This is a genomic window from Streptococcus sp. sy010 (assembly GCF_007859175.1).
GTDB lineage: Bacteria > Bacillota > Bacilli > Lactobacillales > Streptococcaceae > Streptococcus.
Genome location: NZ_VOHO01000004.1, coordinates 1 through 57,671 on the forward strand (window position 1 = coordinate 1; position 57,671 = coordinate 57,671).

At 36.0% G+C, this 57,671-nt stretch carries 54 protein-coding genes and 2 tRNA genes (1 of these 56 running past the window's edge); 31 read left to right on the plus strand and 25 right to left on the minus strand.

Annotated elements, in window-relative coordinates:
- Window positions 1–223 precede the first annotated feature (223 nt).
- The 17 genes from FRX51_RS04205 to FRX51_RS04285 form a co-directional block, all read right to left on the minus strand.
- Complete coding sequence (locus tag FRX51_RS04205) at window positions 224–1,609, minus strand: amino acid permease (RefSeq protein WP_146496128.1); 1,386 nt, start codon at window positions 1,607–1,609, stop codon at window positions 224–226.
- Window positions 1,610–1,714: 105 nt separating this feature from the next.
- Entirely contained in the window at window positions 1,715–3,673 is a 1,959-nt protein-coding gene (gene ftsH, locus FRX51_RS04210) for an ATP-dependent zinc metalloprotease FtsH (RefSeq protein WP_146496130.1), read from the minus strand.
- Between the two features lie 23 nt (window positions 3,674–3,696).
- Window positions 3,697–4,242 (minus strand): hypoxanthine phosphoribosyltransferase, encoded by a 546-nt coding sequence (gene hpt / locus FRX51_RS04215; protein WP_146496132.1) that lies wholly within the window; start codon window positions 4,240–4,242, stop codon window positions 3,697–3,699.
- Window positions 4,242–5,510 (minus strand): tRNA lysidine(34) synthetase TilS, encoded by a 1,269-nt coding sequence (gene tilS, locus FRX51_RS04220; protein WP_146496134.1) that lies wholly within the window; start codon window positions 5,508–5,510, stop codon window positions 4,242–4,244. Before tilS ends, hpt begins: the two co-directional genes overlap by 1 nt.
- Entirely contained in the window at window positions 5,507–6,793 is a 1,287-nt protein-coding gene (locus tag FRX51_RS04225; protein WP_146496136.1) for a serine hydrolase, read from the minus strand. Before FRX51_RS04225 ends, tilS begins: the two co-directional genes overlap by 4 nt.
- 16 nt (window positions 6,794–6,809) lie before the next feature.
- Entirely contained in the window at window positions 6,810–6,917 is a 108-nt protein-coding gene (locus FRX51_RS04230; RefSeq protein WP_146461425.1) for an SP_0009 family protein, read from the minus strand.
- A 4-nt stretch (window positions 6,918–6,921) separates the two neighbouring features.
- Window positions 6,922–7,293 carry a septum formation initiator family protein gene (locus tag FRX51_RS04235; RefSeq protein ID WP_146461423.1) on the minus strand — a complete coding sequence of 124 codons (372 nt, stop codon included), beginning with the start codon at window positions 7,291–7,293 and terminating at the stop codon, window positions 6,922–6,924.
- Window positions 7,280–7,552, minus strand: a complete 273-nt coding sequence (locus tag FRX51_RS04240) for an RNA-binding S4 domain-containing protein (protein ID WP_146496138.1) — start codon at window positions 7,550–7,552, stop codon at window positions 7,280–7,282. Before FRX51_RS04240 ends, FRX51_RS04235 begins: the two co-directional genes overlap by 14 nt.
- 26 nt (window positions 7,553–7,578) lie before the next feature.
- Entirely contained in the window at window positions 7,579–9,096 is a 1,518-nt protein-coding gene (locus FRX51_RS04245; protein WP_146496140.1) for an oligosaccharide flippase family protein, read from the minus strand.
- Window positions 9,050–12,562: a transcription-repair coupling factor gene (mfd, locus tag FRX51_RS04250; protein ID WP_146496142.1), complete on the minus strand. Its 3,513-nt coding sequence runs from the start codon at window positions 12,560–12,562 to the stop codon at window positions 9,050–9,052. Before mfd ends, FRX51_RS04245 begins: the two co-directional genes overlap by 47 nt.
- Window positions 12,555–13,124 (minus strand): aminoacyl-tRNA hydrolase, encoded by a 570-nt coding sequence (pth, locus tag FRX51_RS04255; RefSeq protein WP_146496144.1) that lies wholly within the window; start codon window positions 13,122–13,124, stop codon window positions 12,555–12,557. The genes mfd and pth overlap by 8 nt, the downstream gene beginning before the upstream one ends.
- An 81-nt stretch (window positions 13,125–13,205) precedes the next feature.
- On the minus strand, window positions 13,206–14,321 hold the full coding sequence (gene ychF / locus FRX51_RS04260; RefSeq protein WP_146496147.1) for a redox-regulated ATPase YchF: 1,116 nt from the start codon (window positions 14,319–14,321) through the stop codon (window positions 13,206–13,208).
- 93 nt (window positions 14,322–14,414) lie between these two features.
- The gene (locus FRX51_RS04265; protein WP_146461412.1) at window positions 14,415–14,609 is read right to left on the minus strand and encodes a DUF951 domain-containing protein; all 195 of its coding nucleotides are present in this window, start codon (window positions 14,607–14,609) and stop codon (window positions 14,415–14,417) included.
- A gap of 73 nt (window positions 14,610–14,682) precedes the next feature.
- A complete protein-coding gene (gene dnaN, locus FRX51_RS04270; protein WP_146496149.1) occupies window positions 14,683–15,819 on the minus strand; it encodes a DNA polymerase III subunit beta in 1,137 nt (378 codons plus the stop codon).
- A gap of 154 nt (window positions 15,820–15,973) precedes the next feature.
- Window positions 15,974–17,350, minus strand: coding sequence for a chromosomal replication initiator protein DnaA (gene dnaA, locus FRX51_RS04275; RefSeq protein WP_146496151.1), 1,377 nt, complete (start codon window positions 17,348–17,350; stop codon window positions 15,974–15,976).
- Window positions 17,351–17,572: 222 nt separating this feature from the next.
- The gene (locus FRX51_RS04280) at window positions 17,573–18,349 is read right to left on the minus strand and encodes a ParB/RepB/Spo0J family partition protein (RefSeq protein ID WP_146496153.1); all 777 of its coding nucleotides are present in this window, start codon (window positions 18,347–18,349) and stop codon (window positions 17,573–17,575) included.
- Window positions 18,350–18,427: 78 nt separating this feature from the next.
- Window positions 18,428–19,639, minus strand: a complete 1,212-nt coding sequence (locus tag FRX51_RS04285) for a S1C family serine protease (RefSeq protein WP_261379798.1) — start codon at window positions 19,637–19,639, stop codon at window positions 18,428–18,430.
- Between the two features lie 205 nt (window positions 19,640–19,844).
- On the opposite strand from FRX51_RS04285, the gene rlmH reads away from it, so the two are divergent.
- Together rlmH and FRX51_RS04295 are read left to right on the plus strand one after the other, a co-directional pair.
- The gene (gene rlmH, locus FRX51_RS04290) at window positions 19,845–20,324 is read left to right on the plus strand and encodes a 23S rRNA (pseudouridine(1915)-N(3))-methyltransferase RlmH (protein WP_146496155.1); all 480 of its coding nucleotides are present in this window, start codon (window positions 19,845–19,847) and stop codon (window positions 20,322–20,324) included.
- A gap of 25 nt (window positions 20,325–20,349) precedes the next feature.
- Window positions 20,350–21,018 (plus strand): YoaK family protein, encoded by a 669-nt coding sequence (locus FRX51_RS04295; RefSeq protein ID WP_146496158.1) that lies wholly within the window; start codon window positions 20,350–20,352, stop codon window positions 21,016–21,018.
- Between the two features lie 17 nt (window positions 21,019–21,035).
- On the opposite strand, the gene FRX51_RS04300 is transcribed toward FRX51_RS04295, so the two are convergent.
- A tRNA-Arg gene (locus FRX51_RS04300) sits at window positions 21,036–21,109 on the minus strand.
- Between the two features lie 154 nt (window positions 21,110–21,263).
- On the opposite strand from FRX51_RS04300, the gene FRX51_RS04305 reads away from it, so the two are divergent.
- Window positions 21,264–21,335 (plus strand) — tRNA-Glu (locus tag FRX51_RS04305).
- Window positions 21,336–21,408: 73 nt separating this feature from the next.
- Here the strand turns inward: FRX51_RS04305 and FRX51_RS04310 are convergent.
- The 4 genes from FRX51_RS04310 to FRX51_RS04325 form a co-directional block, all read right to left on the minus strand.
- Window positions 21,409–23,991 carry a YfhO family protein gene (locus FRX51_RS04310; protein ID WP_146496160.1) on the minus strand — a complete coding sequence of 861 codons (2,583 nt, stop codon included), beginning with the start codon at window positions 23,989–23,991 and terminating at the stop codon, window positions 21,409–21,411.
- Between the two features lie 62 nt (window positions 23,992–24,053).
- Window positions 24,054–25,673 (minus strand): ATP-binding cassette domain-containing protein, encoded by a 1,620-nt coding sequence (locus FRX51_RS04315; RefSeq protein ID WP_146496162.1) that lies wholly within the window; start codon window positions 25,671–25,673, stop codon window positions 24,054–24,056.
- Window positions 25,674–25,868: 195 nt separating this feature from the next.
- Window positions 25,869–26,366, minus strand: a complete 498-nt coding sequence (locus tag FRX51_RS04320) for a helix-turn-helix transcriptional regulator (protein ID WP_315897491.1) — start codon at window positions 26,364–26,366, stop codon at window positions 25,869–25,871.
- A gap of 135 nt (window positions 26,367–26,501) precedes the next feature.
- Complete coding sequence (locus FRX51_RS04325; RefSeq protein ID WP_146496164.1) at window positions 26,502–27,371, minus strand: YitT family protein; 870 nt, start codon at window positions 27,369–27,371, stop codon at window positions 26,502–26,504.
- A 107-nt stretch (window positions 27,372–27,478) separates the two neighbouring features.
- Here FRX51_RS04325 and trpS point away from each other — a divergent pair, with 107 nt between their 5' ends.
- From trpS to FRX51_RS04340, 3 genes are all read left to right on the plus strand, one after another.
- Entirely contained in the window at window positions 27,479–28,498 is a 1,020-nt protein-coding gene (gene trpS / locus FRX51_RS04330; RefSeq protein ID WP_146496166.1) for a tryptophan--tRNA ligase, read from the plus strand.
- A gap of 71 nt (window positions 28,499–28,569) precedes the next feature.
- A complete protein-coding gene (gene guaB, locus FRX51_RS04335) occupies window positions 28,570–30,051 on the plus strand; it encodes an IMP dehydrogenase (RefSeq protein WP_146496168.1) in 1,482 nt (493 codons plus the stop codon).
- Window positions 30,052–30,101: 50 nt separating this feature from the next.
- A complete protein-coding gene (locus FRX51_RS04340; RefSeq protein WP_146496170.1) occupies window positions 30,102–30,974 on the plus strand; it encodes a GRP family sugar transporter in 873 nt (290 codons plus the stop codon).
- A gap of 18 nt (window positions 30,975–30,992) precedes the next feature.
- On the opposite strand, the gene recF is transcribed toward FRX51_RS04340, so the two are convergent.
- Together recF and yaaA are read right to left on the minus strand one after the other, a co-directional pair.
- Complete coding sequence (gene recF, locus FRX51_RS04345) at window positions 30,993–32,090, minus strand: DNA replication/repair protein RecF (protein ID WP_146496172.1); 1,098 nt, start codon at window positions 32,088–32,090, stop codon at window positions 30,993–30,995.
- Window position 32,091: 1 nt separating this feature from the next.
- The gene (gene yaaA / locus FRX51_RS04350; RefSeq protein ID WP_146496397.1) at window positions 32,092–32,466 is read right to left on the minus strand and encodes a S4 domain-containing protein YaaA; all 375 of its coding nucleotides are present in this window, start codon (window positions 32,464–32,466) and stop codon (window positions 32,092–32,094) included.
- Between the two features lie 109 nt (window positions 32,467–32,575).
- Here yaaA and yfmF point away from each other — a divergent pair, with 109 nt between their 5' ends.
- The 9 genes from yfmF to FRX51_RS04395 all read left to right on the plus strand — a co-directional run bounded on the left by yfmF (window position 32,576) and on the right by FRX51_RS04395 (window position 40,648).
- Entirely contained in the window at window positions 32,576–33,817 is a 1,242-nt protein-coding gene (gene yfmF / locus FRX51_RS04355; protein WP_146496174.1) for an EF-P 5-aminopentanol modification-associated protein YfmF, read from the plus strand.
- Window positions 33,818–33,820: 3 nt separating this feature from the next.
- Window positions 33,821–35,107 (plus strand): EF-P 5-aminopentanol modification-associated protein YfmH, encoded by a 1,287-nt coding sequence (gene yfmH / locus FRX51_RS04360; protein ID WP_261379799.1) that lies wholly within the window; start codon window positions 33,821–33,823, stop codon window positions 35,105–35,107.
- 57 nt (window positions 35,108–35,164) lie between these two features.
- Window positions 35,165–36,082 carry a helix-turn-helix transcriptional regulator gene (locus FRX51_RS04365; RefSeq protein WP_146496176.1) on the plus strand — a complete coding sequence of 306 codons (918 nt, stop codon included), beginning with the start codon at window positions 35,165–35,167 and terminating at the stop codon, window positions 36,080–36,082.
- A 9-nt stretch (window positions 36,083–36,091) separates the two neighbouring features.
- Window positions 36,092–36,637 (plus strand): CDP-diacylglycerol--glycerol-3-phosphate 3-phosphatidyltransferase, encoded by a 546-nt coding sequence (pgsA, locus tag FRX51_RS04370; protein WP_146496178.1) that lies wholly within the window; start codon window positions 36,092–36,094, stop codon window positions 36,635–36,637.
- On the plus strand, window positions 36,634–37,479 hold the full coding sequence (locus FRX51_RS04375) for an energy-coupling factor ABC transporter ATP-binding protein (protein ID WP_186627123.1): 846 nt from the start codon (window positions 36,634–36,636) through the stop codon (window positions 37,477–37,479). The genes pgsA and FRX51_RS04375 overlap by 4 nt, the downstream gene beginning before the upstream one ends.
- Entirely contained in the window at window positions 37,455–38,297 is an 843-nt protein-coding gene (locus FRX51_RS04380) for an energy-coupling factor transporter ATPase (RefSeq protein ID WP_146496180.1), read from the plus strand. Before FRX51_RS04375 ends, FRX51_RS04380 begins: the two co-directional genes overlap by 25 nt.
- On the plus strand, window positions 38,290–39,087 hold the full coding sequence (locus tag FRX51_RS04385; protein ID WP_146496183.1) for an energy-coupling factor transporter transmembrane protein EcfT: 798 nt from the start codon (window positions 38,290–38,292) through the stop codon (window positions 39,085–39,087). The genes FRX51_RS04380 and FRX51_RS04385 overlap by 8 nt, the downstream gene beginning before the upstream one ends.
- Window positions 39,088–39,221: 134 nt before the next feature.
- Window positions 39,222–39,752 (plus strand): LysM peptidoglycan-binding domain-containing protein, encoded by a 531-nt coding sequence (locus FRX51_RS04390; protein WP_146496185.1) that lies wholly within the window; start codon window positions 39,222–39,224, stop codon window positions 39,750–39,752.
- A 134-nt stretch (window positions 39,753–39,886) separates the two neighbouring features.
- Entirely contained in the window at window positions 39,887–40,648 is a 762-nt protein-coding gene (locus FRX51_RS04395) for a transglycosylase SLT domain-containing protein (RefSeq protein WP_398587322.1), read from the plus strand.
- Between the two features lie 21 nt (window positions 40,649–40,669).
- Here FRX51_RS04395 and FRX51_RS04400 read toward each other — a convergent pair whose 3' ends face one another.
- Window positions 40,670–41,278, minus strand: a complete 609-nt coding sequence (locus FRX51_RS04400; protein WP_146496187.1) for a histidine phosphatase family protein — start codon at window positions 41,276–41,278, stop codon at window positions 40,670–40,672.
- Window positions 41,279–41,347: 69 nt separating this feature from the next.
- Here FRX51_RS04400 and FRX51_RS04405 point away from each other — a divergent pair, with 69 nt between their 5' ends.
- The 16 genes from FRX51_RS04405 to FRX51_RS04480 all read left to right on the plus strand — a co-directional run.
- Window positions 41,348–43,051 carry a hypothetical protein gene (locus FRX51_RS04405; protein ID WP_146496189.1) on the plus strand — a complete coding sequence of 568 codons (1,704 nt, stop codon included), beginning with the start codon at window positions 41,348–41,350 and terminating at the stop codon, window positions 43,049–43,051.
- A gap of 119 nt (window positions 43,052–43,170) precedes the next feature.
- On the plus strand, window positions 43,171–44,292 hold the full coding sequence (mnmA, locus tag FRX51_RS04410) for a tRNA 2-thiouridine(34) synthase MnmA (protein WP_146496191.1): 1,122 nt from the start codon (window positions 43,171–43,173) through the stop codon (window positions 44,290–44,292).
- 192 nt (window positions 44,293–44,484) lie between these two features.
- Entirely contained in the window at window positions 44,485–44,940 is a 456-nt protein-coding gene (locus FRX51_RS04415; RefSeq protein ID WP_146496193.1) for an NUDIX hydrolase, read from the plus strand.
- 102 nt (window positions 44,941–45,042) lie between these two features.
- Window positions 45,043–46,938, plus strand: coding sequence for a tRNA uridine-5-carboxymethylaminomethyl(34) synthesis enzyme MnmG (mnmG, locus tag FRX51_RS04420; protein ID WP_146496195.1), 1,896 nt, complete (start codon window positions 45,043–45,045; stop codon window positions 46,936–46,938).
- Between the two features lie 61 nt (window positions 46,939–46,999).
- Window positions 47,000–48,958, plus strand: a complete 1,959-nt coding sequence (locus FRX51_RS04425) for a DHH family phosphoesterase (RefSeq protein WP_146496197.1) — start codon at window positions 47,000–47,002, stop codon at window positions 48,956–48,958.
- Window position 48,959: 1 nt separating this feature from the next.
- Window positions 48,960–49,412, plus strand: a complete 453-nt coding sequence (gene rplI, locus FRX51_RS04430) for a 50S ribosomal protein L9 (RefSeq protein WP_146496199.1) — start codon at window positions 48,960–48,962, stop codon at window positions 49,410–49,412.
- Window positions 49,413–49,447: 35 nt separating this feature from the next.
- Window positions 49,448–50,809: a replicative DNA helicase gene (dnaB, locus tag FRX51_RS04435; RefSeq protein WP_146496201.1), complete on the plus strand. Its 1,362-nt coding sequence runs from the start codon at window positions 49,448–49,450 to the stop codon at window positions 50,807–50,809.
- Between the two features lie 9 nt (window positions 50,810–50,818).
- Window positions 50,819–51,100 carry a Veg family protein gene (locus FRX51_RS04440; protein ID WP_146496203.1) on the plus strand — a complete coding sequence of 94 codons (282 nt, stop codon included), beginning with the start codon at window positions 50,819–50,821 and terminating at the stop codon, window positions 51,098–51,100.
- Between the two features lie 191 nt (window positions 51,101–51,291).
- The gene (gene rpsD, locus FRX51_RS04445) at window positions 51,292–51,903 is read left to right on the plus strand and encodes a 30S ribosomal protein S4 (protein ID WP_146461366.1); all 612 of its coding nucleotides are present in this window, start codon (window positions 51,292–51,294) and stop codon (window positions 51,901–51,903) included.
- Window positions 51,904–52,182: 279 nt separating this feature from the next.
- Window positions 52,183–53,400 (plus strand): MFS transporter, encoded by a 1,218-nt coding sequence (locus tag FRX51_RS04450; RefSeq protein WP_146496205.1) that lies wholly within the window; start codon window positions 52,183–52,185, stop codon window positions 53,398–53,400.
- 157 nt (window positions 53,401–53,557) lie between these two features.
- Window positions 53,558–53,878 (plus strand): PadR family transcriptional regulator, encoded by a 321-nt coding sequence (locus FRX51_RS04455; RefSeq protein WP_146496207.1) that lies wholly within the window; start codon window positions 53,558–53,560, stop codon window positions 53,876–53,878.
- Complete coding sequence (locus FRX51_RS04460; protein WP_146496209.1) at window positions 53,871–54,431, plus strand: DUF1700 domain-containing protein; 561 nt, start codon at window positions 53,871–53,873, stop codon at window positions 54,429–54,431. Before FRX51_RS04455 ends, FRX51_RS04460 begins: the two co-directional genes overlap by 8 nt.
- On the plus strand, window positions 54,428–55,432 hold the full coding sequence (locus FRX51_RS04465) for a DUF4097 family beta strand repeat-containing protein (protein WP_146496211.1): 1,005 nt from the start codon (window positions 54,428–54,430) through the stop codon (window positions 55,430–55,432). Before FRX51_RS04460 ends, FRX51_RS04465 begins: the two co-directional genes overlap by 4 nt.
- A 369-nt stretch (window positions 55,433–55,801) precedes the next feature.
- Window positions 55,802–56,377 (plus strand): CPBP family intramembrane glutamic endopeptidase, encoded by a 576-nt coding sequence (locus FRX51_RS04470; RefSeq protein WP_146496212.1) that lies wholly within the window; start codon window positions 55,802–55,804, stop codon window positions 56,375–56,377.
- A gap of 12 nt (window positions 56,378–56,389) precedes the next feature.
- Window positions 56,390–56,815 (plus strand): Msa family membrane protein, encoded by a 426-nt coding sequence (locus FRX51_RS04475; protein ID WP_146496214.1) that lies wholly within the window; start codon window positions 56,390–56,392, stop codon window positions 56,813–56,815.
- On the plus strand, window positions 56,802–57,671 hold the 5' portion of the coding sequence (locus tag FRX51_RS04480; protein ID WP_146496216.1) for an ABC transporter ATP-binding protein. It continues 18 nt past the right edge of the window; the window shows 870 of its 888 coding nt (coding positions 1–870); the start codon lies at window positions 56,802–56,804; its stop codon lies off the right edge, out of view. Before FRX51_RS04475 ends, FRX51_RS04480 begins: the two co-directional genes overlap by 14 nt.

Sequence of the window (57,671 nt, forward strand, 5' to 3'; positions counted from 1 at the left end):
TTATTAACAGGTTATTCTCATAACCCGCACTTGGTTCGTCTTATTCAGTTCTCAAAGGTCTTAACGTCACCTCTCAGGCGACAACTATTACATTCTATCAAACTATACATCCCCTGTCAACTACTTTTACAAAAAAAATTAAGTTTTTTTTAAAAAGTTTTTGATGCCTTAAATTCTAGCATCATAATGATAAAAACTCTTAGAATATCTAAGAGTTTTTGGACTATTTATTCAAACTAGAATGTTTATAACCATAAAAAGCATAAATCAAGACACCGACTAAAGTCGTGATGAAAAAAACTTTCCAAGTATCAGCATCCATTTGACCAATCATAAACAGACAGATTAATAAAGATAGAATAGAAACCACTGGTGCTGCAGGAACACCAAATTCTCCATTTTTAGGAGCTCCTTTTTCTTTTCTCAGTTTCATTAACCCAATTGGTAACATAGCCATACACATTAGCGTCACTAGACTGGTTAAGTTAGCCAAAAGATTTAATGGGAAGAAGCCAGCCATCAATGCTGCAATAAAACCTGATAAAATAGTGGCATTAGCTGGGACTTGACTTTTTTCACTAACATTACTAAATGATTTTGGTAAAAGCCCATCTTGACTAAGAGAAAAAAGTAAACGTGTCAGAGCAAATAAAAGTGAAATACAAACTGTAATTAAGGTAAGAATCGCAACAGTTGCAACATAATTTGCTGCCCATCCCATACCAACTTGACGAAGAGCAAAAGCGACTGCATCACCAACATTTAATTGAGTATAGTTGACCAAACCTGATAAAATAAGAGTTACTGTAGCATAGATGACTGCAACACTAGCAACCGCAATCGCAATGGCTCTAGGCATATTTTTTTGTGGATCCTTAGTTTCATCAATAGCCATGGGCATAGCTTCAAAACCTAAAAAGGCATAAAACATAGCTGCTGCACCAACCATAATACCAGTTTCTCCACCAACCAATTGACCAAAGCCAAAAGGAGCAAAATTAGACCAGTTTTCAGGGTTGATTTTGAAAATACCTACTCCAATAAATAAAGCTAATGCTGAAAACTTCAAGACAACTAAAATATTGTTAAAACGCAAAGATTTTCTTGAATCAAGTAAAACAAGACCTGTGATTAAAACAACAACCAAAAGAGCTGCCAAGTCAACATATTGACCTTCGGCTGGATTTACCCCACTAAGAGCAGTTGGTAAATTGATGCCAACTTCTGATAAAAGGCCTTTTAGATAACTTCCCCAACCTGACGATACACCTGCTACAGCCGTTAGGAATTCGATACCAACAAACCAAGCAGCCATCCAAGCAGGAAATTCACCTAAAGTTGCATAAATATAACTATAAGCACCACCACCTTGTGGCACACGTGAAGCAAATTCTGCATAAATGAACGCGGACAAACCTACAGCAATAGCCGCAATCAAAATAGAAATAATGAGTGCAGGACCTGAAGTAGCGATAGCTGCTCCTGAACGAGTAAAGATACCAGTACCAACCATGGTTCCAATACCTAATAAAATCAAACTACCTAGGCTCAAGTGACGTTGTAAACTACTTGGCTTGCTATCACTTGATTTTATCCTAAAAATAGACATATAAGCCTCCTTTTTTTGAAAAATTATCTTATTTTATCATGAAAAATATAGCTTTGTAAATAGAAAAAACTGAGAAAATTCTCAGTTTTTTTCAGTAAAATACAATTAATCTGTTTCAGTCATTTGTTGTTTAACTTCATCATAAGATAAAGCATGTGGCACTTCATCATCTTTATTTTCTAAATCTGGCATTTTACCTGTTTCATAAAGTGACTTAATTTGTGCAGCATCCAAAGTTTCATATTTAAGTAAAGCTTCAGCAATCAATTGATGTGTTTCACGATTATTATTGATAATATCAGCAGCTTTTTGTCTTGCTTCATTGAGCAAGTCACGAACTTCTTCATCAATCAATAAAGCAGTAGCTTGAGAATATGTTTTTTCTGGACTTAATTGACCTGTTCTGATGGCATGACTACCTTCATACTGAACTGGACCAAGTTTTTCACTCATGCCATATTCTGTTACCATAGCACGCGCCATCTGGCTAGCTTGTTCAAAGTCATTTGAAGCACCTGTTGTTTGAACATTGAAAATAATTTCTTCTGCTACACGTCCACCCATAAGACCTGCTAATTGCTCTTTCATTTCTTCCTTAGATTGTAACATCTGATCTTCTTTTGGAAGAGAAATCATATAACCGCCTGCACGACCACGAGGAACAATAGTGACCTTATGAACATCACGCGCACTTGATAATACCAAGCCAACAATAGTATGACCTGCTTCATGATAAGCCACTAACTGACGTTCTTTTTCTGAAACTTTTTTATCTTTCTTAGATGGCCCTGCAATGACACGATCTTCTGCTTCATCAATATCACTAGCATCAATCTTAGATTTATTACGACGGGCAGCGACCAAAGCTGCTTCATTCAGCACATTTTCTAAGTCAGCACCAACAAATCCAGGAGTTTGTTCAGCAACTACTTTTAGGTCAACATCTTCAGCCAATGGTTTATTCTTAGCGTGAACGCGTAAAATAGCCTCACGTCCTTTAACATCTGGATAACCAACCAAAACTTTACGGTCAAAACGGCCTGGACGTAATAATGCCGAATCAAGAACATCACTACGATTGGTTGCTGCGATAACAATAATACTCTCATTGCCATCAAAACCATCCATTTCAATCAGGAGTTGGTTGAGTGTTTGCTCACGTTCATCGTTTCCTCCGCCGATACCTGTCCCACGACGACGACCGACTGCATCAATCTCATCAATGAAAATAATGGCTTTTTCAGCTTTTTTAGCATCTTCAAAAAGAGAACGAACACGACTAGCACCGACACCGACAAACATTTCTACAAAATCTGAACCAGAAATGCTAAAGAATGGCACACCAGCTTCTCCGGCTACTGCCTTGGCTAACAATGTTTTACCTGTTCCCGGAGGCCCTTCAAGAAGAATACCGGCTGGAATACGTGCACCTAAATCGCGATATTTTTTAGGATTGCGTAAGAAATCAACAACCTCTACTAATTCTTGTTTTTCTTCTTCAGCTCCTGCTACATCAGAAAAACGAACCTTGACATTGTCCTTACTTTGAGTTTTAGCTCGATTTCTTCCGAAAGCCATCGCACCGTTAGCACCACCACCTTGACGCATCATCATCATGAAGAAACCAACCATAACTAGAATGGGCAAATAACTAGCAATGATAGAAACCCAAGTTCCTGCTGAGCTTTCTTGTTTTACTGTAATCTCTGTACCAGCCGCCTTAGCTGCTGTTTCAATCGCTTGAACAGAAACTTCACTTGGCAGCACCAAAGAGGTAAATCGACTAACCTTACTTGTACTAGTCCCTAAAAAATTACTAGTCGTTTCAACCGTTTGGTCAGTTTTATACTGACCACTAATTTCAATCACTGCTCCACTTGGTTGATAACTTAGATTTTTGATTTCACCTGATTCAATTTTTTTAATCAAGGTCGAGTAATTAATCTGTTGAGTTTGAACTGAGCTACCTCGTAAATAATATTGTCCTGCTGTGATTAAAACAATCATCAATAGGATATAAACAAAGGCGTTTCTGACCAGTCCATTATTTTGATTATTTTTCATATATAAACTATCACAAACCTCTTCTATTTTTGGTTGTAAACTTCCTCTTTTAAGACACCGACATAAGGAAGATTACGATAATTTTCGGCATAGTCTAAGCCAAAACCGACGATAAATTCATTTGGAACATCATAACAGACATAATCAGCTTCAATTTCTACTTGACGACCTTCTGGTTTATCAAATAAAGTAACAATTTGAACTGATTTGGCTTGACGATATTTAAACATATCACGCAAATATTTTAGGGTGCGACCTGTATCAATAATATCTTCCACAAAAATAATGTCACGTCCCTCTACATTGGTATCGACATCTTTAAGAATTTTTACTTCGCCACTACTTGTTGTCCCACCATGATAGCTAGATACCACCATGAAATCTACTTCAATATGCGTATCAATGTGCTTCATCAATTCTGCCATAAAAGGAACTGAACCTTTCAAGATACCGACTAATAACGGATTCTTACCAGCATAATCTTTAGTCAATTGCTGACCAAGTTCCTTTGTTTTAGCAATAATATCTTCTTCTGTATAAAGTACTTTTTTTATATCTTGTTCTAACATCAGTCGCTATCATCCTCATTTCCTATCAATATGATACCCTCAATTATATCATGTTTGGTCAACTTCCTCAAATAAGTTTTATTTTTAGTCAAGACAAAGATGATTTGACCTTCTTGTTCCCCAATAATTGCTTGTTGACGTTCCATTGATGGAATTTTTTCATCAATAAACCAACGACGCAACTTCTTATGATAGTGGCCAAAATCAAGTTGATCACCTGCTTGGCGATAACGAAGTGTTATTGGACTTTTACTAATCAATGGAATTCCTGATTGACGAATAGGCGATAACCAGGTAAAACAACGACGACTAAAATGAACTTGATTCCCTTCTATCAAAATCTTTGACTCATCAAAAGATACTGATTCTTTTTTTACAATCTGAAAAGTTTTTTGATCTTTTATCAACTGATAATCAGCTTTTAAATCATAAGCATAATTTTTTGAATTGCTTAGGTGATAAAGTAGCTGATTAAATTGAGATTTTGACAATTCTAAATCTGGAAACTGGCTTAGATACTCTTGCAAAAGAAAGTATTGAACTGGTTCAGTTTGATCTTGAAAAACTGCACAATCTGTTATTTCCAAATCTGATGTCAACTCACGCAAGGCTTCTAGCAAACGATTGGTTTCATGTGAAACATTCAGCAATTGTTGACAAAATTTAGAATTTTCTTGACTCAAAAGTGGTAGATACTGGTGTCGGACACGATTTCTAAAATAAAGCGGAGAATCATTGGAAGCATCGTCAAAATGAAAAGGATTTGGTAAATCTGATTTACTAAAACTTAGAAATGGACGGATTAACTGACCATTCGCAAAATCCTGTACTTCCTTAATCCCAACTAAATGTCGTAAACGACTGCCTCTAATAAGACGCATGAAAATCGTTTCTGCTTGATCGTCTGCATGGTGAGCTGTGACTAAAGCTGTATAGCCTTCTTCTATCATAATTTTTTCAAAAAAACGATAGCGGTAATCACGCGCATTTGTTTCTGAAAAAACTCCTTGAAAAATTTGGGTATAGATAGGAAAATGATGTTCTTTTGCCCACTGTTTCAAGTAATTCTCTTCTTCTATACTCTCAGCACGTTGGTTATGATTGATGTGAGCAAGTCCTAGTTCAATCCCTAACTCTTCTTGATAACTATGTAAAAAGTGAAGTAAATTCATGGAATCTACCCCACCTGAAATGGCAATCAATACCTTTTTATGTTCCTTGAAAAACTGTTTTTCTTGAACATAGGTCAATATTTTTTCATACATCATTTTAATATCTCATAGACATCATTAGCAATGGTAGTAATGTCATCATAACTAGATTTATCAGTAAAAATCGAAAGAATAAAAGGAGAGTCTGCATAGACAAGAGCAACATCATGTTTGTAATCATAAGCATCGCCGATTTTATGAGCAACACGAGCTGAAATATCTTTGGAAATCCTTTGATTATCAAAATCTGTTTCCGATAAATAAGTTAAAATCTGACTATTTTGATAGTAAAGTTTCTCCATAATTTTTCCAGCCATTTTAGCAGACATTTGTTTGTCTGTCATGTTCCAAGAACCACCTGCTAAATTCTCGATAGCTGTTTGATAGGTCTTATCATACTGGTTAGCAACATAATAACCTAACAGATTACTGGCAACATTATCTGAATTTTGGGAAACATATCTGGTTAACTCGTCAATACTGTAATCCTTGTTGTCGGGAGTTAAACTCATCTTACTACTACCACTGACATCATAGGAGCCAGAAAATTGATTAACTTGTTCAATATAGGTTAACTTATCTGACAGAGCTAGAGAACCATTTGCTAATTGTTCTTCAACATAATAAAGAAGAGGTAATTTAGCAATACTAGCACTATACATACGCTGATCTGGATTGATACTAGCCGTAGCCTGAGTCGCTAGTTGCTTGACATAAATACCATAGTTAGATTTGTTATATTTTTGATTTAATAATTTTTGAACCTTATCTATTCTGGTATCAATTTCAGACAGGTCATCAGCTCTAACCCAGCCTTTATTTTCAATTTCTAAAAATACACCATGTTGTGTTCTTGCTCGGCTTATGACTGAAACTGGACTATAGGCTTCAATAGCTGTATCTTTCGAAGTTACTCCTAAAACATAGGGAGCAGTATAGACTGTTGGCTTTTCTTTTGTCCAATAGGTTTGCGTAAAGTTCTCATTGTCAAAGACCACATCATCAAAAATCAGCCACTTACTAGCGGGCAAATAACTACCGTCAGTCAATTCAAAAACAGGTATTGCCTGTTCATTAATGGTCAAACGTTTGATTGATAAGTTTTCATTTGGTTTAAGCCAACCTGCAGTCGTTTTCAACTGACTGTCAGTATAAGCGGGTGTTTCTTGAAAAAGATTAGGATTTTGTGGCACCTGTTCAAAATAACTATAGCGTGTGCCAACATCAGCAGAAAGTTGGTAACGCTGACCACTGGTCAAGAAGATACCCATCTCACCACTATCTAAACTCATTGGGCTGAAAAAAACTGGTAGAACAAACAGTAATAAAAGTTTTTTCACGCCCAACTCCTTTCTCTTAATTAACCTTTTCCTCACGCAAAGCTTGATTTTTTTCTGACAATTCTTCCAACTTATCGTCAGAGTAGGTTAAAAATTTTTCAATCGTTTCAATTAAATTATCCATAAGTCTATTTTGGTAATAAATCTGGCACAGGATAAATAATTTCTCCTGTTTGCGAATAGTAATACTTGGCTCTTGCGTATTTCTCAATATAAGATGAATCTTTGAGACGCTTGGCTAACAATTTTTGTGCATCTGTTTCAAGCACCAATGCTTGATAACGTTGTTCTAATTTTTCAATCTCTACTCTTCGTTTCTCTAATTTTTCATAAGTTGAAATCAAATTATAGGTCGGTAAAATGAACAAAAGCATCATACAAATCAGAATCCAACCCATAAAACGATGACGTTTACGCGTCTCCTCTTCTTCATAACGCTTACGTAAACTTTCATCGTTGACATAAGCATTATTCATCTGCAAAACATTAGGCTTGCTCATCTGATTCAATCCTTACCTCACTGACAATTTCATACATTCTTGCAGCGTCTTCTTTTTTGGTACTATCTTTCATTTCTAAAACACGAACAGTTAATAGCTTGTTACCAAAACGAATGTCAATCTGATCATTGATCTTTAAGTCAGTTGATGACTTGGCTAAAATACCATTCACCTTAATTCGTCCCTTATCAGCTACTTCTTTTGCTACTGGACGACGTTTAATAATTCGGGATACCTTCAAATACTTATCTAATCTCATAACTCACCTCGTATTTTTTCATTCTATCATTTTTTTCTTAAAAATGGTAGAAAGGACCACAGCTCTTTCGGAAAAACCTGCCATTTACTTGCTAGTAGGACAAATAAACCAACTCCACTAGCAGTTGACAAAATGATAGTTAAAAAAGTTATTAAACGATTTGATGAAGGCAGTACATTAGATAAAATCCAAACTAAACGCCCCATCACGACTAAACTAAGATAATATTTATAAGAAAAGACAAACCTAAACGAAAACTCTTTCCGACTTATCCATAAATAAGCTAGTAAAACAATGCATAAACTCAAAACACTAGACCAACTGCTGCCAACAAGACCAAAATAATGTGTTAAAGGAGCTGTTAGCAAGAGTTTTGTGACTAAACCGAGAACCAAACAACGAAGAGAGGAGTGATGTTGCCCTATAATGAATTGATGATGATGAAAAAATTGTACTAAACTTGAAAGAAAAATCAAGATCATATAGACTTGCAACATAGCTAAGCCTTTACGATCATTAAACAGAACTTGGTTGATTAAGGGAAGTAAAATCAAGCAACCGACGGTCAAAATTAGACTCAAATAATAAATCAAGCTTAAAAAATGCTGACTAAGTTGCTTATAAGATTGACTATCTTCTTCATACAAACGACTGAATTTGGGTAAATAGCTAGTAAATAGAGCTATAAATACAATCAAACCAAATTGTAATAGGGGTTGCCCACGGTCATAAATTCCTTTTTGATACTCTGCTTGTATCGTATTCATTCCAGAGGAAACTAGACTATTTTTTAATAAAAAGGCATCAATCAACTGAAACAGTAAGAGATAAATGGCATATAAGGTAAAAACAAAACTAGAAAAAAACAATGGCTTTAATTGTGACCAAAATGTCATATTAAATGAACCAAATCTCACCCACTGAATTTTGATTGATAAACTCAAATAGATTAGAGAAAAGCAACTCGCAATCACATTTCCCCAAGCAGCAAAATTAGCTGTGCGATAGATATCCCAACCATAACCTAAATAACACAAGGCTGCGACAATAATCACTAAAACACGAATAGTTTGTTCCAATACTTGACTAATAGCTGTTACTTTCATCTGACCTAGACCTTGATCAAAGCCGCGATAAATCGATAAAAAAGGAGTCAATAAAAGTAAGACAGATACAGCCAATAAGGCAGAACCTAGTTGATTAGCTCCCATAAGCTCAGCTAGTGTTTGATGACAGACACCTAATAACAGTGCCATTGACCAACAACAACTGATCAATAACCTAGTCAAATTTCCTAAAGAATTAAAATCTTTCTTTTGTAAGACACTAGACATAAAATTGGGAAAAGCTGTTAAAGCTAGGGTTGAAATAATGGCTAAAAAAGGATAGACCTGCTGGTAAGCATAGAACCCCCTATCCCCAACCAAATTTTGATAAGGGATACGATAACTAGCGGCTAAAATTTTTGATATGAAGCCACTAAGCCCAATAACTAAACTAGCCTTCTTGGCTTGATTGAGTTGTTTTTCTTGCTTTGATGTCACAACAAGCCTCCCCGAACTTTCCTAATTCCTCTAAAATCTCATAATCTTTTTTATTTCTAATGTCAAAAATCACTTCAATTTTGCCTTCATACTCGCTAATTCTAGCCTTCAACTTAGTTTTAGATAAGGCTTCAAAATAATCTTGTGTTAAGAAATAGGATTGAATGACTTTTTCAAAACGAACGGTCAACCGATCAAGTTGACGCTCAACTACTTCAACAAAAACTTGGTCTAACTGAGATTTTATTAAAGCAATTTCTAATAGATAAGCGACTGAATCTGGGTATTCACCAAAACGATCAATTAGTTCATCCTGTAAATTTTCATAATCCAAACGATTAACCAACTCACGAATACGTTTATAGACTTCAATCTTTTGACGCTCATCTGTAATATAATTCTGAGGTATGTAAGCATCAATCTGAAGATTGAGCTCAGCATTACCTTTTTGACGAACTTTAACCTGTCCTTGCTTCTTAGCCAAAGCTTCTTCTAGAAGTTGTGAGTAGAGTTCAAAACCAACTGAGTCAATAAAACCACTTTGAGAAGCTCCCAAAAGATTTCCAGCTCCACGAATAGATAAATCTCGCATAGCAATCTTAAAGCCACTACCTAACTCTGTAAAACCTTTTATGGCCTCCAGACGTTTTTCAGAAACTTCGGTCAAAATCTTGTCTGGACGATACATGAGATAGGCATAGGCAATGCGATTGCTGCGACCAACTCTCCCTCTAAGTTGATACAAGGTTGACAAACCCATATAATCTGCATTTTCGATAAATAAGGTATTAACATTAGCGATGTCAACGCCTGTTTCAATAATCGTTGTCGCAACCAACACATCATAGGCTCCATCAATAAAGTCTAAGAGTGTATTTTCTAACTGAATTTCACTCATTTGACCATGAACAAAACCTATTGAGGCTTCAGGAATCAAGTCCTGTAGTTCAGAAACTTTTTGTTCCAAAGTGTCAACTCGATTGTAAACGTAAAAGACTTGGCCACCTCGATCAATTTCTCTTAACGTTGCTTCCCTAATCAAGCCAGGATTTGTCTCCATAACATAAGTTTGAACAGGATAACGATTAGTTGGAGGGGTTTCAATCACAGATAAATCTCGAATACCTAACATGGACATATGTAAAGTTCTTGGTATCGGAGTAGCTGTCAAGGTTAGCACATCAATCTTATTTTTTAATTCTTTTAATCTTTCTTTATGCTTGACACCGAAACGCTGCTCCTCATCAATGATTAACAAACCTAAATCAGAAAATTCTACATCCTTTGATAATAGACGATGAGTACCAATAACAATGTCAACTTGACCTTTACTTAACTTGACAAGTGTGTCAACTTGTTCTTTTTTTGTTTGAAAACGACTTAGTACACCAACTTCGACTGCAAAATTACTAAAACGTTCCTTGAAATTAACATAATGTTGTTGCGCCAAGACTGTTGTCGGCACTAAAACAGCAACTTGCTTGCCATCGTTAACTGCCTTAAAAGCTGCTCGCATAGCAACTTCTGTCTTACCAAAACCAACATCGCCAACCAAGAGACGATCCATTGGCCGATCCATTTCCATATCCTTTTTGATTTCTTTAATGGAACGCAATTGATCATCTGTTTCAGCGTAAGCAAAATCACTATCAAAATCAACTTGACTAGTATCATCTGGCGAAAACGCAAAACCTTTTAATTGACTACGTTCAGCATAGAGTTGTAACAAATCATCCGCAATATCTTCAACTTGCTTGACTACTTTTTGTTTGGTCTTTTTGAAGCGACCATCGTTTAATTTGTTAAGTTTCGGTTCTTTGCCATCACTTGATAGGTATTTTGACAAACTGTCAATTTGATCAATGGGAACAGAAATCCTATCCTGATTTTGATATTGAATGGTTAAGTAATCCCTATGCACCCCACTGATTTCAATGGTTTCAAGACCAAGAAATTGACCGATACCATGGACATGGTGAACAACATAATCTCCTGTTTCTAATTCATTATAATCTTTTAGTCGTTCAGCATTACTCAAATGTTGACGGCGTATTTTACGTTTTATTTTTTTATGGAAAATTTCTTTTTCTGTCAATAAAGCAAGTTTCTCATCAGCAAAATAAAACCCCTGAGCTAGATTGCCTATTAGCAGTTGAATGATCCCTTTTTCAATTTGCTGACTACTTGTAACCAACACCTCAACTTGATAATCTTGTAAAGTTGCTTGTAACTCTTGTAAACTTTTAGCTGTATTTAGCTGTAAAATGACCGTTGCACCATTTTTTTGATAACGATTGAGTTCATCAACTAAAAGTGGTAATTGATGATAAAAATCTTGCATTGGATATTGGGTCAAATTGTAAATTTTTTGAAATCTGATGTTTCCTAATCCCTTATGAAAATTAGAAAAAAAGGTAGCTGGTTGATAGTGACGTAAATTTTGATAACTATTTGCCAAATAGGTTTGACTTGGTAAAGCCTTTCCTTCTTGTAAACGATCTGTCAAGTAATGAGCTATATCCAAATCTAACTTGGCATGACGATCAACCAGTTTCTGAAAATCATCAAAAAATATTGGAGTTTCTTTTGGTAAATAGTCTAATATAGTCCAAATCTTTTCATAAAAATAAGGTAAAAATTGCCTAAAATCTTCATGTCTTCTTCTTTGTTGACTAGCTAATAAAACTTGTTCCAAATAATCACTTAAAGGGGTTGACCGACTTGAATTTTCTAATATCTGGGCACAACGATCAAAATCGTCATCTAATAGAATCATCTCATCTGCTGGACTAATTAAAATTGTTTCTAAGTTTTCTAAAGATTTTTGACTTTGACTATCAAAAAGGCGAATGCCATCAATTTCATCACCAAAAAATTCAAGACGATAAGCTCGATCAGATTGACTATCATAAATATCAAAAATATCACCACGTTGACTAAATTGTCCTAATTGACTAACTTGACTAACCTTTTCATAGCCTAAATTGATTAACTGTTGGCTCAATTCAATAGGGGCTAATTCCTGACCAAGTTTCAAACCAAGTAAACTTTGCTGATAAACCTTAGGATTTGGTAAAGGTAAGCGACAGGCTGCCAAACTAAGAATGACAATGCCTTCAGCAACAGGATCCAAAAGAAAATTCAATGTTTCTAAACGAGAACGTGACTTTTCTTGAGAACTAAGTAAAAATTCACCAAGTAAGGCATCATCCATAAAAAACTGATAGACGATGTCTTCACCTAGTAAATCTGATAAATCACTAGCTAGTTGTTCTGATTCATGATGAGTCGCTGTCAGAATCACTAACTTAGAGCGATTTTTTTGCCAGTAAGCTGCCATGGCCAAGCTCTTACTCGAACCAGATAGCCCCATAACTAACTGTCGTTCCAAAGTAGTTCCCTGAGTTAGCCAATCTTCAATTTGTTTATTTTGAGTAAAGACATCTAATAATGTTTGGTTAGCCATTGTACTGTCTCATCGTCGCTTCAAAATCACGACTTGTCAAGTAATAGTTTACAGATTTGTCAACTTTGTCAAGCGTATTCTCTATTAAAATCAATTCCTCTTGTTCAAAATTTCCTAATACATGATTGATAACCGTCATCTTAGGTTTAGGACGACCTATGCCAATCTTAATGCGATCAAATTCTTGAGTATTTAATTGACTAATAATGCTTTTAATTCCATTATGACCGCCCGCAGAACCTTTGTTTCTAAAACGAATCTTACCTACTTCTAAGTCTAAATCATCATAAATAACGATTAAATCTTCTACCGAAATATTATAATAAGTTAACAAAGCCCTAACTGCCAAACCGCTATTGTTCATATAAGTCAAAGGCTTAACAAAATACACTTTTTCCTGTTGGATAAAAGACCAACCAATCATCGCTTTAAAAATCTTATCCTCTGTAAAGTTGACGTCAAGTTCCTTTACAAGTCTGTCAATCGACATAAAGCCAATATTATGACGTGTTCCTTTATATTTTGAACCTGGGTTACCTAAACCCACAATCATTTTTACCATATTTTCTCCTTAAACAGTAAAAGGGAAGTGACCAAAGTATTTGATTAAACAAACAGCTTCTCTCACTTCCTCTTAATTGAATTAAACATTAAAACGGAATTCCATAATATCGCCGTCTTGGACAATATAGTCTTTTCCTTCTTCTCGTAAACGACCCGCTTCTTTAACAGCTTTTTCACTACCATAAGTCATTAAATCGTCATAAGACATGGTCACTGCTCTAATAAAACCTTTCTCAAAGTCAGAATGAATAATACCTGCAGCTTGCGGTGCTTTAATTCCACGTTTAAAAGTCCAAGCTCGCACTTCTTTTTCTCCCGCAGTAAAATAAGTTCCCAAACCAAGTAAATGATAGGCTGCTCGTGTCAATTTATCAACACCAGACTCTGTCAAGCCAATAGCTTCTAGAAATTCTTGCTTATCTTCATCATCCAGTTCTGAGATTTCTTCTTCTGCACGCGCTGAAATAACTACTACTTCTGCATTTTCAGTTGCTGCAAAGTCACGAATCGCTTGAACATAGGAAATTTCATCAGGAGCAGCAACCTTGTCTTCATCGACATTAGCCACATACAAAACTGGTTTAGTCGTCAATAAAAATAAACCCTTGACAACTTTCAATTCTTCATCTGTAAATTCTACTGTACGAGCTGATTTGCCATCTTCTAAAACTGGTTTAATTTTTTCTAAGACTGCAAATTCTGCAACTGATTCCTTATCTTTTTGCGTTCTAGCCATCTTCTCAACACGAGCATAGCGCTTATTGATACTTTCTAAATCAGCTAAAATCAGTTCTAAGTTAATTGTTTCAATATCAGCAATTGGATCAACAAAAGCTGACTCACGACCTTGTTCACGCATAACATTTTCATCGTCAAAAGCACGAACCACATGCACAATGGCATCTACTTCACGGATATTGGCCAAAAACTTATTGCCCAGTCCTTCACCTTTTGAAGCTCCCTTAACAATTCCTGCAATATCTGTAAATTCAAAGGTTGTTGGGACTGTTTTTTTAGGTGTAATCAACTCTGTCAACTTCTGTAAACGATGATCTGGTACTTCAACCATACCAACATTAGGATCAATAGTCGCAAAAGGATAATTGGCAGCTTCTGCTCCTGCCTTTGTAATTGCATTAAATAGAGTTGATTTACCAACGTTTGGTAAACCAACGATACCTGCTGTTAAAGCCATAGCTTATTTATCTCCATCTTAAAAACTTAATCATCACCATTGTACCAAAATTTACTTAAATAAGCTAGATGAAGCCTTGGTCTTTCTATTGGTTTAATCTAAAATTTTTTTCAAACGACGCTCAAAATCATATCGACTCATCATAAGCTCATGTTGGCAGTTTTGACAGTGTAATTTGATATCAGCTCCTAATCGTTTAATCAGCCAACAATTTGCTTTTTTACCAGTTTCTTTGATAAGACAAGCATGCGGTTTTTTCATCTCTACTAAGCTTCCCAACTCATACATGGTTACTTTCCTCTCTGAATCAATACTTAACACAATTATAACAAAAAAGAACTTCACAAGGAAGTTCTCAATTCTAATTAGTACGTACTGGCGTAATCAGTTGAACAAAATTTTCACTAGCATCGCCAGGCGTTAAAGTAAATGGACGAACTGGAGAAATAAAACGAATTCTAACTGTTTCACTCTTTAGAGCTTTTAAGGCTTCAATCAAATAGGTTGGATTAAAGCTAATCGTTAAATCATTCCCTGCTAATTCTTCTGTTTCAATTTGTTCATTCACCTTACCCACCTCAGGAGAATTAACATGAGCAGTAACTTGACCTTGTTTAATCTCTAATTTAACCGTACCATTTTGACTAGCATTAGATACCAAGAAGGCACGTTCCATTGCTGAACGTAAGCTTGCAACCTGACAAACCATTTCCGTTTCAAAACTTGATACCAATAGACGATCCGTATCTGGATAAGCTCCTTCAAGTAAACGAGTGTAGAAGCTAATATTTTCACTTCTAAAGAGCATTTGGTTGGTCGAGAAGAAAACCTCAACTGTTTCAATATCGTCTGTAAAAACAGCTGACAATTCTCTTAGTGACTTGCTAGGTAAAACAACATCGAAATGATCTCCAGCTTTATCTAAATTTAATTGACGCTGACTCATTCGATGAGAATCTGTTGCCACTGCTTTAAAGGCTGTCTCATTTTGTAAAACAAAGTGCACTCCTGTCAAGATAGGACGACTTTCTTGAGTACTAGCTGCAAAAGCTGTTTCAGCAATTAAGTTTTTTATTAATTTCGTATTAAAAACTAAAGGATTTTGTGTTGTCATTTCTTGTAAGCGTGGGTACTGATCAACATCTTTTCCTTTAAGTGTAATTTCTGATTTTCCACTTCTAATTACCACTTGATGATGCTCAATCTCTTCTAAATCTAAAGTAACATCTGGCAAACTAGAAATAATATTGATAAAGAAATTAGCTTCCAACAAAATACTACCTGGTGAGCTGATTAAAAGGCCAGAATTTTGATTATCTTGACTGATAAAATGCTCAATGGAAATTTGTCCATTTGAACCAGTTAAGGTAATACCTTCTTGACTGATTTCTAATTTCAAACTTGATAAAATCGGAATGGCATTTTTAGAAGAAATTGCACGTTTTGTGATATTTAAAGATTGAAGAAAGAAAGCCTTATTTATAGAAAATTTGATCATGAGAACTCCTTTATTTATATAATAATAAATTTAGTAGTAGTAGTAGGTCTTGTGGATAAGGTGGAAAAATATCCCAAAGTAAAGTTTATCAAGGGATTAGACTTGTTCACAACTTGTGGATAACTTACCATAATTGTTTATCTTTTCCACAAGACTATTTTAATTTATTTTTGATGGTGTTGATTTCAATACTTAGACTTTCATCCTGGGTCATCATATTTTTAATCTTGTTGTAAGCATGAAGAACAGTAGAGTGGTCACGTCCTCCAAATTCTTTACCAATTTTGGTCGTACTATTGTCAGTTAGTTCACGCGATAAATAAATAGCAACTTGTCTAGCTAGGGCTAGATTTTGTGGTCGTTTAGTCGATTTAATTTCCTTGACAGTGACACCATAAAATTTACCAACTTCTTCTTGGATGGTTTCAATTGGAATGACATTGATTTTTGGAGCCTCTGTTGTCCGTGAGCGGATAGCTTTTGCAACCAGCTCAACGGTAATCACTTTTGCTTTTTCAAGATTAGCAGCCAGGTGGATATTTTTTAAGGCGCCTTCTAGATCACGGACGTTGGAATCAACAAGATTTGCCAGATATTCAATCGCATCTTTTTCAAAGTTAAAATCATATTGCTGGATTTTATCTTCAATGATGGCAACACGCGTTTCAAAATCAGGCGGTGTGATATGAACAGTCAAATCCCAAGCAAAACGTGTAACCAAGCGATCTGGCAGCGATTCTAGGCTTTTTGGAGCACGATCACTCGTTAAGATAATTTGTTTTTTCTTATCATGTAAAGTATTGAAGATATTGAAAAATTCTTCTTGTGTACTTTCTTTATTGGCTAAAAATTGCACATCGTCAATTAAGAGTACATCAAGGTTACGGAACTTTTCACGAAAGTCATCCATTGTTCCAAGTCGAGTGGCCGTGACAAATTCATTGACAAAGTTCTCAGTTGTAATATAAAGGATTCGTGCTAATGGTTCATCATTTTGTATAGCATTACCAACGGCATTAAGCAGATGGGTTTTTCCTAAACCTGGTCCTCCCCAAATAAATAGGGGATTGTAGTTGATGCCTGGCTTATCTGTAGTTGCCAAACAGGCTGAAACGGCCCACTCATTACCTTTTCCTTGAATGAAGTTACTAAAATGATAACTTCCATTTAGATTTGATGGGAAAGTTTGTAATGGTTTTGTCACTACAGTTTGCGTCACAAAGTCAGTTGTTGACTGGCTATTGAGTTCTTCTTCATCAATAGGTTTTGGCTCGCCAATGACATAATTTGTTTTAATTTCTTGATCAAAAATTTCTAAACCAGTTACCTTAATCAGATTTTCAATTAGATTTTCAGCACTGGTTTCCCAAAAAAGTTGTTGTATATCGGAATTAAGTTGAATAGAAGCGATATTTTCTTTAATGTGTAGTAATTTAGCAGGTTTAATGTAAAATTGATAAGCATTCTGTCCTAGTCTTGATTCGGCTAAGCTTAAAAAACGTTGCCAAAATTGTTGTTCTTGTGGCGTCATAAAAGCTCCTTTCTAGTTTAATTGGTATTCTTATTCTATCATAAGCAGACTAATTTGCCAACAAAATAAAAAAGTTTTCCACAAGCTGTGAATAAAAGTTAACATTGTTCAAAAGGGTTTTTCCACAAGTTGTGGAAAAACCCTTTTAGCTTGTTATAAAAGGAAAAATCAGGAGGATAAGTTGTTGAAAAGTCTGTTTTATAAAATGTTTAAATTAACAATTTATTTTAGCTTGTTGATAAGTTTTTGAAATTCTTCCTCTGATGAGAAACTTAAAGTAATGTGACCTGTATCTTTTTTTCCTTCGATTAAAATTTTAACAGGTAAACCAAGGGAGCGACTGATTTCAAGTTCGTAATCATTCAGAAATAAGTCTTTTACTTTTTTCTGAGTTTTTTTTGTCTTAGTTTTGCCTTGTAATAACTGTTCTAATTGTCGAACACTGAGATTTTGAGCTTTGATTTGCTCTAAATACATCTCTTGTTCTTCTGCAGCTAGACCAACGAGTAAACGCGCGTGACCTGCAGAAAGTTGCTCAAATTCAAGAGCTTCTTGTAAAGGTTTTGTTAGTTGCAAAAGACGGATACTATTAGAAATATAGGGACGTGATTTACCAATATTTTGAGCTAATTCTTCTTGGGTCATCTGATTTTGAGATAAAATTTGTTGATAGGCCTTAGCTTCTTCTATTGGATTAAGATTGGAACGTTGTAAATTTTCGATAATTGCTTGGGTCATGCTTTCTTGATTAGAAATTTCTTTAATTAGAGCTGGTATCTCTATCAATCCAGCTAATTTTGCTGCCCTAAATCGACGTTCCCCAGCAATAAGTTCATAGCCAAAAATATCAGATTTTCTAACGATGATTGGTTGGATGAGACCATGTTCCTTGATTGAAACACTTAATTCTTTTAATTCTTCAGGGTTAAAATGTAGCCTTGGCTGATAAGGATTTGGTGTGATATCAGTTAGTTTAATTTTGGTGAATTGTTCAGTCATGTCAACTTCCTTGTCAATAAAAATACCTTTACACTATTGTAAAGGTATGAGTTCTTATTGTCAATTCTTCTGTCAATTTTATTGACGTGATAAATCTTGTGTACTTTTCGTTAATTTAATCGTTTCTGTCATCTTTTTCGTTCCTCTATAGAAACTAATCGTCATGTCATCACCTATTTTATGCTTGTAAAGTAAACTTTGTAAGTCACTTGTATCATTGACTTCTTGTCCATCAATTTCTGTAATCACGTCATATTTTTCTAATTTTCCATTAGATGGCATATCTGTTTGAACAGCTGCAACAACAATACCAGAAGTGACCTCGTTAGGAATTTTTAGCTGACTAATAGCAGTGGTAGAAAGTTGATTAAGATTAACCATTGAAATACCAAGAGCAGGACGATTAACTGAGCCATTATCTTCTAATTGTTTAATAATTTCAACGACATCATTCGATGGGATAGCAAAGCCCATGCCTTCTACAGATAAGTTAGCATTTAATCTGCTAGTGGCAATTTTACTTGAGTTAATACCGATAACTTGACCTTGAATATTGACTAGAGCTCCACCAGAGTTTCCAGGGTTAATGGCAGCATCAGTTTGAATGGCATTGGTTGAAATGGTTTGACCATTTTCATCCGTAGAAGTGACAGTTCGACTAAGACTAGAAACAATTCCTTGAGTGACAGAATTGGCATATTCACTCCCCAGAGGACTACCAATAGCGATAGCTGTTTCTCCTACTGTTAAAGCAGATGAATCAGCAAATTCTGCGACATTTTTAACCTTTTCAGAAGAAATACGAACAACAGCTAAATCAGAATAAGTATCTGAACCGATTAACTTACCAGCAACCTTTGTGCCATCGGCTAAGAGAATTTCAATTTTTTCAGCCCCGTTGATGACGTGATTATTGGTTACGAGATAGGCATATTTACCATCTTTTTTATAAATAACGCCAGAACCTTCCCCATAGACTTGTAAATCAGATTCATCATCAAGACGCTCATCAGTAGCTTCTATGCCACCAAATAGACTAGCTAGACTAGAACCAGCTGAGTTTTTCTGATAGTTGATGACAGAAACAACGGCATCTTGAACGACTTTAACTGCCTTACTGGTTGAGGTTTCGTTTTGATAAGTCACTTGGCTAGTTTTAACCTGACTAGTAGTTGTTAGATTATTTTGGTTCATCATTAGCATGGCCATCCAACCACCAACAAATCCGACTAGAAGAATAAAACCAGTTTTAATCAATTTTTTGAAGATAGATGTTTTATTAGTTTCCACAGTATTCTCCTTTTATTTTTATCCTTATTATAGCAAATTTAACTTAAGTTTAACTTAATTATCAACAAGAACTTATACACAAGTTGTGGATAAGTTTTGAAATCAGTTAACTTCTTTGCTATTAACTAGGTTTTACTCAATCAATTTTAAGTTTTAAATTGTGGATAAGTTTGTTGAAAAAATAGACTTGTGCTATACTAGATTTATGAAAGTCAAAATTATTTCAGTAGGAAAACTTAAAGAAAAATACCTTAAAGACGGTATTGCAGAATATACCAAACGGTTGGGACGATTTACTAAGCTAGATTTGATTGAATTAGCTGATGAAAAAACACCTGATAAGGCAAGCCTAGCTGAAAATCAACAAATTATGGCGAAAGAGGCCGAGCGAATTCTAAGTAAAATTTCTGAACGTGAATTTGTCATTGCTCTAGCTATTGAAGGTCAGCAATTATCCTCTGAAAATTTCAGTAAGTTTTTGGCTGATACGACGCTTAAAGGTTTTTCAGACATCACTTTTGTCATTGGTGGGAGTCTAGGTTTAGCACAGCAAGTTAAATCACGGGCTAATTTTTTGATGAGCTTTGGTCAATTTACCTTACCTCACCAACTGATGCGTTTGGTTTTGTTAGAACAAGTTTATCGCGCTTTTATGATTCAACAAGGAAGTCCCTATCATAAGTAGTTTCACGTGAAACAAGGAAGAAAAAATGTCAAAAAAACATTATCGTATTTTTGAAGGTTTACGTTTTGCTAGTTGTTTAACCTTTATCAGTGGCTATATGAATGCCTTTACCTTGGTTACTCAAGGAGGTCGATTTGCAGGTATCCAATCAGGTAACGTGGTTTTTTTAGCTTACCATCTAGCTAAAGGCGCTTTTGCAACTTCACTTCTTTTTCTAGTGCCAATTGTTTTCTTTATGCTAGGTCAAGCCTTGACTTATTTAGCACGATCCTATTGTGTCAAAAGAAAGCTACCTTGGCATTTATCTGGTAGTTTAATCATGACAGGCTTAGTATTCTTTGCCATTATTTTAAATCCTATCATAGGGCACTCTTTAACTATTGCAATTTTGTCCTTAGCAGCTTCAGTGCAAATTGAAACGTTCAGACATCTTAGAGGGGCTCCCTATGCTAATGTGATGATGACAGGTAATGTTAAGAATTCAGCTTATTTAGTTATCAAGGGGTGGATGGAAAAAGACATGATGTTATTTAAACAAGGTTGCTATATCTTTATTACCATTATTAGTTTTGGTTTAGGGGTTTTATTATCGACCAGTTTATCTGCTCAATTTGGAGAATCTGCCCTTATTTTCTTGTTGTTGCCTATGTTTTATATCAATTATCAATTATGGAAAGAAAAACAGTCTAGCTAAGCTAGACTGTTTTGATATGATTCCAGCAGGATTTGAACCTGCGACCGTTCGCTTAGAAGGCGAATGCTCTATCCAGCTGAGCTATGGAACCTTAATACATTTTATTTTATCAAAATATTAGTTAATTTGTCAATCTTTAATCTGATTTTGATTATTTGACAAAAAATCTTATTTTTTTTTGAAAAAAGACTAGACAAACCAAATTTTTCTGCTATAATAATAAGAGTAATAAGTCATTACAAAATGGTCCGTTGGTCAAGGGGTTAAGACACCGCCTTTTCACGGCGGTAACACGGGTTCGAATCCCGTACGGACTATTCTAACAACTGCTAAGCAGTTGTTTTTGTTTTAATCATTAAAAAACTTCTGAGTGAATCTCAGAAGTTTTTCTTATTTTTTTGATTGACGTTGATAAATATAATAACTAGTCATTCCCAAAATGCCGATTAAGGATAACCCAATTCCTAAGATAAATCCTTGTGGAATGAAGCTAAGGGTAACATTACCACTTCCTGCCGGAACATCAACAACCATGAAACCATTTTGTGCTCGTCTAATCGGTAGTTGATGACCATTTTGCTTAGCTGTCCATCCCTTATCGTAAGGGATGGTAAAGAGAATTGAACTTTTCTTGTCTGTTGAGTAAAAAGCAGTGACTTGATTTTGTGTTGTGCTAACTTGAATCGTTCGCTGATTGATGGTGTTCATCGCTTCTTGGTAGTTGGTCAAGTTAATCGCATAAAAATTAGGTGCAGTAAAGTTGACTTCTTGTTCTTTTCCAAACTTAAAAGTAATACGATGTGTTCCTGCTTCTAAATATGCTCCCAGATTAAATAAGCTGTAAACATTTGATATGGTATAGTTATAATCAGTTCCATCAATATTTATCTGGAAATTTTTGGTGTCTTTATTATTGAATGTTAAATTAGGAACACTAACATAAACTTGACGGTTAGCTGGTACTTGGACAGTATAGCTAACACTAGTAGTTCCTTCAGTATTAGGTTTTACGGTGACTTGTTTATCAAGAATAGTCGCCCCAGCTTCCATATTGGTATTTAGTTTGGTAAAGTAATTAAGAGAAAGACCTGAAATTTGATTGAGTAATTTAGATTGATTGTCAAGTGTATTTACAGTAATGTCAATATCCTTGTAAACTCCGTTAGTTAGCAGACCAAGTTGGCTAGCATATTGATTCTGATAGAGTTTCATACCTGTATCTTCAAAAACTTGTTCAAAACCAAATTTATTTGGCATCTTTTGACTAAAATTATATTTAATGCCAAGCAAGCTATCCATGATAATTGTATTGTTTTGATAACGTAAATTTAAGTTGGTTCCTGTAGATTTGAAACCTAGTCTATCTAATAAACTACTAGATGATCGATTACGAATTGATGAAAATTGTGATAGGCCATAATAATTAAATTTCATACTATCGTTACCAGTCTGAGGATAGAGACGTTCCATACGGAAAAAAGTATTTGAATTGTCTTTAGCATATTTGACAATCTTGTTAATTTCTTTAAGATTTTTAGCATAGGATTCTTTGGTTGGGAAGACCCATTCTTCTCTTAGACCACTAACTTGGTAGTAGGTGTTGATACTTGTTTCGCCAATGGTAAAGATTAGCGTAAATATTGTAAACACTAAAAAACTAATTTGCTTTTGAGCGTGAGAAATCAAAATAGTGGCATAAGCAAGCATAAAAATAGCGGTTAAGATGAACTGGTTAAATTCTAGAAAATCATATCTTTTCGTAAAGAAAGTTGTTGCGATAAAGCCTAGACTAAGAAAAATTAAGGCTGGTAAAAACTGTTTCCAATTTAATTCTGATAGGTGATTTAGACTCTCTCCTGCTAGCAGAATAATTAAGAAAGATAATAGCCAAGCATAACGGTGCAAAAACATATTCGGAGCATGCATCCCTTGCCATATTAAATCAAGTGGTTGGAAGTAGAAACTCACAATTAAAAAGAGAAAGAGTAGGGCATAAGCTAGTCTGATTTGCCATTTGATTGACGAGATTGTAAAGTAGGTCAAGGCTAGAATAAGTGGTAGTAAACCAACATAAATCATAGGAATGGCACCAAACTTCGTCGTATCATAGGCTCCAATGAAGTTTTTTGCAAATAAATCAAGATACCAAGCACCTTCTGTAAAGAGTTTAGTGATTTCAGTAAACTTTTCACCATGAGCTTTAAGGTCAAGATAGGTTGGCAAAAGCATGATTGAGCTAGATAGACCAGCTAAGATTGACACGATGGTAAATGATTTACAGTTTTGTAAAATCTTTTTCCATCCAGAAGTTTTGGTTTGCTGAACTAAGAAGTATAGGGTTAGGAAGATAGCTGTCATAAATCCAAAATAATAATTTTGGATAAAAAGAGTTGTCAATGTGAGATAGTAAAGAAGATAGCCTGATTGATTGAGTAATTGGTGTAAACCTAGGATAATCAGAGGGACTAGGATAAAGACATCGAGCCACATGTTAATTTCTAATTGGCTAGTAGCAAAACTCATCAGACTGTAAGAAACAGATAAGACAAGGATTAGAGGCAACTTGACATTATTGTAAAGTTTTCTCAAACTATAAGCACTAGACAGTCCAATTAAGCCAAATTTAACCAAGGTTACAAGGTAGATGGCATCAGGCATATTAGTATTATTAAAGAAATAAAAAATAGGTGAGAGAAAACTTCCTAGGTAATAGCTAATAAGTGCATAGAAGTTTAGTCCTAAGCCACTGGTGAAGGTATAAAATAGACTGTCTTGTCCATGAAGGATATTTTTTAGCATCTCAGCAAAGACAACATATTGATGAAAACCGTCACTGGCTAAGATAGTGCGATCAGCACCCCAAGAGATACCTTGACTAAGTAAACTAATAAAGATAATGATAAGTGGTAGTAAAAAAGCAGATAGATAGAAAAGGTAGTTTGTTTTTTCTCTTTTTTTGTGAATATTAAACATAGATTTTCCTTTTTAATAATGAAAAAGTGTGATTAAGAAAAAGAGTTGGGTAGCCAACTCTCTTATTTCCAAAGTTCTTGGACTTTTTCTTGGACTTCTTTGTTTTCAAGAAATTCATCGTAAGTTTCATCAATTCGGTCAATGACCCCATTTTTTGAAATCACAATAATGTGATTAGCGAGGGTTTGAATAAATTCATGGTCATGACTGGCAAAAATGATACTTTCTTTGAAATCTTTAAGTCCATCGTTAAGACTTGAGATAGATTCAAGGTCCAAGTGATTAGTCGGGTCATCAAGTACTAGGACATTTGATTTAAGGAGCATGAGTTTAGATAACATCACACGGACTTTTTCTCCTCCTGACAGGACATTAACGGATTTATTAACATCATCGCCAGAGAAGAGCATACGACCTAAGAAGCCACGAAGGAAGGTATTATCGTCTTCTTCTTTGCTAGCGAACTGACGCAGCCATTCAAGAATGGTTTCACCACTGGCAAAATCACGAGAATTATCTTTTGGTAGATAACTACGGCTAGTTGTCACACCCCATTTAATGGTTCCTTCATAGTCAATATCACCCATTAGGGCACGAATTAGGGCTGTTGTTTGAATATCATTTTGCCCAATCAAGGCAGTCTTGTCACCTGGACGTAGGATAAAGCTGATATTGTCTAAGATAACTTCACCGTCAATGGTCACTTTCAAATCTTCAACGGTCAAAAGGTCATTACCAATCTCACGCTCAGCTTTGAAGTTGATAAATGGATACTTGCGACTTGACGGAACAATTTCTTCAAGTTCAATTTTATCAAGCATTTTTTTACGAGAAGTTGCTTGTTTTGATTTAGAAGCGTTGGCAGAGAAACGAGCAACGAATTCTTGTAATTCCTTGATTTTTTCTTCAGCTTTAGCATTGCGGTCAGCTTGTAAGCGAGCAGCCAGTTCAGATGATTCTTTCCAAAAATCATAGTTACCAACAAAGAGTTTGATTTTACCGAAATCAAGGTCAGCCATGTGCGTACAAACTTTGTTTAGGAAGTGACGGTCATGGGAAACAACGATAACCGTATTTTCAAAGTCAATTAGGAAATCTTCCAACCAGTTAATTGATTGAATATCTAAACCGTTGGTTGGCTCGTCAAGTAAAAGAACGTCTGGTTTACCAAATAATGCCTTGGCTAAGAGAACTTTTACCTTATCTCCATTAGCCAACTCGCTCATGGTTTGATAGTGCAAGTCTTCAGCAATATTAAGGTTTTGTAGGAGTTGTGCAGCTTCACTTTCGGCTTCCCAACCGCCAAGTTCTGCAAATTCTCCTTCTAACTCGGCTGCACGGACACCATCTTCATCAGAAAAATCTTCTTTCATGTAGATAGCATCTTTTTCTTTCATGATGTCGTAGAGTGTTTGGTTACCCATAATAACCACATCAATCACGCGCTCTTCTTCATAGTCAAAATGATTCTGACGAAGGACAGAAAGACGCTCATCTGGACCAAGGGAAATATGACCTGTACTTGGTTCAATATCACCAGCCAAAATCTTTAGAAAAGTTGATTTTCCAGCACCATTAGCACCAATTAGGCCATAGGTATTACCAGCTGTAAATTTGATATTAACATCGTCAAAAAGTTTACGATCACTGAAACGCAGTGACACGTCTGAAACTGTTAGCAATTTGATTACCTCATTCTTTATAATCTTCTTTATTCTACGATAAAAAGCTAGATTTTTCAAGAAAAACAAGGCGGCTAGTGGTTTTATTTCAAATAAAAAAATTGACAAACTTGTTAAGTTTGTCAATTTAGTGTCAAGATGACCAAAAAAGGAGAGTAGATAAGATAGTTCTCAAGAAGAAAATCAACCAGCTGGTCAGCAGTAAAGCAGTACAAAACCTAGTTCACTTTGCCATTTGGGAATTTTTCTCTGCTTACCATTTAGAAAGTTGACAAGGTCTGCATAGGTGTTCAAAGAATATTTTTTGATAATGTAGCAAACTTGAACTAAAGAAAATAGGAGAATACCACCTAAAAAAGTAATGAGTAGCGAAAATTGATTACTGTCTAGTAAATAACGTGTGGGATAGACGACAAAAAAGGTAAAATAGGATAGGGCTAGAATGAGCAACCATTTCTTCAAGAGTTTTTGTTTAAGCACTTGTTTCATAATGGGAAGATCTCCTTTGACTAAATAATCCAAAGAGATGTCAAAATAGGTGGCTATTAAGAGTAGGCTGTTGATGTCTGGGTAGGTCTTGCCTGTCTCCCAGTTGGAAATGGTTTGACGAGAAACATAGAGTTTTTCAGACAAGTTTTCTTGCGATAGCCCCCTTTCTTTCCTTAATTCAACCAGTCTTTTTTGTAACTCCATAATGATCTCCTTGGTTAACTTTAGTTTAGTCCTTTTACGCTTAGTTTACCATAAAAAGTCTTGGACAAGCCCGAATATCCTTGTCAAAAGGCTTTGACAGAGTTGAAAAATTGATAACTTGACAGGTTTGTAAACCTACATAGGCAGGAGAATATCTTCTTCCCTTAGATAATGCTTGGTCATACTAAAGCCACGCCCAAAAACTTGACTGGCTGGCATGACAACAATAAAAGCTGTTTCATCAATGGCTAAAATATGTTTTTGTAAGGCAGGAAATTCATAGCTCGAAATAGTGGTCATGAGCATGGTTTTCTGAACAGTAGAATAGCCCCCTTGAATGGGAATGATGGTGACACCTCGATCAGTAACCGTGGTGATATGTGTTTGGATGGCTGTATTGTTTTCGGAAATAATCATGACGGTTTTAGATGTGTTAAAACCAATTTCCATTTGAGAGATAATGTAGCTAATGACGATTAGTGCTAACGTCGAATACATGACTTGATCAGGAGAAAAGGTAATTAAGCCCATTAAAACACTGATGCCATCAATGATAATGACAGCAGCACCTAATGAGAGTGGCGTATATTTATGTAAGATTTGAGTAATGATTCCTGTTCCACCAGTTGATGAATTTCCCCTAAAAACTAAACCTAGTCCAAAACCAACAACAACACCACCAAAGATGGCTGCTAACAGAGGATTATTAGTGAGCGTTGGTAAATCAGCCGTTAATCGAATAGCAAAAGGATACATTAAAGATCCGAAAATTGTCTTGATAAAGACGGATTTTCCTAATAAAAAATAGCACATCAAGAGTAGCGGAATGTTACTAAACATGAGAACAAATGATGGGCTTAGTCCAAAGAGTTGTTTGAAAACAACAGACAGCCCAATCATGCCCCCAGAAGCGATATGATTGTCTAAAAACATGGTATTAAAACCACTAGCAGCAATGAATGAACCAAGAGTCACCAAGACTAAATTTTTCAGAGTTTGTTTCATGATTTTCTCCTCGCTTAATTTTCCCTTGTTATTATGCCCCAAGCGACTATCTGCTGTCAAGATATGTGGTATAATCTAATGAGGAATAAAAAATAAGGGAGTTTGGTATGAAACCAATTATTTTAACCGGTGATCGACCGACTGGTCAGCTTCATATTGGTCACTATGTAGGTAGTTTGAAAAATCGTGTTTTGTTACAGAATCAAGATAAATATGACATGTTTGTCTTTTTAGCCGATCAGCAAGCCCTAACTGACTATGCTAAAAATCCACAAAAAGTACGTGAGTCAATTGGTCAAGTGGCCTTGGACTACTTGGCTATTGGACTTGATCCCAAAAAAGTTACGATATTTATTCAAAGTCAAATTCCAGAATTGGCTGAATTAACTATGTATTATATGAATTTGGTGTCGTTGGCTCGGTTAGAGCGAAACCCGACAGTTAAGACGGAAATTGCACAAAAAGGCTTTGGTGAGTCGATTCCAACTGGATTTTTGGTTTATCCTATTGCTCAAGCAGCTGATATTACAGCTTTTAAGGCTAATTTTGTTCCTGTTGGAACCGATCAAAAACCGATGATTGAGCAAACACGAGAAATTGTTCGTAGTTTTAATCATACCTATCAGACAGATATTTTGGTTGAGCCTGAAGGCATTTATCCTGAAAATGAAGCAGCAGGTCGCTTACCTGGTTTAGATGGCAATGCTAAAATGTCTAAATCGCTAAATAATGGTATCTTCCTAGCAGATGATATGGATACAGTACAGAAAAAAGTTATGAGCATGTACACAGACCCTAATCATATCCGAGTGGAAGATCCAGGTCAAATTGAAGGCAACATGGTCTTTCATTATTTAGACGTATTTGGTCGCAAAGAAGATACTGACACCATAGCTGAAATGAAAGAACACTATCAACGTGGTGGTTTGGGTGATGTTAAGACCAAACGTTACCTACTAGAAATTTTAGAGCGTGAATTAGCCCCTATTCGTGAGCGACGTTTAGAGTATGCTAAGGATATGGGTGAAGTTTACAATATGTTAGAAAAAGGCAGTCAGGTAGCTCGACAAAAAGCTGCTCAAACGCTCTCAGAGATTAAGGCTGCTATGGGCATCAATTATTTTTAATTGCCTAATGACTTAACCTACAAAACTTGCTATAATAATAAAAATACATTTGAAAAGAGGAAGCTACTGTCATGTCAAATTGGGACACCAAGTTTTTGAAAAAAGGATTTACATTTGACGATGTCTTATTGATTCCAGCTGAGAGTCATGTTCTACCAAATGAAATCAATCTTCAAACTAAGCTAGCTGATAATTTAGTATTGAATATTCCAATTATCACAGCTGCTATGGATACCGTAACGGATAGTAAAATGGCCATTGCGATTGCCCGTGCGGGTGGCTTAGGCGTTATTCACAAAAACATGTCAATTCAAGAACAGGCTGAAGAAGTTCGTAAGGTTAAACGTTCAGAAAATGGTGTCATTATCGATCCATTTTTCCTAACACCAAATCATACGATTGCAGAAGCTGATGAACTAATGGGACGTTACCGGATTAGTGGTGTACCAGTCGTTGAGACACTGGAAAATCGCAAATTGGTAGGTATTTTAACTAACCGTGATTTACGTTTTATCACGGATTACAATCAACCGATTTCCATGCATATGACTAGTCAAAACTTGGTTACTGCACCAGTTGGGACTGATTTGGAGACAGCAGAGCGTATCTTGCAAGAACATCGGATTGAAAAACTTCCTTTGGTTGATGCAGAAGGCTGCCTGTCAGGTTTGATTACAATCAAAGATATTGAAAAAGTCATTGAATTTCCTCATGCCGCAAAAGATCAATTTGGTCGTCTATTGGTTGCAGGAGCAGTGGGTGTCACATCGGATACCTTTGAACGTGCTGAAGCTCTCTTTGAGGCAGGTGCGGACGCTATTGTCATAGATACAGCTCATGGTCACTCAGCAGGAGTATTGCGTAAGATTGCAGAAATTCGTGCAATTTTCCCAGATAAAACATTGATTGCTGGTAATGTGGCAACTGCTGACGGAACAAAAGCTTTGTATGAGGCAGGTGTGGATGTTGTTAAGGTAGGTATTGGTCCGGGTTCAATCTGTACCACTCGTGTCGTTGCAGGTGTCGGCGTACCGCAAGTAACCGCCATTTATGATGCTGCAGGAGTGGCGCGTGAGTATGGTAAAACCATTATAGCTGATGGTGGGATTAAATACTCAGGTGATATTGTTAAAGCTTTAGCAGCAGGTGGTCATGCTGTAATGTTGGGTTCTATGTTTGCTGGAACTGATGAAGCACCAGGTGAAACAGAAATCTTCCAAGGACGTAAATTCAAAACCTATCGTGGCATGGGTTCAATTGCAGCGATGAAAAAAGGGTCAAGTGATCGTTACTTCCAAGGAGCAGTCAATGAAGCTAATAAGTTGGTTCCAGAGGGAATTGAAGGTCGTGTAGCTTATAAAGGTGCTGTTGCTGATATTGTTTTCCAAATGTTAGGTGGCATTCGTTCAGGGATGGGTTACGTTGGTGCAGGTGATTTAGCAGCATTACATGACAAGGCACAATTTGTTGAAATGAGTGGTGCAGGTTTAATTGAAAGTCATCCACACGATGTTCAAATTACGAATGAAGCACCAAATTATTCAATGAGATAAGAAAAGAACTGATTTACCCAGTTCTTTTAATACTGTAAAGGAGAAGATTAATGATAGGAATTTTATATGCTTTAGTTCCCATGGTAGCGTGGGGAAGTCTTGGTTTTATTAGTAACAAAATAGGTGGTAATGCAAATCAGCAAACCTTTGGTGTAACCTTGGGAGCAGTACTATTTGCAACGACGGTTTATTTGGTTGTTAGACCAGATTTGACCTGGTCAACATGGTTGTTTGGTATTATAGGGGGGATTCTTTGGGCAGTTGGTCAAAATGGACAATTTAAGTCGATGCAATATATGGGCGTATCAGTTGCTAATCCCTTGTCAAGTGGTAGTCAATTAGTTGTTGGTAGTTTGATTGGAGTTCTTGCTTTTCAAGAATGGACAAAACCGATTCAGTACAGTTTAGGAATGATTGCTATGATTTTCTTACTAGTTGGTTTTTACTTTTCGAGTAAGCAAGATCCAGATAAAGAAGTTCTTGATAATAGTCAGCCTCGTGATTTTAAAAAAGGCTTCCAAGCTCTAACGACTTCAACCCTGGGTTATGTTTCTTACACAGTCTTTTTTAACAACATTGTCAATCTAGATCCGATTTCAGCGATTCTTCCAATGTCTTTTGGTATGGTATTTGGGGCAGCCATGTTTATGAAGTTTCAAGTTAATTTTGAACCAGTAGTTTTGAAAAATGCCTTGGTAGGTATCTTATGGAGTTTTGGTAATATTTTTATGCTTTTTGCGGCTGCAGAAGCAGGTTTAGCGATTGCTTTTTCATTCTCTCAACTAGGTGCAGTTATTGCTATTATTGGTGGTATTCTCGTTTTAGGGGAGAAAAAGACCAAGAAAGAGATGAAATGGGTTCTAATCGGTATCAGTTGCTTTATTATTGGTGCAGTCTTGTTAGGTGTTGTAAAATCATACTAAAAGAAGTTGACAGTGTTGTCAACTTCTTTTGTTTTGAATATTACCAGCATGAATATCAAAAATCGTCATATCTTCTGGCAAATGGTTGAGATGGTCTAGGCTAGTAGTGGTAATAAAGGTTTGAACATCCTTATCAATGCCTTCTAATAATTTGGTTTGACGATAATTATCTAATTCACTCATCACATCATCTAATAATAAAATAGGAAAATCGCCAGTTACTTTTTTAATTAAATTGATTTCAGCCATTTTTAAGGATAAAATCAAGCTTCTATGTTGTCCTTGACTGCCAAAACTAGCAGGCATGTCATTGATAAAAAATTGCAAGTCATCACGATGAGGACCAAGACCAGTATTTTTTTTGAATAAATCTCTCTCTCTAGAATCAAGTAATTCTTGTCTAAAACAATCTTCTAAATGATTGACATGATCAAATTTGAAACTTGATTGGTAGCTGATAGTCAACCTTTCTAAATCATTTGAAATTAAAGTATGATGTTTGTTAGCTTCTTGTTCTAATTGTTTGGTAAAATCTAGTCTTTGTTTGATGACTCGACTACCAAAGTGAACTAGTTGGTCATCCAAAACTGCTAAAAAATCCCTGTCGATTTGTTTAGTCGTTTTAAGGTAACTATTTCTTTGTTTAAGCACATGATTATATTGTGCCAAGTCTGCCAGATAAATTGGTTTAATTTGTCCCAAATCGATATCTAAAAATTTACGTCTTAGGCTAGGGGAACCTTTAACCAGTTGTAAATCTTCTGGAGCAAAGAGAACAATAGTCATCGTACCGATATAGCTAGACAATCTATCCTGTTTAAGATGATTGACTTTGATAGTGCGTCCCTTACTAGAAAGTTGAATATCAAGATTTACAGATGATGTCAACTTCTGTAAATCTCCCGTCAACTTTATAGTATCGCAATTAAAACAAATCAAATCTTTATCTGATCTCGTTCGATGACTACGGGTTAAAGCTAAAAAATAAATAGCTTCTAAAAAATTAGTTTTTCCCTGAGCATTTTGACCAAGAAAGATGTTTAAGTGGGGAGAAAATTGAACCTGACAATCTTGATAATTCCTAAAATTCTTTAATGTTAAGTTTTGCAACCACATGTTAAGTACCTGGGAAACGGACAGGTTTCTTTTTATTTTGACTTGTTTTTTTAACTGGCTTGCTTATTTTTTGGGTTTGGTTTTTATTTAAGTTTTTAACTAATTCTGCAACCCTCTTTTTTTCTTCTTGTTCAGCCTTATATTGTTCTTTTTCTGATTGACTAGGCTCAACCATGATAATTTTAATGTTTTGTTGGGGAAGATCGACAATATCACCAAGACGAATTTTTTTACCTCGACGTTTTTCATCTTCTCCATTAAACAAAACAGTGTGCTCTGCTAAGAATGCTTTAACTGCACCACCTGTTTGAATAATTCCTTGCTCTTTTAAAAGAGCTTGTAATGTAATATAGTCACTAAATAATTTGTAATTGATCATATTTTACCTCTCATTTAATATTATAACACGTTTCGTCATTTTTAGTGGGCGAGGAAGGGATAAAATGGTATAATGAAAAACGATACTATTCAATTGGAGAAGGACAATGGAAATTGTAAAAGGTGTTAACCTGCATGTCGTTCAGACTAAAAAATTTAAGACGAATCATATTACCTTTCGCTTCTCCACTCCTTTGAAGCGACAAACACTTGCCCGTCGTGCCTTGATAGCCCAACTACTTGAAACCGCCAATGCTAAGTATCCTAATTTGCAAGTTTTTAGACAACAGTTGGCACATCTTTATGGAGCAACTTTGTCAACTAAGGTGTCAACTAAAGGCAAGGTTCATGTACTAGATATTGATATTAATTTTGTTTCAGATCCCTATAGTATGGGAGAAGAAATTTTAGTAGAAATATTTGATTTTTTATTTCACATTCTTTTTAATCCATTGGTTTCTGTTGTTCAATATCAACAAAAATTTTTTAATCGTGAAAAGGCCAACTTACTTCATGCGATTAGTTTAGACATGGAAGACTCTTTTATTTACAGTGATTATCAAGCAAAACATCTATTTTTTGAAGACGATTTATTAGCTCTGCCAAGCTATGCAGATTTGGATTTGGTTGAAGAAGAAAATTCTTACACAGTTTATCAAGAATTTCAAAAAATGCTTCAAGAAGATCAAATTGATATTTTTGTGGTCGGTGATGTTGATGCTTATCGAATTGTTCAGCTGGTTCATCAATATCCTTTAGAAGAACGTCAAGTCAGCTTGGATTATTTTTATGATCAACCTTATACTAATGTTGTCAAGCAAAAAGTAGAGCAAAGTCATAATCAACAATCTGTTTTACAACTTGTTTACAATCTCGATATAAATAATCAAGAAAAGTTTCAGGACTTTAGCTTACTTGTGTTGAATGGCATGTTTGGTTCATTCTCAAATTCTCGACTATTTACAGAAGTTAGGGAAAAAGAAGGTTTATCTTACCATATTGGCAGCTTTACAGATAGATTTACAAAAACTTTACAGGTTTACGCAGGGATTGATGCTAAGGATAGAGAGATAACCTTGCGTTTGATTCAAAAACAACTAAACGACTTTAAAAGAGCTCGTTTTTCTATCAATCTTTTGGAACAGACTAAGACTTTATTGCGAAATAATTTGATATTGTTGGAAGATCACCAAAAAACTTTAGTCGATTTATTTTATCATCAGCGTTATTGTGGTAGTCAACCTTTGGAAACAATTTTAGATGAACTTGATAAAATTAGTAAAGAAGATGTGGTGGCTCTGGCTAATCAGATTAAGTTACAAGCCATTTATTTTTTAGAAGGGAGCTAGTGATTGTCAGCGCTTAATAAACTTAATCATCCTAGAATTGCTCAAGAACTTTACACCTATACTTTTAATAATGGTTTTATGATCTACCTATTACCCAAAGAAGATTTTAAGGAAGTTACAGGTGTTTTAAGTCTTAATTTTGGCTCTATTGACAATAAGTTGACACTAATTGATGGTCAGGAAAAAAGTTATCCAGTAGGAGTAGCTCATTTTTTAGAACATAAATTATTTGAGTTAGCTGATGGTAAAGATGGGGCTCTTGAATTTGTAAAATTGGGTTCAGAGGTCAATGCCTTTACTAGTTTTGAACAAACAAGCTACTACTTTACTGCCAAGGATCAGATTGGTCAGAATATTGATTTACTTTTTCAGTTGATTTCAAGTCTAACAATTACAGCAGAATCAGTTGAGAAAGAAAAAGCAATTATCGCACAAGAAATTGACATGTATCAAGATGATACGGATTACTTGCTTTACTCAGGCGCTTTACAAAATCTTTACCCAGAAACGAGTTTGGCAGAAGATATTGCTGGACGTAAAGAAGAAATCAAAACCTTGTCAATTAAAGATTTACAGGAAAACTATGCTCATTTTTACCAACCACAAAATATGTCTTTGGTTTTGGTAGGTGACTTTGATGTCAACGAGGTTTACAATGACATTGACAAGAGTCAGAAACGTCATTTTAGCAACATGGGAAGGTCAGATAGTTGTCGAACACCATTGACTAAGACCCAAGTTATTCCGAAACGCACAGTAAGTGTACCAGATATTAGTAGGCCTAAATTAGTTTTGGGGATTCGAAGTAGCTATAATAGTCAATCTCTCTTGAAACAAAAATTAGCTTTGCAACTCTTTTTTGCCATGTTATTTGGTTGGATGTCAAAAAGCTATCAAGATTGGTATGAAGCAGGTAAAATTGATGATTCTTTTGATTTTGAGATTGAGCTAGGTTCTCGTTTTGCCTTTGTTCTTCTTTTCTTAGATACAGAAGAGCCAATCGCCATGGCTCGCTTATTAAAGCAAAAATTGAGTAAGGCAGGGCAAATGATGGATTTGACTGAAAAACATTTTAATTTGGTCAAGCGAGAGTTATATGGTGAATTTTTACGCAGTTTGGACGATGTGTCGCACTTGGCTAGCCAATTTTCAAGTTATGTTGCAGATGGTTCTAACTATTTGACTATGGCTGATTTGCTAGAGCAGTTGACTTTAGCAGACGTTGTTACCATTGGCAGAGAATTTCTCAAAGAAGCGGAGATGACAGAATTTACGATTTCTCCCCAGTAGTGCAAAAGAAGATATTTTGATATAATTTACTAGTATAGATGATTGAGGAGAACAAGTATGAGAGAAGCAAGTATTGGTGAGTTGTTACGGCAAGCCCGAACCAAAAAAGGATATGATTTAGAACAAATAGCAGAGCTGTCTAAAGTTCCTCGTCACTATCTTTTGGCCATGGAGATGGATCAGTTTAAGTTACTGCCACAAGAATCGGTTAATTCATTTATTGAGCAGTATGCTGAAGTTGTTGATCTGGATGGTGTGTCTTTAATTCATGGCTATCGTAACATGAAATTAAGTCAACAAAAACCAAAAGAAAAAGTAGATTTTTCTGAGAAAGACAGCAAAACCACCTCCCCTAAGATTCAATCAGAACCAGTTAAAACAGATTCTATTAGGGAACTAGAGAAGACAACAAATTTTGTGCAAACAAGAGGAAGTCGTCATAAAGAAGAAAAGAAGTCTTATCTTCCTTTTTTGATTTTAGTAGCACTTTCTTTAGCCATTGTCGGTTTTGTGGCGTATGTTAGTTGGAACCAAATGCAAAATAATTTGACGTCATCTAGTCAGCCGTCTTATTCGATGGTTCCATCATCTTCTAGTGACTCAGAAAGTAGTGTTTCTACTAGTCAAGAAGAATCCTCAAGCACTACTCCTCAACCGAGTTTGACAACTACTGGTGGAGAAGATAACTTGGAAGTAGCCTTGAGTAATCCAAGTTCAGAAGTTGTGATTAGTTTTCAACTTGTAGAAGGGGATGAGAGCTGGGTTGCTGCTTACACCGATCAACTAGGAGAGCAAGGTGCTTTATTGACACCTGATAATCTAGAGTATCAAGTCACCTTACCGCAAGATGTAGTATCAACAGTTTTGACTTTAGGCAATGCTCAAGGGTTAGCAGTAACAATCGATGGGCAAAAACTTGATTTGTCGGCTTTAACGTCTAGTTTAAGCTATGTGACATTGACAATACAAGAATAAAAGGTTTTTATGTTTAGTAAAAAAGAAAATATTCCTAATCTCTTAACGCTTTTGCGAATTATCTTAATCCCTGTTTTTCTAATCTTGACTTCTTTACCTAATCAAGCTAACTATCATACTTGGGGAGCTATTATTTTTGCATTTGCTAGTCTGACAGATTATTTAGATGGTTATTTAGCTCGTAAATGGCAGGTAGTCACTAATTTTGGTAAGTTTGCCGATCCTTTAGCTGATAAAATCTTAGTCATGAGTGCTTTTATCATGTTAGTGGGCTTAGATTTGGCACCAGCTTGGTTGAGTGCTGTAATTATTTGTCGTGAATTAGCAGTAACAGGTCTTCGTTTGCTTTTAGTTGAAACAGGTGGAGAAGTGCTGGCTGCTGCTATGCCAGGAAAGATTAAAACAACCACTCAAATGTTATCTATTATCTTTTTATTATTGGGTTGGTCTGTGTTAGGGACTGTCCTACTTTATGTTGCCTTATTTTTTACGATTTATTCAGGTTATGATTATTTTAAAGGAGCTAGCTTCTTATTTAAAGGTACCTTCAAATGAGTCGAATCATAATTGATGTTAACAAACTTAATTTTAAATACGATAGTGATGATCAGAATTATCTTTTAAAAGAGTTATCGTTTCACGTGAAACAAGGAGAATGGTTGTCTATTATTGGTCATAATGGTTCTGGTAAGTCAACGACAGTTAGATTATTAGACGGTCTTTTATCAGCAGAAAGTGGTCAGATTTATATTTCTGGTCAAGAATTGACTGAGAAAAATTTATGGCAGATTCGTCGTCAAATTGGTATGGTATTTCAAAATCCCGATAATCAATTTGTTGGTGCAACTGTGGAAGATGACATTGCTTTTGGTTTAGAAAATCAAGGACTCAGTAAAGACGAAATGGAAAATCGAATCACTGAAGCTCTCGCAATGGTTGGAATGTCAGCATTTAGAGACAAAGAACCAGCAAGGTTGTCTGGGGGGCAAAAACAGCGTGTTGCCATTGCTGGTGTGATTGCTATGCGACCTGACATTATGATTTTAGATGAAGCTACCAGTATGTTGGATCCAAATGGGCGTCGTGAGGTCATGTCTTTGATTAAAAAGGTTCGTGACACTTATGGTTTAACCGTGATTTCCATTACGCATGATTTGGATGAAGTGAATCTAAGCGATCGTGTTTTAGTGATGAAAAAAGGTCAAGTGGAGCTTGATCTTAGTTCGAGAGAACTTTTTTCAGAAGAAAATAGAAATCTATTAGATCTAGGTCTGGATCAACCATTTAGTTCTCGATTGCAGATGTCCTTGATTGAGGCAGGTGTCTTATCTGATTTTGATTATATGACAGAAGAAGAATTAGGAGATAGATTATGGGAATTAGCCTCAAGCAAGTAGATTTTACCTATCAAGTGGGGACGCCTTTAGAAGAGCGAGCCCTTTTTGATGTAACAGCAGAGATTAAAGCAGGTAGCTATACTGCTTTTATTGGTCATACAGGCTCTGGTAAATCAACGTTAATGCAATTGTTAAACGGTTTAAATCTACCAACAGAAGGAACGGTATTCGTTGAAAAAGTAGCTATTACCAAACAGGCTAAGCCTGCCAATATACGCTCTCTTAGACAAAAAGTGGGTTTGGTTTTTCAATTTCCAGAAAGTCAGTTATTTGAAGAAACGGTTTTAAAAGATGTGGCTTTTGGTCCACAAAATTTTGGTGTTGATCAAGTTACAGCAGAAACGATTGCGAAAGAAAAATTAGCCCTCGTAGGCATTTCAGCAGACCTTTTTGAAAAAAATCCATTTCACCTATCTGGCGGTCAAATGAGAAGGGTTGCGATTGCAGGGATCTTGGCTATGAATCCTAATGTTTTGGTTTTAGATGAACCAACAGCCGGCCTTGATCCAAAAGGACGCAAAGAATTGATGACACTGTTTCAAGAACTACATCAATCTGGCTTAACTATTGTTTTGGTCACACATGTTATGGATGATGTTGCTGATTATGCTGATTTTGTCTATGTGTTAGAAAAAGGAAAATTAGTTTTAGAAGGAACACCTAAGGATGTCTTTCAATCAGTTGAATTTCTAGAAGAAAAACAGTTAGGTGTGCCTAAAGTTACTCAGTTTGCTAAGACCTTATCAGATAGAGGGATGAACTTAGAACATTTACCGATTACGATTGAAGAGTTTGTGGAGATGATGAAGTATGGATAAATTTATTTTAGGACGTTATATTCCTGGTCAGTCTCTTGTTCATCGTTTAGATCCACGAAGTAAATTATTGGCGATGTTTATTTATCTTTTGATTATCTTTTGGGCTAATAATTTACTTACTAACTTAATTTTAGCTGGGGCAACAATTGTGATGATTTTAGCGTCAAAGGTTAAATTGTCTTTCTTTTTTAATGGTTTGAAACCTATGTTTGCCTTGATTCTTTTTACGACGGTTTTCCAACTCTTTTTTACAAGAGGTGGAACGGTTTTACTTGATTGGGGTTTGATTAAAATTAGTGACTATAGTTTGGCACAAGCTGGTCTGATTTTTATGCGTTTCATTTTGATTACTTGCGTGTCCACTTTATTGACGCTGACAACACCACCACTGAGTCTAGCAGATGCGGTTGAATCACTACTTAGTCCACTCAAGCGATTTAAAGTCCCTGTTCATGAAATTGGGTTAATTCTTTCTTTAAGTTTACGTTTTGTACCAACCTTAATGGACGATGCCACTCGAATTATGACAGCTCAAAAAGCAAGAGGAGTGGACTTTGGCGAAGGAAATCTATTACAACGTATTCGCTCAACCGTTCCTATCTTAATTCCTCTTTTTGCTTCTAGTTTTAAGCGAGCAGACGCTTTGGCCTTGGCCATGGAAGCTAGAGGTTACCAAGGTGGAGAAGGTCGTAGTAAGTATCGTGTCTTAAAATGGCAACAAGCAGATAGTATTTTAATCTTAGGCCTGTTGATGTTAGCTATGCTATTATTTTTACTAAAAACTAATTAAAAAACGCCTTTTAAGGCGTTTTTTTAGTCTTGCGGCAATCTTTTTGTAATATTTTTAACGAGAAACTAATTTATTAGTAATATAAGGCAGGTAAGATGAAGGTGTCAAGAAAAAGAAAGCGAGTAAATAAACAAATGACAAAAACTAAACGATTAAAACATAAAGTAGCAGGTCTTGTTCTTTTGGCTAGTTTGAGTGTGCCAACTCTGGTTAGTGCAGATACTTATAGGGTTAAATCTGGTGATACTTTGTCTGGTCTTGCTGTTGATTTTCAAACAACCTTAGATAATTTATTGTCCTTAAATCAACTAAGTAATCCTAATGTTTTGACAGTTGGTCAAGAATTAACGATTAAACGTGATAATACTCAATCATCAACGGCAGTTGCAGATGTTGCTCAAGATGATACTGCAACAACAAGTTCGACATCAGGTTTGAGCGAGGCAGATTTGGCGGCTAAAGAATGGATTGCTCAAAAAGAGTCAAGTGGTAGTTACACTGCTCAAAATGGTCAATATTATGGGCGTTACCAGCTTACCTTGTCTTATCTAAATGGTGACTTGTCGCCTGAAAATCAAGAACGTGTGGCTGATAATTATGTGACGCAACGTTATGGTTCTTGGTCAGCAGCTAAAGAATTTTGGTTGGCTAATGGGTGGTATTAGTCAAAAATAGCTCAATTTTGACGATTTTACCTTAAATTAACATATTCTTGTAATATTTTTAATGAAATATCTATCAAAAAGTAATATTTTATCGGTAAGATAAGAGCAGATAATGAAAGAGAAGGTACATAGTTATGTCATATCGTAGCAAGAAACCAAGAAAACTTGGTTTTGCTAAGCAGGCGGTTTTAGGAATTTTAGCCCTCTTAGTTACCACTATTTTGATTTTGACTGGTAAACAAGTGTTGACAGCTTCGTCTATGGCTGAAAAAACAACAACGTCATCAAGTCAAACGTCATCAGCAAGTAGTTCATCAATTAAAGTTGATTTGATGTCAACAAAAAAAGACACATCATCGTCTTCAGAAGAAAATCAAAGTGAATCAACTTCAAGTTCTTCTAATGTGGAAGATTTATCAGAATCTAGCGTCACGGAGTCTAGTTCAGTAATGGCAGAGTCAACTTCAGTTGATCAAGCGTCATCTCAAGTTTTGTCTGATGCAGGAACAGTGGCAGTAGAAGAAACAGTTCCATCTGAATATGTAGATTATTCAACGGCTTATTATACTGGAGAACAAGTGGCCTATGAGGCGACTGCACCAGTTTATAATACTAACAGTAATTATGCTGCTTTAGCTAATGGTAATACGGCAGGTGCTATTGGTAGTGAAGCTGCTGCTCAAATGGCTGCGGCGACAGGTGTTTCTCAAGCGACTTGGGAATATATCATCGCGCGTGAGTCAAATGGTGATCCTAATGCCTATAATCTGTCAGGAGCGTCAGGTCTTTTCCAAACAATTCCAGGTTGGGGTTCGACAGCAACTGTCCAAGATCAGATTAACGCAGCAATCAATGCCTATAATGCTCAAGGATTAGCAGCTTGGGGTATGCAATAAAATGAAAACCTAGCAATTAAGCTAGGTTTTTTCTTGATTTTTAATCAGATAGCTGATTTCTTCCCCTGTAAAAAGGTTGTAAAGGATAAGGCTTGACGCAAGCTTGTCTTCAAACTTGATTTTTAAGATAAAGGGCATAAGATTTTTAATGTCTTGAAAATACTGATAATCAAATCTAGGATGATAATGTTTTATAACTGTCGAAATTGCTGTTCCATGTGAGCCGATAACAATTGTTTTAGCATTGGAATGATGTAAAGTTTCTGTCAAGCCAGCTAGAATACGTTTTTGTACTTGTGCGAGTGATTCGCCGTCAGAATAACGATAGGAAAAATCTTGCCATTGTTTTTGAGAAAAGTCATCAAAATCTTCAATCCAATGATTTGTAATTTTACGTTCACGAAAACGTTCATCACAAATAATCTCTAGACGTTTTTGTTTGGCAAGGCTAAGAACGGTTTCGTAAGCACGTTTATAAGGACTGGATAGGATGAGATCAATTTTATGGTGGTAGAAAAACTTATCAATTAGTTGACAATCTTGTAAACCTTTTTGACTTAAAGAGCGACTGTCATCTTTATTGGTAAAATCAGGTTGTGCATGTCTAACTAGATAGATTGTTTGATTCATCAGATAACCTCCTTGATTTATTTTAGCACATTTAAGTCAAAATAAGTCCAGTATGCTATAATAAAAACTATGTTTACACAAGAGAAATTGCAAAAATATCTACCTCTTAGTCTGATTGGTTTAGTCAGTTTAGGATTGATTTTACCCCAGTGGCTTGGGCAAGATGTGATTTTAGGTTCAGATTCCATTTTTCATTATAATCGTTTTTATGATGCGGCAATGCAGATTAAAAATGGTAATATCAGTTATTTTATTTCCATTTATGGCTTTCAGCAATCAGGACGGATTGTCAATGCCCTTTACGGCCCTTTCTTTGCTTATTTTCAAGGTCTATTGGTTCTAATCAGTAAAAATTGGTTTGGCTATCAGCTACTATCTCGTTTTGTGCTTCATCTTTTTGCTGGCTTATCCATGTTTTCCCTACTACGAGCAGCAAAAATTCGCTTGCCAATCTCCCTGAGTTTAGCTATTTTTTACCTAACAACCTTTTCTGTTCAATACTGGTCTATTCGTCAAGGATTTTCAAGTTGGGGAGCGGCATTGATGTCCTATTGTTTAATTCCGATTATCCAGTTGATTTTTGAACATAAAGTCAATAGTGTGCGTATGGCTCTTGCCGTAGCCCTGATGTTACAAGTCCATGTTCTCAGTGCCTTGTTTTTAGTTTTAATCTATATTCCCTTTTACCTTTACTCTTTTGTCAAGTCTTCGGCTAAACTAGCTTTAATTTGGCAGACGTTTTTGGCAGTTGTTTTAGCTATTTTTTTAACTCTCAATATCTGGGCGGCCTTGATTTTTTTAAGACAAGATAATAAACTGTTGGATCCGTTTATCAATCCTTTAATGCAACAAAATACGATTGATGGAACAGCGACTTATTGGCTAAATCGTCCTAGTTTTCTACTAGTTTTATTCATCATTCATATTTTCCTAACCCTTCTTCATTGGCGAAAAATTACTGGTTGGGAAAAGGTGGCTTTTGTAACCTATCTTGGCTTCTTATTATTGTCAACTAGCTTTTTCCCTTGGCAATATTTACTTGACAGTGGTGTCAAGTTTGCTGAATTGATTCAATTTCCATTTCGCTTTTTTATCCCAGCAACAGTGTTATTACTACTTCTGGTTGGTCGATTGTTAAATAACTTGACAAAGTCAACGAAGTTGTTGACACTGGCTTTGTCAATAGGACTTGTTTTTTCGATGTTTCAAGTGAGCCAGTTTGCCTTAAAAAAAGTTGAAAGTGCTGATAAGGGGCAGTATGTTCTCAAAAACAGCAAACATGTTTACCTATTTGAAGATTACCAAGCTACACGTTCTAGCTTGTTTGATTCTGATAAATCAAAACTATTGCAAGCTGTTCAAAAGGCGACGCCTGACTATCTACCAATTTACAATGATTTGACAGGAAAAAACACCTATGTTTTATACGCTCATCAACTGATTTTGCCAAATGTTAGTATTGAGAAAACCTTGGTGAATAATCAGTTGACATTAACTTGGTCATCTCGTCAAGATCAGTTAGAAGCTTTACCGGTGGTTAAATATGAAAGAACTAAGTTATTTCTCAATGGTAAAGAGTTGAGTAAAGGAGATTATCAACTATCTGAATTGGGGGCAGTGACGGTACAGGCGAAAAAAGGTCTAAATCAACTGATGGTTACTTATCAAGAACCAAAGCTATTTACTATTAGTTTATGGCTGACGATTGGCACTTGGTTAATAACTTTAGTTTTCCTTTATTTTCCGTTCATAAAATTGACTTCTAAGGGGTAACTGATATAATAAGAAATGGAGTAAACTAGCTCGTTATCATGAACGACAGTGTTTGCTCCTCTTACTATATGAAAGACGACCTTCAAATCGTTTTTTCAACGAAAAGATGGGAGAAAAAGATGAGTGATAACTCAAAAATTCGTGTTGTTGTCGGCATGAGTGGTGGGGTTGATTCCTCGGTCACAGCCTTGCTTTTAAAAGAACAAGGCTATGATGTCATCGGTGTCTTTATGAAAAATTGGGATGACACAGATGAGTTTGGAGTCTGTACTGCCACAGAGGACTATAAGGATGTCGCTGCTGTTGCCGATCAGATTGGCATTCCCTATTATTCTGTCAATTTTGAAAAGGAATACTGGGATCGTGTTTTTGAATACTTTTTAGCAGAATATCGAGCTGGCCGCACGCCAAATCCTGATGTTATGTGTAATAAGGAAATCAAATTCAAAGCCTTTTTAGACTATGCTCTTTCTTTAGGAGCTGATTATGTAGCGACTGGGCATTATGCTCAAGTTGTTCGAGATGAAGACGGTCTTGTTCGTATGCTACGAGGGTCTGATAATGGTAAGGATCAAACCTACTTTTTAAGTCAATTATCACAAGAACAACTACAAAAGACCATGTTTCCACTAGGGCATTTACAAAAGTCAGAAGTGCGTGCCTTGGCTGAAAAAGCAGAATTAGCAACAGCCAAGAAAAAAGATTCGACAGGCATTTGCTTTATCGGTGAGAAAAATTTCAAGGAGTTTTTAAGTAATTACTTACCTGCTCAAAAAGGTCGTATGATGACAGTTGATGGTCGTGATATGGGCGAACATGCTGGTCTGATGTATTATACTATCGGTCAACGTGGAGGTCTTGGTATCGGTGGTCAACATGGTGGCGACAATCAACCTTGGTTTGTTGTTGGTAAAGATTTATCACAAAATATTCTCTATGTTGGACAAGGTTTCTATCATGAATCACTCATGTCAACTAGCTTGACAGCTAGTCAAGTTCACTTTACACGAGATATGCCTGAAGAATTCACGCTTGAATGTACAGCCAAATTCCGCTATCGTCAACCAGATAGTCAAGTGACTGTCAAGGTTACAGGAGATAAGGCAGAAGTGATTTTTGGAGAACCACAACGTGCAATTACACCAGGTCAGGCTGTTGTGTTCTATGATGGTCAGGAATGTCTAGGTGGTGGCATTATTGACCTGGCTTTCAAAGATGGCAAGGTGTGTCAATATATTTAGTTGACAAGTTTGTCAATTTTGATTTCATAGAAAATGTGATTAGCTAGTCTTGACCATTGTCTAACAGGATAAAATCTGCTAAACTAAATTTAACAATAACGATGATGGTCAAAGCTCATGGGAATTGGACGTTTTTGATGTACAGTTTTCAAGGGATTTGGCCATTTTTTGCAATAAATAAAAGGAGAGTAGATGGATTTTCGTACAGTAGTGGACAAGCAGTCATTTGGTGTGCGTGCAACAGGGTTGTTAGTCAAAGATGAAAAGCTCTTACTTGTCAAGTCACCTGAGGGCAAGTATTGTACCTTAGGAGGTGCTATTCAAGTTGGTGAAACAACAGAGGCTGCTATTCGACGGGAAATTCTAGAAGAAATTGGAATTGAAGTAGAAGTTGGTCCGTTGGCTTTTGTTGTAGAAAATCAATTTGAGCTAGGCAGTCAAGCTTATCATCAAATTGAATTTCATTATTTGCTTACCCCCTTGTCTGAACCAAGTCTTTATATGAAAGAAGGGCAATCCATTCGCCAGTGTGAGTGGGTAGATTTTTCAGACTTGGAGAAACTTGATCTTAGTCCTAAATTTTTGAAAAAAGAATTAGTAAATTGGCAAGGACAAGTTAAACAGATTATTGATAATGAGTCTCAATAAAGCTGCTTATTAAGGAAGATGTTATCATTTTTTCAAGCTGTTTTAAATATTGCAGCGCGCAGTAATTGTAGCAGTTACAAGAAATTTTAGAAAAGAGAAGACATGACTCAATTTATTGAAAACTATGATGTGATTGTGATTGGTGCAGGTCATGCTGGGGTAGAAGCCAGCTTGGCAGCGGCTCGTATGGGCTGCCAAACCTTACTTGCGACCATTAACCTAGATATGTTGGCTTTTATGCCGTGTAATCCGTCTATTGGTGGTTCAGCCAAGGGAATTGTGGTACGTGAGATTGATGCCCTTGGTGGAGAAATGGGTAAGAATATTGACAAGACCTATATTCAAATGAAGATGCTCAATACAGGTAAAGGTCCTGCCGTTCGTGCACTTCGTGCTCAAGCAGATAAAGTACTTTATGCCAATGAGATGAAAAAAACGGTTGAAAATCAAGAAAACCTAACCTTGCGTCAGACTATGATTGATGATATTTTAGTAGAAGATGGTCAGGTTGTGGGTGTGGTTACGGCAACTGGTCAATCTTATGGTGCTAAAACGGTTGTTGTGACAACTGGTACGGCTTTGCGTGGCGAGATTATCATTGGAGATTTGAAATATTCGTCAGGGCCAAATAATAGTCTAGCTTCTGTGACCTTGGCAGATAATTTGAAAAATTTAGGTTTGGAAATTGGACGTTTTAAGACAGGAACTCCTCCACGTGTTAAGGCGTCGTCAATCAATTATGAGGTGACTGAGATTCAGCCTGGAGATGAAAAACCTAATCACTTCTCATTTTTGTCTAAAGACCAAGACTATTTACAAGATCAAATCCCTTGTTGGTTGACCTACACCAATGCTGATAGCCATGCCATTATCAATGCTAACCTGCATCGTGCTCCGATGTTTTCAGGGATTGTTCAAGGTGTTGGGCCACGTTATTGCCCATCAATTGAAGATAAGATTGTTCGTTTTGCAGATAAAGAGCGTCATCAACTCTTCTTGGAACCAGAGGGTCGCAATACAGAAGAAGTTTATGTCCAAGGTTTGTCAACCAGTTTGCCAGAAGATGTTCAACGTGACTTGCTCCATTCTATTAAAGGATTAGAGAATGCCGAGATGATGCGAACTGGTTATGCGATTGAGTATGATATTGTCTTGCCTCATCAATTGCGAGCGACCTTAGAAACCAAACTGATTTCAGGTTTGTTCACAGCAGGTCAGACTAATGGCACATCAGGTTATGAAGAGGCGGCAGGCCAAGGCTTGATTGCCGGTATCAATGCAGCTATGAAAGTCCAAGGCAAGCCAGAATTGATTTTGAAACGTAGTGATGCTTACATCGGGGTGATGATTGATGATTTGGTCACCAAGGGAACCTTGGAACCCTATCGTTTGTTGACCAGTCGAGCAGAGTATCGTTTGATTTTACGTCATGATAATGCCGACATGCGTCTAACTGAAATTGGACGTCAAGTTGGTTTGGTCGATGACGAACGTTACCAAGTCTTTGAGATTAAAAAAGCTCAATTTGAGAATGAACTTAAACGCTTGGATAGTATCAAATTAAAGCCTGTTAAAGAAACCAATGAGCGAGTGACTGCTCTAGGATTTAAACCTTTAACCGATGCGATGACAGCCAAAGAATTTATGCGTCGACCAGAGATTAGCTATGAAACGGTAGTAGATTTTGTTGGTCCAGCAGCAGAAGATTTGGATAGTAAAGTGATTGAGCTTTTAGAAACTGAAATCAAGTATGAAGGCTATATCAACAAAGCATTGGATCAAGTGGCGAAGATGAAGCGAATGGAAGAAAAACGCATTCCAGCGACTATTGATTGGGATGATATTGATTCGATTGCGACAGAAGCTAGACAGAAGTTTAAGAAAATCAATCCTGAAACGATTGGCCAGGCGAGTCGGATTTCAGGCGTTAATCCAGCAGACATTTCAATTCTTATGGTCTATTTGGAAGGAAATAAAAAAGCCAGTCGTAAGGGCTAGATTTTCAAGGCTTTTTTTCTCCTATCTTTTATGGTATAATAACCATTTAAGAGGTTTATAAATGAGAATATTTCGTTTAACAAAATTTCAACTTCTGATGATTGGCTGTATCTTATTTGGCTTATTGGCCATTTGTGTTCGCCTAACCCAATCAGAAATTGTTTTACTGACAGCTATCTTTTTAGCTATTGGTTTCTTGATTGGTCTGTTATTTTATCAAAAACAATCCTATCATCTAACTGATTTGGAACAAATCTCCCTTTTGAATGAGCAAACAGAAGAAAGTCTTAAACGACTTTTGGACCAGATGCCAGTAGGGGTGATTCGTTTTGATGAAATAAGTAAGGAAATTTCATGGTTTAATCCTTATACGGAATTGGTCTTCACCACTGATTCTGGTCAGGTAGATACTTTGGCTATGGAAACCTTTGTCATCAATAGCTTGAATCATCCTAGCAATTCAACCTTTAGTTTGTCAGGGAAAGATTATACGGTTTACTGGGACAAAGAAATCCTCTATTTTTTCAATGTCACCGTATCAGAACAAGCTCGTCAGCGCTTGGATTTTCAATCAGTTATTGGGTTGATTTCTGTGGATAATTATGATGAAGTAACGGATGATTTGTCAGATGCTCAGGTTTCTCAAATCAATAGTTTTGTGGCTGATTTTATTGCCAAATTTGTTCAAGAACGTCAGATGTTTTATCGTCGTTTGGCGAGTGACCGTTTTCTCTTTTTTACCGATTATCAAATGTTACAAGAGTTGATAGCGAATAAGTTTGATATTTTGGAAGAGTTTCGTAAGGCCGCTAAAGAAAAAGAGCTATCTCTGACCTTGAGTATTGGTGCTTCCTACGGTAGAGGGGACTATGATCAAATTGGTAGTCTAGCTAATCAGAACTTAAATATGGCTCTGATGCGTGGGGGCGACCAGGCAGTTGTTAAAGAAAATGCTGAACATCAAAAAGTCATGTATTTTGGTGGCGGAACAGCGTCAACGATTAAGCGTTCACGAACACGTACCAGAGCAATGATGACGGCGATTTCTGATAAGATTCGCATGGCAGATCAGGTCTTTGTGGTTGGTCATAAGAAACTAGATTTAGATGCTTTGGGTGCTTCAGTTGGGATGCAGCATTTTGCTGCTAGTCTGTTAGATAAAGCCTATGTCGTTTATGATCCTAATCACCTTAGTGAAGACATTAAACGTTCGCTTTCTCAATTAGAAAATGAAGACTATCAAGCCATTTTGACGATTGAAGAAGCCATGGATCTAGTCACAGATCAGTCCTTGTTAATCATGGTTGATCATTCAAAACTTTCTTTGACTTTGTCAAGGGAGCTTTACGATCAGTTTACAGAAGTGATTGTAATTGACCATCATCGTCGTGATCAGGACTTCCCCAAAAATGCGATTTTGACTTTTGTTGAGAGTGGTGCAAGCAGTGCTTGTGAATTAGTCACTGAATTGATTCAATTTCAAGGGGCTAAAAAACGTTTGAGTAAGGTAAAAGCTAGTTTGATAATGGCAGGTATCATGCTTGATACCAAGAATTTCTCTAATCGTGTGACCAGTCGAACCTTTGATGTCGCTAGTTATTTGAGAAATATCGGAAGTGATAATAGTGTCATTCAAGCGATTTCGGCTACTGATTTTGATGAGTATCGTCTGGTCAATAAGTTGATTCTAAGAGGCGAGCGGCTCTACGATAATATCATTGTGGCAAATGGTACAGACTATATCACTTATACCAATGTCATTGCTAGTAAGGCAGCAGATACGCTGTTGACCATGTCAGGGATTGACGCCAGCTTTACAGTTGTGAAAACAGCTGACAACCAAGTGGCAATTTCTGCTCGTAGTCGCAATCAAGTCAATGTTCAACGTATTATGGAAGATATGGGTGGCGGTGGCCATTTCAATCTGGCAGCTTGTCAGTTACAAGATATGACTGTCACGCAAGCCTATAATTTATTGATTACTACTATTAGAAAACATTGTTATACAAAGGAGAATTAAGATGAAAGTTGTATTTTTACAAGATGTTAAGGGTAAAGGAAAAAAAGGTGAAGTTAAAGAAGTACCTACAGGGTACGCTCAAAACTTCTTGATTAAGAAAAATTTGGCTAAAGAAGCAACAAGCCAAGCCCTAGGTGAATTACGTGGTAAGCAAAAATCTGAGGCAAAAGCTCAAGCAGAACAGTTGGCTGAAGCTAAAGCTATTAAGGAGCAATTAGCTCAGGAAAATCTTGTTGTGAAATTTGTTGAAAAAGTTGGTCCAGATGGTCGCACTTTTGGTTCAATTACAGCGAAGAAGATTGCTGAAGAATTAGACAAGCAACATGGCATTAAGGTTGACAAGCGTCACATCCAATTGGAGCAACCACTGCGTGCCTTGGGCTTAATTGAAGTGCCAGTTAAGCTACATAAAGAAGTGGACGGTTTAATTCAACTAAGTGTCAAGCAAGCGTAAATAAGTTGACAACCTTGTCAAGATAGGAGGTAAAGATGTCTGATGTACAAGAACTACGGCTTCAACCACAAGATTTAGTTGCAGAACAGTCTGTCTTAGGAGCGATTTTTATCTCACCAGACAAGCTGGTAACTGTCTGTGAATATCTTGACCCAGATGATTTTTACAAGTATGCTAATCGAGTTGTGTTTCAAGCCATGGTCACTCTCAACGATCGTAATGAGGCTATTGATGCAACAACGATTCGAAATATCTTGGATCGACAAGGAGATTTGGCTAATGTAGGTGGTGTTTCTTATCTAGCCGAGTTGGTCAATAGTGTACCAACCAGTGCTAATGCGGAATACTATGCACGTTTAGTTGCTGAAAAAGCACAGCTTCGTCAGTTGATTAGTAGATTGACAGAAACGGTCAATTTGGCCTATGAGGGAACTCAAGATTCAGATGAGTTAATCGCTAAGGCAGAAAAGCAGTTACTGGAAATCAATGAGCGTTCGCATGCCAATGGCTTTCAAAAGATTTCTGATGTGCTTAAACTCAACTATGAAAACTTAGAAATCCGTTCACGTCAAACGTCAGATGTGACAGGTTTGCCGACAGGATTTCGTGACTTGGATCGCATGACAACAGGTTTACATCCTGATCAGTTGGTTATTTTGGCAGCTCGACCAGCAGTCGGAAAGACAGCGTTTGTGCTTAATATTGCTCAAAATGTTGGGACAAAACAAGGGCGTGCAGTGGCGATCTTCTCTCTGGAAATGGGAGCAGAAAGTCTAGTGGATCGGATGTTGGCAGCTGAGGGTCTAGTAGATTCTCACCATTTACGGACAGGTAAGCTAACCGATCAAGAGTGGCAGAGCTTAACGATTGCTCAGGGTACTTTGGCAGAGGCACCGATTTTTATCGATGATACACCAGGGATTAAAATTACAGAGATTAGAGCGAGAAGTCGTAAACTTGATAAGGAAGTTGAAGGTGGTTTGGGCCTTATCGTCATTGATTATTTGCAGTTAATCACAGGAACAAGACCAGAAAATCGTCAACAAGAGGTATCAGAGATTTCTCGGCAACTGAAAATCTTGGCCAAAGAGTTGCGAGTGCCAGTTATTGCGCTCAGTCAGCTTTCTCGTGGAGTTGAACAACGTCAAGACAAGCGTCCAATTCTATCTGATATTCGTGAATCAGGGTCTATCGAGCAAGATGCAGATATCGTTGCCTTTCTTTACCGTGAAGATTACTATGATCGTGGCGATAAAGAAGATGAACAGGCCTTGACTGACAATACCATTGAAGTTATTTTAGAAAAAAATCGTAGTGGGGCACGTGGAACGGTCAAATTGATGTTCCAAAAAGAGTACAATAAATTCTCAACCATTGCCCATTTTGAAGAAAGTTAGGAGAAATAGATGAGTAGTGATGCTTTTGCTGATGTGGCAAAGATGAAAAAAATCAAAGAAGATATTAAAAACCATGAAGGGCAATTAGTTGAAATGACCTTAGAGCATGGTCGTAAACGTGAAAAAACAAAAGTTGGACGTTTGACAGAAGTGTATCAATCTCTCTTTATTGTTGAATACACAGACGCAGCTTCTATGCCAGGAACTCCAGAAAATACTTATGTTGAATCTTACACTTACTCGGATATTTTGACTGAGAAAACTTTGATTCGTTATTTAGATAAAGAGTAACTAGGGCTTTACAAGTCCTAGTTTTTTTGTTATACTAAGTTTTATGTGAAATAGCAGCAATAAGAATATGGAGCTCGTCAACAGTTAGTTGTTAAATTAGTAACCTTTGCTGTTTGGGCGAAGATTAACTGCACGAATCAGGATTCTTTTAAGACTATTTCCATAATAAATTTTTTATGGAGGACATTTCAATGTCACGTTATACAGGACCATCATGGAAACAAGCTCGTCGCTTGGGGCTTTCACTTACAGGTACAGGTAAAGAATTGGCACGTCGTAACTATGTGCCAGGTCAACATGGACCAAACAACCGTTCTAAACTTTCTGAGTACGGTTTGCAATTAGCTGAGAAACAAAAACTTCGTTTCTCTTACGGAATGAACGAAAAACAATTCCGTAACTTGTTCGTTCAAGCTTCAAAAGTTAAAGGTGGAACACTTGGTTTTAACTTCATGCTTCTTCTTGAGCGTCGTCTTGACAACGTTGTTTACCGTCTAGGTCTTGCAACAACTCGTCGTCAAGCACGTCAATTCGTTAACCATGGTCATATCTTGGTTGATGGTAAACGTGTAGATATCCCATCATATCGTGTTGAAGTTGGTCAAGTGATTTCAGTTCGTGAAAAATCAATTAAAGTACCAGCGATTCTTGAAGCGGTTGAAGCAACACTTGGTCGTCCAGCTTTCGTATCATTTGATGCTGAAAAATTAGAAGGTTCATTGACTCGCTTGCCAGAGCGTGATGAGATCAACCCAGAAATCAACGAAGCTCTTGTCGTTGAATTCTACAACAAAATGCTTTAATTTTAAGTATTATATTCAAAAAGTCCATGTCTTATGGACTTTTTTATTTTGTTGAAAACCATACTTTCTTCTGGTTCAATTGACTGGTAAGATAGAGTAAATTGATAGTGATGACGGTATCTTTGAATAGTTTAGGCTTTCTTTTATTTTTTCTTTATGTAAAAGTCGTCTATTTTGTGAAAAAATATACTTGAAAATAAATGAGCGTACCCATTGACAAAACTCTTACTTTCTTGATATATTATTATATGAAAACGCTATCAAAATAAGGAGGTTGTTATGACAACTAAAGATATCAGCCCTAAAAAGGGTATTCTCATGTTTTATACCTTGCTGATTGCTTATATCACATTTGCAGCCAGCTGGGTCGGCGGATCTAGTTTAGGTCCCCAAGTAGTTGCAACGTTTTTTGGAGATAAAGGGGTTGACCCAACTATCTCGGAAATGGTTAACTATACAATCACGATTGCTCGTGTTATTGCCAATTTCTTAGCAGCGGCTGTTTTGGTTAAATTAGGTATTAAAAAAGCGGCACAAGTAGCCATTGCTCTTCTCTGTTTTGCCATGGTGGCAGCTTGGATGCCTAACTATTGGTTCTACATCGTAGCTCGTATGATTATGGCACTTGGTGGTTCAATGATCATGGTTTATATGAACCCAGTCGTTGTTCGCTTTGTTTCTCAAGATAAAAAACTGTTCTACTCATCTTTTATCACTGCTAGTTACAATATTGGCGCTTTCTTAATCGCAGTAGCTTTTGCTCTATGGGCAGACGCTTTGCGTATGGATTGGCGTATTACCCTTAGTGGTGTTGCATTCGTTGCGATTGTAACCTTTGTTGTTTGGTTGGTTTGTGCTGAAGATTTTGAAACAGGAGGTCAAAGTACCGATCAAGTGGCAACTTACTCATACGGTATGGCTCTTAAAGATTCGTTTGTATGGCGTTTTGCTGTCGGATTTGCAGCCTTTCTTATCCTTTATGTAATGTCACTAAACACTGTTCCAAATCAATTGGCAAAAGAATTCCCAGAAATTTTCCAAGCTAGTTACATGGTTCTTGCTGTATCTGGTGGTGGTATCATGGGAACCTTGGTTCGTTTGAAGAGTCCTGTAAACCGCGAACGTAAACCATACTTGGTAATGCTAGGTATTCTTGCAATTGCGTCAATGGCACTTGGTATTATTTCAGTAGCTGTCCTTAAATTATCGCTACTAGCTTACCTATTGTTCTTTGTGAGTGGTTTCTTGATTTTCTACCAATATGCAGTTTATCTCAATATTCCACATGAGTTGCCAAATATGAACCCACAAAAAGCAACCTTGATGTTTGGTATTATCTGGGGTGTAACTTATGGTCTTTACACTATCTTGAATTTCATTTGGAGTTGGATTTATGCCAACATGGGTTACTGGGCATCTAACATCTTCTACTTCCTAGTACCAGTTGTTTATCTTTTGATGATCATGACACTCCCAGAAACTTATAAGAAAAAATAACAGATAAAAAACAGTCCAAGTGACTGTTTTTTTGTTGTTTCAAAAAATATATAAAAAATTTATATATTAGGCTTGACAGGACAATTAACTTGCTATATACTTGATGTATAAAATATTTATATATAAAAATTATATATAATAAAAAAGGAGGAAAAAGATGTACTTTCCAACGTCATCTGTTTTGATTGAATTTTTAATCTTGGCGATTGTTGATCGTGACGATTCCTATGGTTATGAAATTAGTCAAACAGTTAAGTTTTTAGCAAGTATCAAGGAGTCAACCCTTTATCCAATCTTGAAAAAATTACAAAAGGCAGGTTATTTGGAAACCTATAGTAAGGAATATCAGGGGCGACAGCGAAAGTATTATACGATTACAGAACAAGGGCGTCAGCAGTTAGAATTTTTGAAGCTAGCTTGGCAAGATTATCGCACGACAGTGGATAACATTATTGAAGGGAGATTGAACAATGACTAAGACCGAGTATTTGGGAAAATTAAGTAAGTATTTGAAGAAGTTGCCTCGAGAAGATTATCAAGAGGCCATGGATTATTTTGAAGAATATTTTGCTGAGGCAGGGCCTGATAAAGAAGCTGAAATTATGGCAGAGTTAGGTAGTCCTAGGCAGGCAGCTCAAGATATTATTGACAATATTTTAGACAAACATTTGCTAGATGAGAGTAAACAATCATCGAATAAAAAACTTATCTTAATTCTAATCTCAGCAATTCTAATTAGTCCCTTTGCGATTCCAATCTTTCTTCTGTTAATTGGTGTCGTGGTGACTATGACCGTGTTTGGATTCGCTGTTATGATGACACTTGTTTTTGGCTTTGGAGTTAGTTTGTGGGAAGCGTATATGTTGGCTCAAACATCTCTAGCAGCAGCGAGTATGTCAGTAGGATTAGCCTTGGTATGTTTAGCAATTTTTCTGTTCGGTGTCTGGTTTATCTTGATATTAGGAAAAATGCTGCTTTGGGTAGTTCTTGTGATGATGAAATGGATTAGAAAAAGAGGGAAAAAAGCATGAAAAAATGGCAAAAAAGACTGTTTCTAACAGGTAGTATTAGTGCAATGTTGGGTCTAGGATTTTTAGGACTTGGCTATCTTAATGGAGGCCTTGATGATATTAAAACGTATTCAGGAGATTTTGTTCAACAAACCGAGACTTACGATCAAGTGACTGATCTGGATTTGACCTTGTTTACACGTCGTATGAAAATTGAAGAATCAAGTGATGATAAGGTTCACCTGTCTTACTATGATAATAAGAATTATCTAGGTCAGCTAAACGTTAGAAATAATCAGGGTAAATTAACTCTTAGTGAAGAAAGTAATCAATCAAGAGTTACAGGTTTCTTGACTGCTGTTGGGTATTTTTTGAATGATAAACAATCAGAGAAGCAGACGGTGGTGCTATCTATTCCAAAGGGGAAACGTTTAACGAGTGTAGTTGGTGATGTTGTCCTAGGAGAAATTCAAATCAATAATCAAGTGATTGATCAAGTTGATTTAGTAGGCAGTGTTAATGTTCAATCGAGCCAAATTTTTGGTGGTCGTATCACAAGTGGAGATGGTGAAAGTATGCAGCTGTCTTTCCAAAACAGTCAATTGGATAATTTAAGACTAGATGTAGTAGAAAGTACTGTTCTATTTACTAATACCAATCTTGCTCAATCTAACATCATCTTGAGTGGAGGGGATTTGACTGCTAATAATCTAACTTTGGATAAGGTTACTCTTACTGGTTCTTCTACAGAGATTGACATTAGCGGCCTTTCTCTAAAAGAAGATGTTAAATTGACTAATGAGGACAATAGTATCAATCTTCAGTTAGCCTCAGATAGTAGAAACAAATTAGGACTTGACTTGTCGGTGATGGGTGGCACCTTAAAAGTTGCTCCTGATCTTATGAAGGGTGCCAACACTCAACAAGGAGAAGATGATTTCCAACAAGTCACCAAGACCTTGGATGACCAAACAGCACTGCTTACGCTTAATGTCACAGAAGGAGATGTAACACTTGAATAAGTTAATTCCACCTATACAAATAGATGGAGTTTTAAGGTTTTCAAATTGACTAAAATTTTTTAAAAAAATAAGAAAACTCTTGACAAAAGAAAGCGCTATCTATATAATATAAGTGTAAAGAGGTTAACGTTAACTGAATAAATTAATGATGGAGGTTTCGTTATGAATTTTTTAAAAAAACTATTTTCTCGTAACGAAATTAATTTAGGTATTCTATCTTTTGGTTATACTGGAAAAAAATGGCATTGGTAGGAGTAAGGAGTATTTTAATCCTTGCATATTATATAATTTAAAGTAGCTACTAATAGTTGCAGTTGAAAGGAGATAGTTATTCCTTTCAACTGTTTTTATTTATTGAAAGTTTGATATATGACAGAAAACTATCATAAAGTTGAATCTGTAATGATTCCAATTGGAATGGTTGTAACGGCAGGACTGTTTATTAATGTGGGTAACATTTTAGTTATCTTGTTAGGTATAGATAATCAAGTGATGATGAATATAGTTTTAGCTATTTCATCTTCAATAGGATTTATAGCAATACCATTATTATTTTTACATTATTTAGGATTTAAACTCATTAAACTTAAATTTAATGTTGGTTCTGCTATTATTTTAACCACTATTGTTTTGTTTATTTCTATTTTTATTTTTAAATCAGAAGAGGTTGCTCATGCATTTATTATTGCAACGTGTGAGGAGATTTTATTTAGATTAATTATACTAAGCGTATTATTATCTAGTTTTAAAAAACGAGATGCTATAATTCTAGGATCTCTAATGTTTGGAATTCTTTTGCATTTAAATGGTGATTTTCTAATAAATTTTATGACAAAATTTCCTGCTAGTATTATTTTATATATTTTAGCAGATCGTTTTGGTCTACAAAGTGCAATTGCTTTTCACTGGTTTTATAATATTTGTATTGGAAGTCTGCTTGGATAAGGAGAGTGCTCTATGTTATTTTATATCATTATATCGAGTATACTAAATATTCTCGCAATAATTATTGGAACAAAATATCTGTCACATTTAACAATTTTAGGATTTACTTTTATTATTTATCTTTTTCCAATAATATTGAACTCAGTACTTTCTGTTTTAGCGATGTTGAAAAAGAATGTCACTGTATATTATTGTTTTGTTTTCCCATTATTTTCTCTATTGACTTATATTGTGATAGGATTATTTTTAGATGGTTCAACTCTATGGGTTAAATTTGTTCAGAATAATACGATAACCAACGGAGAGATGTATATTAAGGTAAATAATAGTTTAATTGAACCATCTCAGATAATATTTGTATTTTTGCTTTATTTTTTAGTGGAATACATCGGCTTAAAAATTTTAGAACGTATGGTACAAAAAAATGGCAGTAATTGAAGTAAAAAATTTAGGAAAAAAATATAAAGGCAATAGTTTCTACTCTTTGAAAGATGCTAACTTTATCATTGAAGAAGGAGATATTGTCGGATTAGTTGGTAAAAATGGTTCAGGAAAAAGTACTTTATTGAAAATATTATCAAAATCTCAAATGCCGACAGAAGGTAATGTGTTTTTTAATGGTAAAGATATTTTTAAAAAAGATAATATTCTTAAAGATTTCGGAATTATGATAGAACCTGTATTTTTCCCTCAAATTAGTGTTGAAGAAAACTTAAAATTATACCTTAAAATTCATAAAAAAGAACAATATTTGGATAATATTGAGAAAACATTGAGATTAGTTGGGCTTTGGGAGGCAAAAGATAGAAAACCAGTGGCTTTTTCGTTTGGTATGAAACAACGAACGGCTTTAGCTTTAGCGCTTATTACAGAGCCTAAAGTTGTATTATTAGACGAACCATTTGTTGGTTTAGATCCAATTGGAGTTAAAAATCTATTGGAGATTTTGAAAAAATGGTCAGAATTAAATAAAACATCAATGCTTATATCTAGTCACCAATTAGCAGAATTGGAAGGGTTATGCACCCGCTACATTTTTATTGAATCAGGGGTCACCAATGACAATATTAATACGAAGCAAAACAGCATGATGATAGAGTTAAATGATTGTTTAAGTGATGAAAATCGTTATTTGATAGAGGAGCTTATAAATCATTATGGATTAGATTATAACGAGAATAATATTGAAATAACTAATTCTATCAATAATCAAGAGTTAAATGATATTTTAGGACAACTTGCAGCTGCTAGTCTAATCAAAAATGTTTTATCAAAAAAAGATAGTTTAGAAAGA

What these genes read in the sequence shown, in the direction of transcription:
- FRX51_RS04205 (WP_146496128.1), bottom strand. Translation starts at nt 1,609, where the DNA reads ATGTCTATTTTTAGGATAAAATCAAGTGATAGCAAGCCAAGTAGTTTA.
- ftsH (WP_146496130.1), bottom strand. Translation starts at nt 3,673, where the DNA reads ATGAAAAATAATCAAAATAATGGACTGGTCAGAAACGCCTTTGTTTAT.
- hpt (WP_146496132.1), bottom strand. Translation starts at nt 4,242, where the DNA reads ATGTTAGAACAAGATATAAAAAAAGTACTTTATACAGAAGAAGATATT.
- tilS (WP_146496134.1), bottom strand. Translation starts at nt 5,510, where the DNA reads ATGATGTATGAAAAAATATTGACCTATGTTCAAGAAAAACAGTTTTTC.
- FRX51_RS04230 (WP_146461425.1), bottom strand. Translation starts at nt 6,917, where the DNA reads ATGGATAATTTAATTGAAACGATTGAAAAATTTTTAACCTACTCTGAC.
- FRX51_RS04235 (WP_146461423.1), bottom strand. Translation starts at nt 7,293, where the DNA reads ATGAGCAAGCCTAATGTTTTGCAGATGAATAATGCTTATGTCAACGAT.
- FRX51_RS04240 (WP_146496138.1), bottom strand. Translation starts at nt 7,552, where the DNA reads ATGAGATTAGATAAGTATTTGAAGGTATCCCGAATTATTAAACGTCGT.
- mfd (WP_146496142.1), bottom strand. Translation starts at nt 12,562, where the DNA reads ATGGCTAACCAAACATTATTAGATGTCTTTACTCAAAATAAACAAATT.
- pth (WP_146496144.1), bottom strand. Translation starts at nt 13,124, where the DNA reads ATGGTAAAAATGATTGTGGGTTTAGGTAACCCAGGTTCAAAATATAAA.
- ychF (WP_146496147.1), bottom strand. Translation starts at nt 14,321, where the DNA reads ATGGCTTTAACAGCAGGTATCGTTGGTTTACCAAACGTTGGTAAATCA.
- FRX51_RS04265 (WP_146461412.1), bottom strand. Translation starts at nt 14,609, where the DNA reads ATGTATGAGTTGGGAAGCTTAGTAGAGATGAAAAAACCGCATGCTTGT.
- dnaN (WP_146496149.1), bottom strand. Translation starts at nt 15,819, where the DNA reads ATGATCAAATTTTCTATAAATAAGGCTTTCTTTCTTCAATCTTTAAAT.
- dnaA (WP_146496151.1), bottom strand. Translation starts at nt 17,350, where the DNA reads ATGACGCCACAAGAACAACAATTTTGGCAACGTTTTTTAAGCTTAGCC.
- FRX51_RS04280 (WP_146496153.1), bottom strand. Translation starts at nt 18,349, where the DNA reads ATGACTGAACAATTCACCAAAATTAAACTAACTGATATCACACCAAAT.
- rlmH (WP_146496155.1), top strand. Translation starts at nt 19,845, where the DNA reads ATGAAAGTCAAAATTATTTCAGTAGGAAAACTTAAAGAAAAATACCTT.
- FRX51_RS04295 (WP_146496158.1), top strand. Translation starts at nt 20,350, where the DNA reads ATGTCAAAAAAACATTATCGTATTTTTGAAGGTTTACGTTTTGCTAGT.
- FRX51_RS04310 (WP_146496160.1), bottom strand. Translation starts at nt 23,991, where the DNA reads ATGTTTAATATTCACAAAAAAAGAGAAAAAACAAACTACCTTTTCTAT.
- FRX51_RS04320 (WP_315897491.1), bottom strand. Translation starts at nt 26,366, where the DNA reads ATGGAGTTACAAAAAAGACTGGTTGAATTAAGGAAAGAAAGGGGGCTA.
- FRX51_RS04325 (WP_146496164.1), bottom strand. Translation starts at nt 27,371, where the DNA reads ATGAAACAAACTCTGAAAAATTTAGTCTTGGTGACTCTTGGTTCATTC.
- trpS (WP_146496166.1), top strand. Translation starts at nt 27,479, where the DNA reads ATGAAACCAATTATTTTAACCGGTGATCGACCGACTGGTCAGCTTCAT.
- guaB (WP_146496168.1), top strand. Translation starts at nt 28,570, where the DNA reads ATGTCAAATTGGGACACCAAGTTTTTGAAAAAAGGATTTACATTTGAC.
- FRX51_RS04340 (WP_146496170.1), top strand. Translation starts at nt 30,102, where the DNA reads ATGATAGGAATTTTATATGCTTTAGTTCCCATGGTAGCGTGGGGAAGT.
- recF (WP_146496172.1), bottom strand. Translation starts at nt 32,090, where the DNA reads ATGTGGTTGCAAAACTTAACATTAAAGAATTTTAGGAATTATCAAGAT.
- yfmF (WP_146496174.1), top strand. Translation starts at nt 32,576, where the DNA reads ATGGAAATTGTAAAAGGTGTTAACCTGCATGTCGTTCAGACTAAAAAA.
- FRX51_RS04365 (WP_146496176.1), top strand. Translation starts at nt 35,165, where the DNA reads ATGAGAGAAGCAAGTATTGGTGAGTTGTTACGGCAAGCCCGAACCAAA.
- pgsA (WP_146496178.1), top strand. Translation starts at nt 36,092, where the DNA reads ATGTTTAGTAAAAAAGAAAATATTCCTAATCTCTTAACGCTTTTGCGA.
- FRX51_RS04375 (WP_186627123.1), top strand. Translation starts at nt 36,634, where the DNA reads ATGAGTCGAATCATAATTGATGTTAACAAACTTAATTTTAAATACGAT.
- FRX51_RS04380 (WP_146496180.1), top strand. Translation starts at nt 37,455, where the DNA reads ATGGGAATTAGCCTCAAGCAAGTAGATTTTACCTATCAAGTGGGGACG.
- FRX51_RS04385 (WP_146496183.1), top strand. Translation starts at nt 38,290, where the DNA reads ATGGATAAATTTATTTTAGGACGTTATATTCCTGGTCAGTCTCTTGTT.
- FRX51_RS04390 (WP_146496185.1), top strand. Translation starts at nt 39,222, where the DNA reads ATGACAAAAACTAAACGATTAAAACATAAAGTAGCAGGTCTTGTTCTT.
- FRX51_RS04395 (WP_398587322.1), top strand. Translation starts at nt 39,887, where the DNA reads ATGTCATATCGTAGCAAGAAACCAAGAAAACTTGGTTTTGCTAAGCAG.
- FRX51_RS04400 (WP_146496187.1), bottom strand. Translation starts at nt 41,278, where the DNA reads ATGAATCAAACAATCTATCTAGTTAGACATGCACAACCTGATTTTACC.
- FRX51_RS04405 (WP_146496189.1), top strand. Translation starts at nt 41,348, where the DNA reads ATGTTTACACAAGAGAAATTGCAAAAATATCTACCTCTTAGTCTGATT.
- mnmA (WP_146496191.1), top strand. Translation starts at nt 43,171, where the DNA reads ATGAGTGATAACTCAAAAATTCGTGTTGTTGTCGGCATGAGTGGTGGG.
- FRX51_RS04415 (WP_146496193.1), top strand. Translation starts at nt 44,485, where the DNA reads ATGGATTTTCGTACAGTAGTGGACAAGCAGTCATTTGGTGTGCGTGCA.
- mnmG (WP_146496195.1), top strand. Translation starts at nt 45,043, where the DNA reads ATGACTCAATTTATTGAAAACTATGATGTGATTGTGATTGGTGCAGGT.
- FRX51_RS04425 (WP_146496197.1), top strand. Translation starts at nt 47,000, where the DNA reads ATGAGAATATTTCGTTTAACAAAATTTCAACTTCTGATGATTGGCTGT.
- rplI (WP_146496199.1), top strand. Translation starts at nt 48,960, where the DNA reads ATGAAAGTTGTATTTTTACAAGATGTTAAGGGTAAAGGAAAAAAAGGT.
- dnaB (WP_146496201.1), top strand. Translation starts at nt 49,448, where the DNA reads ATGTCTGATGTACAAGAACTACGGCTTCAACCACAAGATTTAGTTGCA.
- FRX51_RS04440 (WP_146496203.1), top strand. Translation starts at nt 50,819, where the DNA reads ATGAGTAGTGATGCTTTTGCTGATGTGGCAAAGATGAAAAAAATCAAA.
- rpsD (WP_146461366.1), top strand. Translation starts at nt 51,292, where the DNA reads ATGTCACGTTATACAGGACCATCATGGAAACAAGCTCGTCGCTTGGGG.
- FRX51_RS04450 (WP_146496205.1), top strand. Translation starts at nt 52,183, where the DNA reads ATGACAACTAAAGATATCAGCCCTAAAAAGGGTATTCTCATGTTTTAT.
- FRX51_RS04455 (WP_146496207.1), top strand. Translation starts at nt 53,558, where the DNA reads ATGTACTTTCCAACGTCATCTGTTTTGATTGAATTTTTAATCTTGGCG.
- FRX51_RS04460 (WP_146496209.1), top strand. Translation starts at nt 53,871, where the DNA reads ATGACTAAGACCGAGTATTTGGGAAAATTAAGTAAGTATTTGAAGAAG.
- FRX51_RS04465 (WP_146496211.1), top strand. Translation starts at nt 54,428, where the DNA reads ATGAAAAAATGGCAAAAAAGACTGTTTCTAACAGGTAGTATTAGTGCA.
- FRX51_RS04470 (WP_146496212.1), top strand. Translation starts at nt 55,802, where the DNA reads ATGACAGAAAACTATCATAAAGTTGAATCTGTAATGATTCCAATTGGA.
- FRX51_RS04475 (WP_146496214.1), top strand. Translation starts at nt 56,390, where the DNA reads ATGTTATTTTATATCATTATATCGAGTATACTAAATATTCTCGCAATA.